Annotated in this window: 46 protein-coding genes, 2 pseudogenes and 1 riboswitch (1 of these 49 running past the window's edge); of the genes and pseudogenes, 14 read left to right on the forward strand and 34 right to left on the reverse strand. The window is 68.1% G+C overall.

All coding sequences use genetic code 11. The features are described 5' to 3' along the window. Positions 1 to 65: 65 nt before the first annotated feature. The 6 genes from ACFC96_RS38475 to ACFC96_RS38500 form a co-directional block, all read right to left on the reverse strand. Positions 66 to 470: an amidohydrolase family protein gene (locus ACFC96_RS38475; protein WP_376616892.1), complete on the reverse strand. Its 405-nt coding sequence runs from the start codon at positions 468 to 470 to the stop codon at positions 66 to 68. Continuing rightward, entirely contained in the window at positions 401 to 1,378 is a 978-nt protein-coding gene (locus tag ACFC96_RS38480; RefSeq protein ID WP_376616894.1) for an aldo/keto reductase, read from the reverse strand. Before ACFC96_RS38480 ends, ACFC96_RS38475 begins: the two co-directional genes overlap by 70 nt. Before the next feature lie 107 nt (positions 1,379 to 1,485). Continuing rightward, positions 1,486 to 2,319, reverse strand: a complete 834-nt coding sequence (locus ACFC96_RS38485; RefSeq protein WP_376617063.1) for a carbohydrate ABC transporter permease — start codon at positions 2,317 to 2,319, stop codon at positions 1,486 to 1,488. Between the two features lie 59 nt (positions 2,320 to 2,378). Next, positions 2,379 to 3,377: a carbohydrate ABC transporter permease gene (locus ACFC96_RS38490; RefSeq protein ID WP_376617065.1), complete on the reverse strand. Its 999-nt coding sequence runs from the start codon at positions 3,375 to 3,377 to the stop codon at positions 2,379 to 2,381. Then, the gene (locus ACFC96_RS38495; protein ID WP_376616895.1) at positions 3,377 to 4,675 is read right to left on the reverse strand and encodes an ABC transporter substrate-binding protein; all 1,299 of its coding nucleotides are present in this window, start codon (positions 4,673 to 4,675) and stop codon (positions 3,377 to 3,379) included. Before ACFC96_RS38495 ends, ACFC96_RS38490 begins: the two co-directional genes overlap by 1 nt. Positions 4,676 to 5,120: 445 nt before the next feature. After that, positions 5,121 to 5,912 carry a FadR/GntR family transcriptional regulator gene (locus ACFC96_RS38500; protein WP_376259742.1) on the reverse strand — a complete coding sequence of 264 codons (792 nt, stop codon included), beginning with the start codon at positions 5,910 to 5,912 and terminating at the stop codon, positions 5,121 to 5,123. A gap of 484 nt (positions 5,913 to 6,396) precedes the next feature. On the opposite strand from ACFC96_RS38500, the gene ACFC96_RS38505 reads away from it, so the two are divergent. From ACFC96_RS38505 to ACFC96_RS38515, 3 genes are all read left to right on the forward strand, one after another. Next, the gene (locus tag ACFC96_RS38505) at positions 6,397 to 8,727 is read left to right on the forward strand and encodes an Ig domain-containing protein (protein WP_376616897.1); all 2,331 of its coding nucleotides are present in this window, start codon (positions 6,397 to 6,399) and stop codon (positions 8,725 to 8,727) included. 119 nt (positions 8,728 to 8,846) lie between these two features. Next, positions 8,847 to 11,219: a discoidin domain-containing protein gene (locus ACFC96_RS38510; protein WP_376616899.1), complete on the forward strand. Its 2,373-nt coding sequence runs from the start codon at positions 8,847 to 8,849 to the stop codon at positions 11,217 to 11,219. Between the two features lie 322 nt (positions 11,220 to 11,541). Next, on the forward strand, positions 11,542 to 11,670 hold the full coding sequence (locus ACFC96_RS38515) for a hypothetical protein (RefSeq protein WP_376616900.1): 129 nt from the start codon (positions 11,542 to 11,544) through the stop codon (positions 11,668 to 11,670). A gap of 77 nt (positions 11,671 to 11,747) precedes the next feature. Here the strand turns inward: ACFC96_RS38515 and ACFC96_RS38520 are convergent, their stop codons facing one another. The 3 genes from ACFC96_RS38520 to ACFC96_RS38530 form a co-directional block, all read right to left on the reverse strand. Further along, positions 11,748 to 12,083 (reverse strand): DUF6300 family protein, encoded by a 336-nt coding sequence (locus tag ACFC96_RS38520; RefSeq protein ID WP_340458195.1) that lies wholly within the window; start codon positions 12,081 to 12,083, stop codon positions 11,748 to 11,750. After that, positions 12,080 to 15,685: a DNA polymerase III subunit alpha gene (dnaE, locus tag ACFC96_RS38525; protein WP_376616902.1), complete on the reverse strand. Its 3,606-nt coding sequence runs from the start codon at positions 15,683 to 15,685 to the stop codon at positions 12,080 to 12,082. Before dnaE ends, ACFC96_RS38520 begins: the two co-directional genes overlap by 4 nt. A 222-nt stretch (positions 15,686 to 15,907) precedes the next feature. Next, complete coding sequence (locus ACFC96_RS38530; protein ID WP_376616904.1) at positions 15,908 to 16,066, reverse strand: hypothetical protein; 159 nt, start codon at positions 16,064 to 16,066, stop codon at positions 15,908 to 15,910. 412 nt (positions 16,067 to 16,478) lie between these two features. On the opposite strand from ACFC96_RS38530, the gene ACFC96_RS38535 reads away from it, so the two are divergent. Continuing rightward, a complete protein-coding gene (locus ACFC96_RS38535; RefSeq protein WP_376616906.1) occupies positions 16,479 to 17,216 on the forward strand; it encodes a dienelactone hydrolase family protein in 738 nt (245 codons plus the stop codon). A gap of 185 nt (positions 17,217 to 17,401) precedes the next feature. Here ACFC96_RS38535 and ACFC96_RS38540 read toward each other — a convergent pair whose 3' ends face one another. Further along, the gene (locus ACFC96_RS38540; RefSeq protein ID WP_376616908.1) at positions 17,402 to 17,824 is read right to left on the reverse strand and encodes a hypothetical protein; all 423 of its coding nucleotides are present in this window, start codon (positions 17,822 to 17,824) and stop codon (positions 17,402 to 17,404) included. Positions 17,825 to 18,201: 377 nt separating this feature from the next. Here ACFC96_RS38540 and ACFC96_RS38545 point away from each other — a divergent pair, with 377 nt between their 5' ends. Then, positions 18,202 to 19,143, forward strand: a complete 942-nt coding sequence (locus tag ACFC96_RS38545; protein WP_340458199.1) for a hypothetical protein — start codon at positions 18,202 to 18,204, stop codon at positions 19,141 to 19,143. 473 nt (positions 19,144 to 19,616) lie between these two features. Here ACFC96_RS38545 and ACFC96_RS38550 read toward each other — a convergent pair whose 3' ends face one another. The 4 genes from ACFC96_RS38550 to ACFC96_RS38565 all read right to left on the reverse strand — a co-directional run bounded on the left by ACFC96_RS38550 (position 19,617) and on the right by ACFC96_RS38565 (position 23,690). Then, positions 19,617 to 20,705: an alpha/beta fold hydrolase gene (locus tag ACFC96_RS38550; RefSeq protein WP_376616910.1), complete on the reverse strand. Its 1,089-nt coding sequence runs from the start codon at positions 20,703 to 20,705 to the stop codon at positions 19,617 to 19,619. A gap of 1,069 nt (positions 20,706 to 21,774) precedes the next feature. After that, complete coding sequence (locus ACFC96_RS38555) at positions 21,775 to 22,521, reverse strand: hypothetical protein (protein WP_376616912.1); 747 nt, start codon at positions 22,519 to 22,521, stop codon at positions 21,775 to 21,777. After that, positions 22,514 to 23,104: a sigma-70 family RNA polymerase sigma factor gene (locus ACFC96_RS38560; protein ID WP_340458203.1), complete on the reverse strand. Its 591-nt coding sequence runs from the start codon at positions 23,102 to 23,104 to the stop codon at positions 22,514 to 22,516. The genes ACFC96_RS38555 and ACFC96_RS38560 overlap by 8 nt, the downstream gene beginning before the upstream one ends. A 166-nt stretch (positions 23,105 to 23,270) precedes the next feature. Beyond that, entirely contained in the window at positions 23,271 to 23,690 is a 420-nt protein-coding gene (locus ACFC96_RS38565; protein WP_376616914.1) for a hypothetical protein, read from the reverse strand. A 477-nt stretch (positions 23,691 to 24,167) separates the two neighbouring features. Between ACFC96_RS38565 and ACFC96_RS38570 the strand changes: the two genes are divergently transcribed. The 4 genes and pseudogenes from ACFC96_RS38570 (at position 24,168) to ACFC96_RS38585 (ending at position 26,890) form a co-directional block, all read left to right on the forward strand. After that, positions 24,168 to 24,800 carry a hypothetical protein gene (locus tag ACFC96_RS38570; RefSeq protein ID WP_376616916.1) on the forward strand — a complete coding sequence of 211 codons (633 nt, stop codon included), beginning with the start codon at positions 24,168 to 24,170 and terminating at the stop codon, positions 24,798 to 24,800. 587 nt (positions 24,801 to 25,387) lie between these two features. Further along, positions 25,388 to 25,792 (forward strand): pyridoxamine 5'-phosphate oxidase family protein, encoded by a 405-nt coding sequence (locus ACFC96_RS38575; protein WP_376616918.1) that lies wholly within the window; start codon positions 25,388 to 25,390, stop codon positions 25,790 to 25,792. A gap of 14 nt (positions 25,793 to 25,806) precedes the next feature. Beyond that, positions 25,807 to 26,067, forward strand: a complete 261-nt coding sequence (locus ACFC96_RS38580; protein WP_376616920.1) for a hypothetical protein — start codon at positions 25,807 to 25,809, stop codon at positions 26,065 to 26,067. A 339-nt stretch (positions 26,068 to 26,406) separates the two neighbouring features. Then, positions 26,407 to 26,890 (forward strand): annotated as a pseudogene (locus ACFC96_RS38585) (GNAT family N-acetyltransferase). Positions 26,891 to 26,997: 107 nt separating this feature from the next. On the opposite strand, the gene ACFC96_RS38590 reads toward ACFC96_RS38585, so the two are convergent. Continuing rightward, the gene (locus ACFC96_RS38590; protein WP_376616922.1) at positions 26,998 to 27,363 is read right to left on the reverse strand and encodes a peptidoglycan-binding protein; all 366 of its coding nucleotides are present in this window, start codon (positions 27,361 to 27,363) and stop codon (positions 26,998 to 27,000) included. A gap of 745 nt (positions 27,364 to 28,108) precedes the next feature. On the opposite strand from ACFC96_RS38590, the gene ACFC96_RS38595 reads away from it, so the two are divergent. Continuing rightward, positions 28,109 to 28,582 carry a GNAT family N-acetyltransferase gene (locus tag ACFC96_RS38595; protein ID WP_376259768.1) on the forward strand — a complete coding sequence of 158 codons (474 nt, stop codon included), beginning with the start codon at positions 28,109 to 28,111 and terminating at the stop codon, positions 28,580 to 28,582. A 203-nt stretch (positions 28,583 to 28,785) separates the two neighbouring features. Here ACFC96_RS38595 and ACFC96_RS38600 read toward each other — a convergent pair whose 3' ends face one another. Beyond that, positions 28,786 to 29,766 carry a threonine/serine dehydratase gene (locus ACFC96_RS38600; RefSeq protein WP_376617067.1) on the reverse strand — a complete coding sequence of 327 codons (981 nt, stop codon included), beginning with the start codon at positions 29,764 to 29,766 and terminating at the stop codon, positions 28,786 to 28,788. Between the two features lie 458 nt (positions 29,767 to 30,224). On the opposite strand from ACFC96_RS38600, the gene ACFC96_RS38605 reads away from it, so the two are divergent. Next, entirely contained in the window at positions 30,225 to 30,422 is a 198-nt protein-coding gene (locus ACFC96_RS38605) for a DUF6381 family protein (RefSeq protein WP_340459317.1), read from the forward strand. Between the two features lie 465 nt (positions 30,423 to 30,887). Here ACFC96_RS38605 and ACFC96_RS38610 read toward each other — a convergent pair whose 3' ends face one another. From ACFC96_RS38610 to ACFC96_RS38625, 4 genes are all read right to left on the reverse strand, one after another. Continuing rightward, positions 30,888 to 31,283: a PPOX class F420-dependent oxidoreductase gene (locus ACFC96_RS38610; protein WP_376227455.1), complete on the reverse strand. Its 396-nt coding sequence runs from the start codon at positions 31,281 to 31,283 to the stop codon at positions 30,888 to 30,890. Between the two features lie 418 nt (positions 31,284 to 31,701). Continuing rightward, the gene (grpE, locus tag ACFC96_RS38615) at positions 31,702 to 32,196 is read right to left on the reverse strand and encodes a nucleotide exchange factor GrpE (RefSeq protein WP_376227456.1); all 495 of its coding nucleotides are present in this window, start codon (positions 32,194 to 32,196) and stop codon (positions 31,702 to 31,704) included. 2 nt (positions 32,197 to 32,198) lie between these two features. Continuing rightward, positions 32,199 to 34,079 (reverse strand): molecular chaperone DnaK, encoded by a 1,881-nt coding sequence (gene dnaK / locus ACFC96_RS38620; protein WP_376616924.1) that lies wholly within the window; start codon positions 34,077 to 34,079, stop codon positions 32,199 to 32,201. 140 nt (positions 34,080 to 34,219) lie between these two features. Beyond that, the gene (locus tag ACFC96_RS38625; RefSeq protein WP_376616926.1) at positions 34,220 to 34,387 is read right to left on the reverse strand and encodes a hypothetical protein; all 168 of its coding nucleotides are present in this window, start codon (positions 34,385 to 34,387) and stop codon (positions 34,220 to 34,222) included. A gap of 375 nt (positions 34,388 to 34,762) precedes the next feature. On the opposite strand from ACFC96_RS38625, the gene ACFC96_RS38630 reads away from it, so the two are divergent. After that, a complete protein-coding gene (locus tag ACFC96_RS38630; RefSeq protein ID WP_376616928.1) occupies positions 34,763 to 35,779 on the forward strand; it encodes a LacI family DNA-binding transcriptional regulator in 1,017 nt (338 codons plus the stop codon). A 25-nt stretch (positions 35,780 to 35,804) separates the two neighbouring features. Here ACFC96_RS38630 and ACFC96_RS38635 read toward each other — a convergent pair whose 3' ends face one another. Genes ACFC96_RS38635 through ACFC96_RS38660 form a run of 6 tightly spaced genes read right to left on the reverse strand, consistent with a single transcriptional unit; the run spans position 35,805 to position 44,413 of the window. Continuing rightward, positions 35,805 to 36,524 carry a hypothetical protein gene (locus ACFC96_RS38635; protein ID WP_376616930.1) on the reverse strand — a complete coding sequence of 240 codons (720 nt, stop codon included), beginning with the start codon at positions 36,522 to 36,524 and terminating at the stop codon, positions 35,805 to 35,807. Between the two features lie 49 nt (positions 36,525 to 36,573). Then, the gene (locus tag ACFC96_RS38640; RefSeq protein ID WP_376616932.1) at positions 36,574 to 38,793 is read right to left on the reverse strand and encodes a glycoside hydrolase N-terminal domain-containing protein; all 2,220 of its coding nucleotides are present in this window, start codon (positions 38,791 to 38,793) and stop codon (positions 36,574 to 36,576) included. Further along, a complete protein-coding gene (locus ACFC96_RS38645; RefSeq protein WP_376616933.1) occupies positions 38,783 to 40,780 on the reverse strand; it encodes a beta-galactosidase in 1,998 nt (665 codons plus the stop codon). The genes ACFC96_RS38640 and ACFC96_RS38645 overlap by 11 nt, the downstream gene beginning before the upstream one ends. Beyond that, a complete protein-coding gene (locus ACFC96_RS38650; RefSeq protein ID WP_376616935.1) occupies positions 40,777 to 41,703 on the reverse strand; it encodes a carbohydrate ABC transporter permease in 927 nt (308 codons plus the stop codon). The genes ACFC96_RS38645 and ACFC96_RS38650 overlap by 4 nt, the downstream gene beginning before the upstream one ends. Then, the gene (locus ACFC96_RS38655) at positions 41,700 to 42,737 is read right to left on the reverse strand and encodes an ABC transporter permease (protein ID WP_376259785.1); all 1,038 of its coding nucleotides are present in this window, start codon (positions 42,735 to 42,737) and stop codon (positions 41,700 to 41,702) included. Before ACFC96_RS38655 ends, ACFC96_RS38650 begins: the two co-directional genes overlap by 4 nt. Then, positions 42,737 to 44,413, reverse strand: coding sequence for an extracellular solute-binding protein (locus tag ACFC96_RS38660; protein WP_376259787.1), 1,677 nt, complete (start codon positions 44,411 to 44,413; stop codon positions 42,737 to 42,739). The genes ACFC96_RS38655 and ACFC96_RS38660 overlap by 1 nt, the downstream gene beginning before the upstream one ends. Before the next feature lie 210 nt (positions 44,414 to 44,623). Here ACFC96_RS38660 and ACFC96_RS38665 point away from each other — a divergent pair, with 210 nt between their 5' ends. Beyond that, a complete protein-coding gene (locus tag ACFC96_RS38665; protein ID WP_376616937.1) occupies positions 44,624 to 47,446 on the forward strand; it encodes a glycoside hydrolase family 3 C-terminal domain-containing protein in 2,823 nt (940 codons plus the stop codon). Further along, positions 47,443 to 49,668 (forward strand): alpha-xylosidase, encoded by a 2,226-nt coding sequence (gene yicI / locus ACFC96_RS38670; protein WP_376616939.1) that lies wholly within the window; start codon positions 47,443 to 47,445, stop codon positions 49,666 to 49,668. Before ACFC96_RS38665 ends, yicI begins: the two co-directional genes overlap by 4 nt. An 18-nt stretch (positions 49,669 to 49,686) precedes the next feature. On the opposite strand, the gene ACFC96_RS38675 is transcribed toward yicI, so the two are convergent. From ACFC96_RS38675 to ACFC96_RS38710, 8 genes and pseudogenes are all read right to left on the reverse strand, one after another. Next, positions 49,687 to 50,079, reverse strand: a complete 393-nt coding sequence (locus tag ACFC96_RS38675; protein ID WP_376616941.1) for a hypothetical protein — start codon at positions 50,077 to 50,079, stop codon at positions 49,687 to 49,689. A gap of 85 nt (positions 50,080 to 50,164) precedes the next feature. Then, positions 50,165 to 50,803, reverse strand: a pseudogene (locus ACFC96_RS38680) (glycoside hydrolase family 5 protein); the annotation flags it as partial. Between the two features lie 50 nt (positions 50,804 to 50,853). Then, positions 50,854 to 52,332, reverse strand: a complete 1,479-nt coding sequence (locus tag ACFC96_RS38685) for a glycoside hydrolase family 43 protein (RefSeq protein WP_376616943.1) — start codon at positions 52,330 to 52,332, stop codon at positions 50,854 to 50,856. A 274-nt stretch (positions 52,333 to 52,606) separates the two neighbouring features. Continuing rightward, complete coding sequence (locus ACFC96_RS38690) at positions 52,607 to 53,347, reverse strand: transglycosylase SLT domain-containing protein (RefSeq protein WP_376616945.1); 741 nt, start codon at positions 53,345 to 53,347, stop codon at positions 52,607 to 52,609. A 2-nt stretch (positions 53,348 to 53,349) separates the two neighbouring features. Continuing rightward, a riboswitch (cyclic di-AMP (ydaO/yuaA leader) is annotated at positions 53,350 to 53,546 on the reverse strand. A gap of 1,119 nt (positions 53,547 to 54,665) precedes the next feature. Next, positions 54,666 to 55,403 carry a flavodoxin family protein gene (locus tag ACFC96_RS38695; protein ID WP_340459409.1) on the reverse strand — a complete coding sequence of 246 codons (738 nt, stop codon included), beginning with the start codon at positions 55,401 to 55,403 and terminating at the stop codon, positions 54,666 to 54,668. A 341-nt stretch (positions 55,404 to 55,744) separates the two neighbouring features. Then, positions 55,745 to 56,758: an NAD(P)/FAD-dependent oxidoreductase gene (locus tag ACFC96_RS38700; protein WP_376616946.1), complete on the reverse strand. Its 1,014-nt coding sequence runs from the start codon at positions 56,756 to 56,758 to the stop codon at positions 55,745 to 55,747. Then, positions 56,755 to 57,279 (reverse strand): isoprenylcysteine carboxylmethyltransferase family protein, encoded by a 525-nt coding sequence (locus ACFC96_RS38705; protein WP_340459412.1) that lies wholly within the window; start codon positions 57,277 to 57,279, stop codon positions 56,755 to 56,757. Before ACFC96_RS38705 ends, ACFC96_RS38700 begins: the two co-directional genes overlap by 4 nt. Positions 57,280 to 57,305: 26 nt before the next feature. Beyond that, a protein-coding gene (locus ACFC96_RS38710; protein WP_376616948.1) for a type III polyketide synthase crosses the window boundary here: on the reverse strand, positions 57,306 to 57,671 show its 3' end. It continues 693 nt past the right edge of the window; 366 of the gene's 1,059 nt are visible here — the last part of the coding sequence; the start codon falls outside the window, past its right edge; it ends in the stop codon at positions 57,306 to 57,308.

The raw sequence follows: 57,671 nt of genomic DNA on the forward strand, positions 1-57,671 counted from the left end.
GGGCGGCGGCCACCACTGAGTCCGCCGCCCCCTGCCGCTCACCCCTGCCACTCACTTGCTGTGGGTCACAGTCCGTAGACCCGCGCGGCCGTGCCCGCGAACACCGCCGCCCGCCCATGCTCGGACAGGTCCGCCATCAGCTCGCGGCCGATGGCGACCACCTGTTCGTACTCGGCCGCCAGGGCGCCCACCGGCCAGTCCGAGCCGAACATGAGCCGCTTCGGACCGAAGGCCTCCAGCGCGACCGACACGAACGGCCACAGGTCGGCGGCGCTCCAGGTGTGCCGGTCGGCCGAGGTGACGAGCCCGGAGAGTTTGGCCACGGTGTCGGGGAGGCAGGCCAGAGCGGCCAGGTCCGCGGCCCAGGGGTCCGGCCGGCGAGGGCGCAGTGAGTGGAGCTCTATTTCGATGTCGGTACGGGCATCGGCGCCCCTGGCGGCAGCAGACCCTGGGCGCGCAGGGTGAGCCACATCTCCTCGGGGACGGGGTGGTTGATCATTGCGGTGGCGTCCGTCACCTCGGCGGCGTTGCGTGCCCCGAGCAGTACACCGGTGACCGCCGGGTGCCCCAGCGGGAACTGCAGGGCGGCTGCCCGCAGCGGGACCCCGAAGGTCTCGCAGAGCGTGCGCAGGGCCAGCGCCCGGTCCAGCAGGTGTGCCGAGGCAGGCGCGTAGTCGAAGGTCGCGCCCGGCTGGGGATCTGCGAGGAGGCCCGAGTTGAACACCCCGCCGACCAGCACGGTCACTCCGCGTCGCGCCGCCAGCGGCAGCAGTGCTGCCAGAGCGCTCTGGTCGAGGAGGGAGTAGCGGCCGGCCAGCAGGACCACGTCGATGTCGGATTCGCGGACGAAGCGTGTCGGCATCGCGGTCTGGTTCATGCCGACGCCGATCGTGCCGACCATGCCCTCGGCCCGCATCCGCTCCAACTCGGGGTAGGCGCAGTCGAAGGCCTCACGCTCGTGGCCGTCCGGGTCGTGCAGATAGACGGTGTCCACTCGGTCGAGACCGAGCCGGATGAGGCTCTCCTCGACGCTGAGGCGTACACCGCGGGCGCTGAAGTCCCACACTCGTTCGTGGGTGGCCGGGACGGCGAAGCCGTTCGCCAGGTCGTCGCCGGGCAGTCCGGCGCGTGCGCGCAGCAGGCGGCCGACCTTGGTGGAGAGCGTGAACTGCGTACGTGGCCGGGTGCGCAGGGCGTCTCCAAGACGGCGCTCGGACAGGCCGAGTCCGTAGTGCGGAGCGGTGTCGAACGCGCGGATTCCGCAGGCCCAGGCGGCCTCGACGGTGGTGGCCGCCTCCTCGTCGCTGACCGGGTGGAACAGATTGCCCAGCGCGGCGGCGCCCAGGGCGAGTTGATCGAGCCGTGTGGTGGTGCGCATGAGTTCAGGTGTGCCTCTCGTTCGAGACCCGGTCGCACGGCATGGGACAAGCGGTGGGGGACGACCGGGGTGGGGGATCGCGCACACCCCGCCCCGGTGCCGGCCGGTCACCCCTTCGTCGCTCCACCCGTGAGGCCCTTGACGAACTGCTTCTGGAAGGCCAGGTAGAAGGCGAGGATGGGCAGTGTCGCCAGGAACATGAAGGCGAAGACCGAGCCGTAGTCCGCCTGGTGTTCGCCGATGGCCCGGTAGATGCCGACGGTCACCGTGGTGCCCGCCGCCGGGCCCAGGACGATCAGCGGGTTGAGAAAGTCGTTCCAGATCCAGACGCCGAGGAAGATCACCACGCTGGCCGACGCCGGCCGCATCAGCGGGAAGACCACTTGCCAGAAGGCGCGGAACGCTCCGGCGCCGTCGATCGCCGCTGCCTCTTCGAGCTCCCGGGGGATCGTCTTGGCGAAGCCCGCGAAGACGAACACTCCGAACGGCATGTAATAGCCGACGTACGCCAGGACCAGTCCGGGCACGCTGCTCATCAGCCCCAGCGTGCGCAGGACTTCGGTGATCGGGGTGAGGATCACGGCGGGCGGCACCATGAGGCCGCAGAGCAGGACGACCATGATGACCTTAGGCAGGATGCCGGTCGACCGGGCCAGGTAGTGGCCGAGCATGGCAGAGATCGCGGTGATGACGAGGATGGAGATCACGGTGACCTCCGTGCTGTTGACAAGCCCGTACCAGAAGAGGTGGTCCGGGCGCGACAGCACGGTCTGGATGTTCCCGAGGGTGGGCGGGCTCGGCAGGCCGAGCGGGTTCGACACGATCGCCGAACCGTCCTTGAACACGTTGACCAGCACGAGGTAGATGGGCAGGAAGAACAGCAGGCCGGCGAGGATCGCGACGACCGGACGTACCCACGCCTTTGTTCCGTCCCTGTTCATGCTCGCGCTCAGGTCGGGATCCGCCTCCATCTTCATGTCCGTGATCTTCATGTTCGTACTCATGAGGACACCTCGCGTTTCTGCAGCCATCCGAGCGCGATCACGGAGACGGTCGCGACCAGGATCAGCATCGCCACGGCCATCGCGGAGGCGTAGCCGACGTGGTTGCCGTTGAACGCGGTCTGGACCACCTGGAAGGCGAGGGTGGAGGTGGTGTTGGGGCCGGGGCCGCCGTTGGTGAGCACCTGGATCTGGTCGTAGGCCTTGAATCCGCCGATCAGTGACATGACCGTGTTGATGGTGACGGCGGGGGCCAGCATCGGCCAGGTGACATGACGGAACCGCATCATCGGCCCGCAGCCGTCGATGGCCGCCGCCTCGTACAAGTCCTGAGGAATTCCCTGCAGTCCGGCCAGGTAGATCACCACGCAGAAGCCGAGCCCCTGCCAGGCGATGACCCACGAGACCGTGTAGAGGGCGAGGCTCGGGTCGGAGAGCCAGCCCGGCGGATGGCCCACGCCCAGTTGTCGCAGCACGGTGTTGAGCAGGCCGTCGTCGACGAGAATCGACTGCCATATGACGCTGACCACCACGGCGCTCAGCACGACCGGAACGAAGAACACGCTGCGCAGCGCGTTGTACAGCCAGCCGCGCCGGTCGAGCAGCAGGGCGATCGCGAGCCCGCCCGCGTTGGTCACCAGCGTCACGATCACGGTGATGACGACGGTGTTCTGCAGTGCTTTGAGGAAGTCGTCGTCGGAGAACAGGCTCGTGAGGTTGGACAGGCCCACCCACTGGGTCGGTGGGTTGAAGGGGTTCTTGTTGGTGAGGCTGTAGCCGGTCGTCATGCCGATCGGCACCAGGACGAGGGCCAGGTAGGCAAGGAGTCCGGGCGCCGCAAAGACGGCGAATCGGCCCGGTCCGCCGTTCGGGCGGAAGCGCCGGGACGGCCGCGACGACCGCCGCTCGGGGGAGTCCTGTGGCCGGGCTGCTGCCGGGTCCTTCGCCGCGGGCGCGGCAGCGGAACCCTCCGGTCGGGTCTCGGTACGTGTGCGCATCATCGGGTGGCCTTGTCCCACTGCTCGTCCATGTAGGCACCGAACTCTTTGGCCGTCATGCGTCCGCCGATGAGCTTCTGGACGCCGATGGCGGCCTTGTCGGCCAGGCCGGGCGGCAGGGAACCGTCACCGGTCTCCTGGGAGAACGAGTTGACGATCCCGTCGTCCTTCTGGGCCTGCTGGTACGCCGCCAGGGTCTCCTTGTAGACGGGGCCCATGGTGCCGGGCGGGCTGTATCCCTTGATGTCGATGATGAGACCGTCGGCCTTGACGGCGGCGTCCAGGTTCTTGTGGTCCTCCATGAAGGCCTTGGCCCACTTCTTGGCCAGGGGCACATCGGACGACTTGGAGCTGACCGTCATCCCGCCGCCGAGGACACCTGGGAGGGCCGGGGCCCTCTGGTCCGTGGGCCACGCGAAGACGCCCGTGTCGAAGTCCGGCTTCTTCGTGTCGGCCGAGGCGGAGAACCAGCTGCCCATCGGATACATCGCGCCCTTGCCGTCACGGAAGGCCTGTTCGGTGTCCGCGTAGGAGCGGGAAAGGCCGGCGCGGTCGATGTATCCCTTGTCCGCGAGGCCGGCGACCTTCTGGGCGGCGGTGACGAACGCCGGATCGGTGAACTTGACCTTGCCCTTGGCGCGTTGGGACAGCCAGTCCGGCGTCTTCTTGTAGACATCGGTCGCCACCGTGCAGATCAGCGGGAACATGTCGGCCCAGGAATCCTTGCCGCCACCGCCGACCACGAAGGGGTTGATGCCCTTCTTCTTCAACTTCGCGCTGTCATCGAGGAGTTCGGCGTACGTGCGCGGGGGCGTGTCGATCCCGGCTGCCGCGAAGTCCTTCTTGTTGTAGTAGACCAGCGTCGTCTGGGCGGCGTAGGGCAGCTGGTAGACCTTGCCACCGTAGGTGTTGGCACGGGGATTCTCGTACGTCGCGAGTTCCTTGTCCGTCCACGGCGCCAGCTTGCCGGCCTCGGCGAATCCGCCGGGGTTCAGGCCGATCATGACGTCCGGGAACTGGCCCGTGCTGTCGAGCTGCTTCGCGTACCCGGTGCGGTCGGCGCTGGGCGACACGAGCTTCTTGATCGTCACCCCGGGCACCTTCGCTGAGGCGCGGGCGATCGCGGCGTCCCAGTACTTCGCGTCCAAGTTGGGCGTTTCGAAGGTGAGGAAGGTCAAGGTGACCTTGTCGCCGTTGCCCTTGGATGCACTCGTACCGGAATTGCCGGCCGTGCACCCGGCCAGGAGGAGAGCACCTGCGAGGGCGACGGTTCTCGTGAGTATCGGATTGCGCGTCATGTTCAACTTCCCCTACCCGTCGTTGTCCGGGGGCGGTACCGCGTCGCTGTCTTGCTCGTACCGAGACGAGAGAGGGAATCTCGCTGCCGACCGTCCACCGAATCCGTCACATGGTTCAGACTCTTCCCAGAGTCCTGCTGCTCTCGGGGCGACCGCTTCCCCTCAGCGTTCGCCCTCAGGGCACCTTGGAGGTATGGAAGTCTGCACGCGACGGCATGTCAAGAGATGAGACGGAGTTATTGTCTCCAGTGAGGCGCTAATAAATCCGATACATGTCGGTAGGGTTTTGCCGGACCTCTACGGATTCGCTTCGCGAGAACGAGGCACATCGGTGGCGCGGTTCACGACCGCGGGACGCTACGAAACCCCGTCGCCCGGCCGTTTCCGGCGTGGGCGGCGGGGCGAGGGTCGGCGGGGCACTACTGATCGAGGCTGTCGCCCACGGTCACGCCCGGTCCGGGCCGGCGGGAGAGGCGAAGATGCGGTTACGGATCTCTCGTTGGACCTGGAGTTCCGTCGTGTCTATGTGGCGGGCCATGAGGGCGGCGGCCTGCTCCCGCTCGCCGGCCCCGATCGCTTCCAGGATCGCCAGGTGCTGCTCGGCGGCCCCGGCCAGCGATCCCGGTGCGGAGTCGGCCAAGGCCACGATGGTGACCTGGCGCTGCAGCCGCTGGATCGCGTCGACCAGGCTGGAGAGGAACGCGTTCCCCGCCGCCGCACCGATCGCCTGATGGAACTCCGCATCGGCCCGGCCGAACGACTCGTGGTCGTCGCGTTCGGCGGCCTCCGCCGAACGCTGCGCCGCCTCGCGGATCGCCCTGAGCTGAACCGGTGTGGCCCGCGTGGCCGCGAGCCCGCTGGTCTCGGTCTCGGTGAAGCGCCGGAACTCGAACAGTTCACCGACGCGGCTGGGGTCGGTCGGCAGGAACCGTGAGAACGTGTCGGACCACAGGTCGTTCTTGGGATGCGCCACGAAGATGCCGCGTCCCTTCTCCACGGAGAGCCTCCCGAGGGCCGAGAGGATTTTGACGCCCTCCCGCACCACCGTCCTGGTCATGTCCACTTCGGCCGCCAGATCCTTCTCCGTCGGCAGCCGGTCACCCGGCCCCATCCCCTGCCGGGCGACGTACTCCAGGATGCGCTCTGCCGCGACCTCGTAGCCGGGGCGGTAGGGAGCCGCCTCCGTCTCCGAATCCGATGCTGGGGACGCGGGCGCGGGCCGGGAAGATCCAGTCATGTTGCTCCATGTATCCGATGCATGCAGGTCACGAAATACCAAGTGCTGGGCCCAAGATACCTCCCTGGCCCTCCGTTCAGGGGTGCTCCTGCCGCACCACGGAGCGCCCGCACCATCTGAAATAGATCCGAACTAAGCCTTGACGCTCTCTTCCGTGCCATGCACGCTAGATCGCACTTGTGCTGCGGTAGTGACACAGGAGAAGCAAGCGCACTTCCTTGCACGGGCAGACCCATGGGCTTACAGCTCACGGCTGCCCACCGATCTCGCGCCCCGGGAACCGCGCGAACCATCTCCGCTGAAGAATACGAACTATCCAGATGGCCTCGTTCGTCGCTCGACGTTTGCCGGCCCTGCGCCCCTCTGTGCTGTTCACGGGCGGTTGATCAGCGATCCCGCGTCTCATCGAGAGTCACTTCACCTAGGAGGAAATGTGGACAGACGTCGTTTTCTGGTTGCCGGCGGCCTGAGTTCGGCTACGGCCGTGGCCTTGGCCGCCGGCCCCGCGCAGGCCGCGCGAACGGCCAGGACCAAGACGTCCCCCTCGCTGCGGATCGGAGCGGGCTTCCTGTCGGTGGGCATCAGCAGCTCGGGGTACGTGGACAGCCTGGTGGACCTGCGCAACGGCACCGACCACCTGGCGAAGGACACCCCCGTGCCGCTGGTCAGCGTGGTGGCCGACGGCAAGCACGTGGTTCCCGCGAAGGTGCGGGTCGTGACGCGCGACAGGTCCCACCACCGGCAGGTCCTGGAGTTCGGCGGCGACAGTGTGACGATCCAGGTGGAGGCCGTCGGGTTCCCCACGCATTCCACCCTTGAAGTCATCGGGCTGACGGCCGCCTCAGGTGTGGATGTGCAGACGCTGCTGTGGGGTCCGCTGCCGACGACGCTCGACGCGACCATTGGCGAGACGGCCGGTGTGGTCGCCGACTCCGAGTTCGTCATGGGCGTCCGGCCGCTGAACGACAAGACGGTGGGCGGGTGGCCGAACGAACACCTGGCGTACGGGTTCGGCCCCGATCTCGTCTGGAATCCGTACGGGCTGCAGACCGGCGAGAAGGACGAGTGGCTGGCGAGCAACGTCGCCGCGAAGACCACGTGGGGCAGCGTCCTGCGTGCCACCACTTACGACTACAGCAAGGTGCGGGTCCGGCAGCGCACGAACGGATACAAGATCCCGCTCGGCCCGCTGCCCACGCCGGAGGGCCGGATCGTCGGGTCGAAGATCGCCCTGTTCGGCAGTGCGCCGGATCTGGCCCTGACGGTGCTCAGCCAGATCGCCAAGGAGCACGACCAGGCGTACCCCACCCTGGACGGCCAGTGGCAGAAGGTGGCCCAGCGCACCTCGCAGACTCACTTCTGGGTCCACGACCTCAACACCAGCACCGTCACTGCGGCCGCCAAGCTCGCCGCGCAGGCCGGGGTGCGGAACATCTACGCGATCAGCGGCAACGGGCCGTGGGCGTCGCACGGGCACTACCAGTTCAACGGCAACTTCGGCGGATCGGACGCGGCGGCCGCCCAGTTGGTGGCCGCGGCGGCGAAGGAGGGCGTCGAGGTCGGGGTGCACACCCTGTCCACCTTCATCGACGCCAACGACCCGTACGTGAAGGCGCCGGCCGATCCACGGCTCGCGGTGGGCGGCTCCGCCCGGCTGTCCCGCCCGCTGGCCGGCTCGGACACCACGCTGTACGTGGATGCCGACGGCCTGCTGGCCTCCGGCGTCGACGGTCAACGGCTGCGGATCGGCGACGAGTTCATCACGTACGGCTCCGTCACCAAGGTCAGCAACACCGAGTGGCAGGTCGGTGGCCTGGGCCGGGCACAGTGGTCGTCGGCCGCCAAGGATTACCCGGCCGGCACCACCGTCGCCCGGCTGATCCAGAACGGCTACGGCGGAGCGCTGGCCAGCCTGCCCATCACCGACGAGATCGCGACCCGCCTGGCCACCGCCTACAACACCAGCGGCGTCCACGCCACGTCCTACGACGGCCTTGAAGGCACCGGCTACAACGGCTGGGGCGGCTACGGCTTCGCGCGCCTCGTCAACGGCGTCCACCGGCAGGTCACCACCAAGAACTTCATCACCGAGTGCAGCAACCTCGCGTCGAACACCTGGGACGCCCAGTCCAGGGCGAGCTGGGGTGAGATCGGCCCCACGAGCTACGCCCAGATCATCCGCAGCAACACCTTCTACCGGGCGAACTACCTGCCCGGGATGATGGGTCAGCAGGGACTCTCGGGCGGCGACAGCCTGCAGAAGATCGAGGACACCCTGGCGCACGCGGCCTCCCTCGACGCCGGCATCAACTTCGAGACCAGCGTGAGCAGCCTCCAGTCCGGAAAGAACTCCACCGCGCTGCTCGCCGCCGTCCGGATGTGGGAGTCCGCGCGTGCGGCCGGTGCGTTCACTGCCGAGCAGAAGAAGCAGCTGGGCGTGGCGAGCAGGCACTGGCACCTGACCGAGGTCACGCCGGACGCCGAGTGGACACTGCAGGAGATGGACACGTCCGGTCAGCCGATCGGCGACCCGCAGCCGATCAAGGCCCCGACGCCGGGCTTCGCCACGGCTGAACCGACGGATGCCCGGATCGGAAAGCTGTACGGCTTCAAGGTGACCTCGACGACGCCACGGACCGTCCGCTACGAGGTGACCGACGGCTGCCTCCCGCGCGGCCTGACCCTCAACCAGGACACCGGCGGTATCACCGGAATCCCTACCCACCCCGGCAGCAGCAGGTTCACCATCACCGCCAGGAACGGCGGGACCGTCGCCGACGCGAAGACCGCCTACAAGGTGACAACCAGGCCGTGAAGGCAGCTGTGCCGCGCCCCGGCCGAGGCCGGGGCGCGGCACAGCCGGCACCCGCTCCCCTCCGCGTCACCCGCAGCAACCTCCCGGAACGAATCCATCGAGAACGCTTGGGGTTTCACATGAGAGTGCGTCCCAGACAGCTGCTGTGCCTTCTCGCGTTAACGGTCTCCCTGCTCGCCCTCGCACCCGCCGCTCCCGCCACGCCGGCGAGCGCCGCTCCCGACCCGGTCAACGCAAAACCCGCAGTGGTACCAGCCCTCCAGAAGTGGCAGGGCAGCACCGGATTCTTCGAGCTGAGCCGACACAGCCGCATCGTGTTCGCCGGCGCACAGCGCGACACCCTCCGCGAACAACTCGCCACGCTCCCGGACGAGATCGAGCAGGTCACGGGGCGCAAGCCGGCCATCTCGCCGCGCCACCCGCACAGCGGCGACATCGTGCTGTCGATCGATCCCACCGTGCCCCAAGGGGTGGACACCGCCCGGTACAAGGAAGAGGGCAACACCTTCACGGTCACCGGCGCCACCGTACGGATCACCGCACCGACCGCGAAGGGCGTCTACTACGGCACCCGTACGCTCCTGCAGATCCTGCTGCTCGACGACGGCCGTGACTCGGTCCCCGCGGGCACCGCCGTGGACTGGCCGAACTACAAGGTGCGCGGATTCACCCTCGACGTGGGGCGGCGCTTCTTCACCGCGGACTTCATCCGCGACTACATCCGTCTCATGGGCTGGTTCAAACTCAACGAGTTCCAGATCCACCTCAACGACAACGGGTTCAAGGGCGACCGTCCCTGGAGCGAGGCTCAGGCCGGCTTCCGCCTCAAGACCGACAACCCCGCGCTGTCCGGCCTGGCCTCGAAGGACGGAGCGTACGACCGGCGCGACTGGGACTCCTTCGAGGACACCGCCGCCGCCAACGGCGTCACCCTCGTCCCCGAGTTCGACGCCCCCGCCCACTCCCTCGCGTTCATCCGCTTCAAGCCGTCCATCGGCCTCGACAACGGCGACTCCGACCACCTGGACCTGTCCAAGCCGGAGACCACCGCGTTCATGAAGTCGGTGTTCGACGAGTTCACGCCGTGGTTCCGCGGTCCGGACGTGCACTTCGGCGCCGACGAGTACCGGTCGGACAAGCCCCGCTACAAGACCTACTTCAACGACATCGCCGCCCACATCCGCGCGCTGGGCAAGCACCCGCGCGCCTGGGGCAGCCTGTCCCTGATGACGTCCGACACCACGGGCTTCGACCATGACGTCACCCTCAATAGCTGGAACAACTCGTGGTACGGCCCGCAGGCCCTCAAGAAGGACGGCTACTCGTTCATCAACACCAACGACGCCCTGCTCTACATCGTCCCGTTCGCGAGCTACTACCACGGCCACGGCCTGGACGGTAAGTACCTCTACGACAACTGGGAACCCAACGTCTTCCCCGACGGCCAGAGCGTCGCACCGAAGGACCCCCAGCTCCTCGGCGCGATGTCCTCGGTGTGGAACGACCTCACCAAGTCCAGCTACACCGAACTCGACGTCCACAAGCTGGTCGAGCCGACCTTCGGAGTCCTGGCGCAGAAGATGTGGAGCGGAGCCAACTCGGGTGTCCCGTACAGCGATTTCATGTCGACCGTGCGCAAGCTCGGCGTGGGTACGGGCCTGACCGAGGTCGCCACGACGCTGGCCACCCCGGCCAACAGCGAGCTGAGCGCGGACAAGCCGGCGACCGCGTCCACGGGCACGGCCGACGCGGCGTTCGACGGGGTGAGCACCACCAAGTGGCAGAGCGACCCGGGAGATCACGCCTGGCTCCGCGTGGACCTCGGCCGCCGTCAGATCGTCACCAAGGCCGACCTGGACTGGGCGCCCGCACACGGCCGCGACTACGAGATCCAGGTGTCCGGCGACGGCACGACCTGGACCACCGTCGCCCGCCGCACGGAGCGCACGTCCGCGGGATCCGACACGCTCACCTTCGTACCGGTCACCGCCCGGTACGTACGCCTCGTCGGCACCGAAGCGGCCCGCAAACAGGACGGCTACGCGCTGTGGAGCATGCGGGTCTTCGACGCACCGGATCTGGCGCTGAACCGGCCGACCACCGCGTCGTCGTCCGAAGTGGCCAGCCTGGGACCGGAGAACGCCACCGACGGCGACCCGGCGAGCCGCTGGGCCAGTGCCTACCGCGACGGCGAATGGATCCAGGTCGACCTGGGCCGGGCACAGACGGTCCGCCGCGTCCTGCTCGACTGGGAGACCGCTTCCGGACAGGACTACGACATCCAGGTCTCCGACGACGGGACGAACTGGAAGACGGCCACGGCCGTCCGGGACAAGCCCGCGGGCGCCCGTGTGGACGACCTCACCTTCGCGCCCGCCTCGGGCCGGTACGTGCGGATGCAAGGCATCAAGCGCGCGTCGTCCTTCGGCTATTCACTCCGGCGCTTCGAGGTCCGGGCCGCGAGCCCGGAGCCGAACCCGCTGCGCGGCTGAGACGTGGTGCCGACTGGTGACGACGCCGGTCGGCACCACCGCAGAACCGATTGCGCCCTCCACATAAAAGATGAAGAGATCGCCTGCTGCGGCATGCGGCATGCGGCATGCGGCATGCGGCCTGCGGGCCGTGGTCATGGCGAGCGTGCGCCGCATCACCACTGCGCGCCTGCCGCCGGTGACACGCGTCGTTCTGCACCGTCGCCATCGAGGTCCCCCCTCATCCTTACCGCCTCACCCGGGACACTGGTGCGGGTGACACTGCGCCCGCTGCCGGTCTTCGCCCAGCCCACCAGCCCAGGTCAATTCCGGTGTCAGTGCGGTGTCGTACGCGGCATGCGGCCACGGCGACGGCAGCGTGCTGCCGTATGTGGCAGGGGGTGAACTGCGGGTGTTCGGTGAACTGGACGATCAGGCACGCCGGGCGGGTGGCGTGCAGACCGCCATCTGAGGGTGGGGCTCGTGCACACTGAGGTGGGTGGGTTCCATGTATGTGTGTGGGTGAGTGGCTTACCACTCACCGCTCCACTAATCGTGTTCCTCGGCCAGTGGCGTCTCGTCGGCCTTCTGGTGTCGTACGGACTCGACCCAGGCCGCGACGAGTGCGCCGAACGTCTCGATGTTGTTGATGCCGAGCGTCTCGTCGACGGCGAACAGCGCGAGCAGTTCGTCCGCGGCCGGATCTCCCCGGTCACACTCCGGGCACAGCACCGCCTCGCGTGGCCCGGACACGACCTCGCCGTGCATGTTCGTCCATGTGTGGACGAAGCTGACTTTGAGCGTGCTCTGTTCACCGCAGGCCGGGCATGCTTCCACACCTTCGAGTTGGACGATGACGTCGTGTTCGTCGGCTGGTTCGGTCATGCGATGCCCTGCCAGATGTCCAGGCCGAAGCTGCCCTTGATGTCGGACGCGATCGTGCCGGCGTTCACTGTGTCCTGCAGGACATACACGGTGGTCTTGCGGGGTCCTTGAACGGCCAGGCGGACCGGGTTGGGGCCGGGATGGGCGAGGAGGATGCGCTTGAGCTCGCGTACGGAGGGGTCGTTGACCCGGTGGTAGGGCAGGTGGAGTTGGACGGGCGCGGCGCCGCTGCGTTCTGCGGAGGTCACATCGAGGACCTGGAGCTCCTGCCCGGCCAGGTTGATGGTGCCGTCACGGTCGTTGAGGCGGCCCAGGACGGAGACCACACTGTCCGGGACGAGCGCACCCATGACGAGCTGGTAGGTGGCGGGGAAGAACAGTACTTCCAGCTGGCCGTCCCGGTCTGCGAGGTTGACGATGGCCCATGAGTTGCCCTGTTTGGTCATCTTCGGCTGCACGCTGGTGATGAGTCCGGCCAGCCGCACGACGCCTTCGGTACGGCCGGAGGCGATCAAGTCGGGGATCGTGGTGTCGCGATGGGCCGCCAGGATGCTCTCAGTGCCGTCCAGCGGGTGCGCGGAGACGTACATGCCGAGCATCTCCCGCTCGGTCGACAGGAGCTGCTTGCGTGGCCATTCGCTTTCGTCGATCTCGATGTCGACACCGAACGCCTCAGTGCCGTCGGCGCCTCCGTCTGCGCCCAGGCCGGCGAACAAGTCGTCCTGCCCGTACGCGGCGGCCTTCTTCACGGGTACGACCGCGTCGATGGCGTATTCGTGGGCCGCGGTGAGGCCCTTGCGGGTATGGCCGAGCGAGTCGAAGGCGCCCGCCTTGATGAGCGATTCGATGGCGCGTTTGTTGAGGGCCGGCAGGTCGACCTTGTCGAGGAAGTCGGCGAAGTTGCCGAACTTTCCGCCCGCCTTGCGGCCTGCGACGATCGACTCGATGACGTTGTCGCCGACGTTGCGCACGGAGCGCAGGCCGAAGCGGACGTCGTCGCCGATGGCCGCGAACTCGGCCACCGATTCGTTGACATCCGGCTGCAGGACCGTCACGCCCATCTTGCGGGCGTCGGCCAGGTAGATGCCGGCCTTGTCCTTGTCGTCACCGACGGAGGTGAGCAGGGCGGCCATGTACTCGGCCGGATAGTTCGCCTTGAGGTAGGCGGTCCAGTACGAGACGAGCCCGTATCCGGCGGTGTGGGACTTGTTGAACGCGTACCCGGAGAACGGAAGCATGACGTCCCACAGAGCCTTGATGGACTCCTCCGAGTAGCTGTTGCCCCGCATGCCGCCGTGGAACTTCTCCCACTCCGCGGCCAGGACCTCGGGCTTCTTCTTGCCCATGGCGCGACGCAGCAGGTCGGCGCCGCCGAGGGTGTAGCCGGCGAGCTGACGGGCGATCGCCATGATCTGCTCTTGGTAGATGAGCAGATGGAAGGTGTTCCCGAGGATCGGCTCCAGGGCCTTCTCCAGCTCGGGATGGATCGGCTGGATCTCCTGGCGCCCGGTCTTGCGGTGCGCGTAGTTCATGTGCGCGTTCGCGGCCATCGGGCCGGGCCGGTACAGCGCGAGGGCGGCCGCGATGTCTTCGAACCGGGTCGGCTCCATGGCCTTGAGGAGGGTGCGCATGCCGCCGCCGTCGAGCTGGAAGACGCCGAAGGTGTCGCCCGAGGCGAGCAGTTCGTACGTGTTCTTGTCGTCGAGGGGGATGACGATCTGGTCCGTGACGTCGCCGTTGCCCGGGTCGACCGTGGCCAGATGGACGCCCCGGTTCTCGCGGATGTTCTGGATGGCGTGGTCGATGACGCCCAGGTTCCGCAGGCCCAGGAAGTCCATCTTGACGAGCCCCATGTTTTCGCAGCTGGGGTAGTCGAAGCCGGTGATCTTGACGCCGTCCTTGGCCCGCATGTGCAGCGGGATCCGGTCGGTCAGCTTGGTCTTGGACAGGATGACGGCGGCCGCGTGCACGCCCGTGCCGCGGGTCAGGCCCTCGACGCCCTTGGCTGTGTCGATGACCTTCTTGACGTCCGGCTCGTTCTCGTACATCGCCCGGATCTCGCCGCACTCGCCGTGGCGGGGGTGCGTGGAGTCGAAGATGCCGTCGAGGGGGATGGACTTGCCCATGATGTCGTCGGGCAGGGCCTTGGTGATGCGCTCACCGTGCTGGAACGGATAGCCGAGGATGCGTGAGCTGTCCTTGATCGCGTTCTTGGCCTTGATCTTGCCGAACGTGTTGACCATGGCGGTGTACTCGTCGCCGTACTTGTCGACGACGTAGCGGACCATGAAGTCGCGCTGGCGGTCGTCGAAGTCGAGGTCGACGTCCGGAGGGTTGATGCGCTCCGGATTCAGGAACCGCTCGAACAGCAGGCCGTGCTCCAGCGGGCACAGCTCGGTGATGCGGGTCGCGTACGCCACGATCGAACCGGTGGCCGATCCACGGCCCGGACCGACCGGCACGCTGTTGTCGCGCGCGTACTTGCAGATGTCGGCGACCACGAGGAAGTAGGAGGAGAAGCCCATCGGGCCGATGACCGTCATCTCGGTCTCGAACCGCTCCAGGACCTCCGCCGGGACGGGGTCCCCGTAGCGCATGACGAGGCCCTTCATGACCTCCTTGCGCAGCCACGACTCCTGCGTCTCCCCGTCGGGAACATCAGGGAACTGCGGCATCTCGTCGATGTTGTCGAAGACCTCGTCGTACGACTCGACGCGCTCCGCGATCAGCAGGGTGTTGCCGCATGCCTCGGGCATCTCGGCGAACAGAGCGCGCATCTCGTCCGCGGTCTTGAGGTAGTAGTCGTTCCCCGAGAACCGGAACCGCTTCTCGTCGGCCTTGTTCTTGCCGACGCCGATGCATAGCAGGTTGTCGTGCGCATCCGCCTGGTCCGCGTGGACGTAGTGCGCATCGTTGGTGGCCAGGAGCGGAATGTTCAGATCTTTCGCCAGGCGCAGCAGCCCGTCCCGGACGTCCCGCTCGATGGACAGCCCGTGATCCATCAGCTCGAGGAAGTAGTTCTCACGGCCGAAGATGTCCTGGTACGAGGCCGCGACCTGCCGGGCCTCGTCGTACTGCTTCAGCCGCAGGCGGGTCTGGACCGCACCGGAGGGGCAGCCGGTCGTCGCGATGATCCCGTCGGCGTGCTCGCTGATCAGCTCCATGTCCATGCGGGGCTTGCCGGCCGGGAACTGCCCCGTGTAGCTGGCCTCCGTCGACAGGTGGAAGAGGTTGCGCAGGCCCCTCACGTTCTGCGCCCACATGGTCATGTGCGTGAAGCGGCCGCCGCCCGAGACGTCCTTGGACCCTTCACCGTCATCCGACATGGCCCTCTGCCCACCCGGCCCCCAGAACTCCTGCTTCCGGTTGCGACGGGAGGACGGGGCGACGTACGCCTCGATCCCGATGATCGGCTTGACGCCGTCAAAGCCCCTGGACACCTGATGGAACTCGTACGCACCGAACATGTTGCCGTGGTCGCTCATCGCGACCGCGGGCATGCCCTGCCGCTCGACTTCGGCGAACATCGGCTTGAGCTTCTGAGCCCCGTCAAGCATCGAGTATTCGGTGTGATTGTGCAGGTGAACAAAGCTGTCAGCCACCGGGCAGGCACCTCCGAAGGGGTCGCGAGAAGCACTCACCCTAGCCTTGACATCAAGATCAAATTCGGCTTCGCCGCCTCGTCCGGAGCCTCATCGAATGACGCGGCCGCGATGGCCTCGCGGTATGACCGAGAGAGAGATTTACTCTCGGGCGTGGCGCCGAACTGGACGAACTTGCATCCGGCCGACTCGCGCCGCCACGGGGCGAGAGCCGCTTTGAATTCACGGACGTAGGCCTCGGCTCGGCTGGGCGCGGGCGAGGATGTCCACGCTGCGGTTGCCGAGTTCGAGGCCGAGCTCGAGGCCGAGCTCGAGGTCGCAGGCCTGGAAACGGGCGGTCCCGACGATGACGAGACCCATGCCGACAGAGCGGGTGAACACTCCGGTCGGCACCGCCGTGGCCTGCCTGTTCCAGCTGAGGGTGGCCTTTGGTCGCTTCAGGTCACGGAAGACCTCGGTGGCCTGCGCAGAGAGACGGGCATGGGCTCGGGAGATCGCGTGGACGACGGTCTGTGGAGGGAGAGACGCCGGGCTCCTGGCCGAGTCCAGGGATGTCGCGCCGCACTGTGGACTGCGGTGCTGGCGTTGCTCGTTGCCCGGTGGGCTAGGCTGTGCGGCCATGAATACCGGGACGGCATCGCGCCACACACGGATTGGTGACCCGGTGCTGTTCTGAGCGCCGTACGGGCCGGTGCGGGCCCGCTGTCTGACCGAGGATCTTGCGCTGCTGGGCGGGATCCGCCTCCGTCGTGTTGATCACAGGCTCGATACATCGACCACGACAGGAGAATTCATGCCCACCATGACGTTGCAGATTCCCACCGCGGACGGCCGGGCCGACGCTTTCGCCGCCTTCCCCGACGGTGATGAGCGGCACCCAGGGGTGCTGATGTACGCGGACGGTTTCGGCATCCGGCCCGTGCTGCGGGAGATGGCCCGCGAACTGGCTGAGCACGGGTACTACGTGCTCGTCCCCAACCTCTTCCATCGGCACGGCCCGGCACCGGTGATCGAACTTCCCGAGCACATCGGAGAAGAGGCCCGGCCCGCGCTCATGGCCCAGTTGATGCCCTTGATCGAGGCGCACACCGCCGAACGCGTCCTGAGCGACGCCGACGCCTACCTGAGGTTCCTCACTGCCCAGCCCGAGGTCGGCGCCGGACCGGTCGCGGTGACCGGTTACTGCATAGGCGGCCTCCTGGCGATGCGCACCGCCGCGGCCCACCCCGGCCAAGTGGCCGCCCTCGCCGCATTCCACGGCCCCGTGGGCGCGGACGGGCTCGACGTCCTCGCCGAGATCACCGCCGAGGTCCACTTCGGCCACGCCGAAAGCGACCTGACGCCCGAGGCCCTCGGCGAGCTCAACCGGGCCCTGGAGGCCGCGAAGGTCGCCCACACCTCCGAGATCTACCCCGGCACCGTCCACGGGTTCACCATGTCCGACACCGACGCCTTCGACCCCGCAGGACTACAGCGCCACTGGGACCGCCTGCTACCCCTCCTCGACCGCACACTGGTCAGCAGCTACTGACCGAGTGGAGGCCTGACCAGGGTGGAAGGCTGCTCGTCAGGCCGCCGTCGCAGAGACGGACAGGTGGGGCAGTCCTTCCCCGCACGGATCGTCTTGCACCGACTGCTGCGGGCAGCTGCCAGGTCCTTCTCCGACTGGTCGATACGCTCCTCCAACGGCTGACGCTGGGCGATCTCCTGTTCAAGTCACCTGTCCGCATTGGTGAGTTCGGAGATGCGCGCGGTCAGCTGCTGGTTGGCGACGCGGTCGAGCTGCCGACCGAGTTGCTGACGGACGGCTTCACGAAGGCGGCCACGGTCCTGGCGGAGGGTGGTGGTCTCGTCGCGAGCCATGAGCAGGTCGGACTTCAGGCTTGCTGGGTCGGCCTGGCGACGGTCTGATCGCGCGACGACCGGTTCGTGTTGCTGCTGGACGGCGGCCGCTTCAACGTGCTCGCGTTCGCCTAAGCGTGGACGAGCCAGGTTGAGGCCTTCGCGGTGCGGGCGATGCTGGTGAAGGTGACGGGCTCGCCGTCGGCCGGCATTCTCCGGCGCCGTGCTGCGGCAGTACTGGGGCAGTGCTTCGACAAGGTCATCGAAGCGCGGACACCTACCCCTTGTGCGTTCCACGTGTGACGGCCCCGACGATCAGGCTGCACCAACAGTGAATAGGGGGCAACGTCAGCCACGGACTCAAGGTTCAGGGCCGCGTGGCGCGGGGGCTGGGGGACCCCATCCTTCCGGCTGTCTTTCGACCGCTGGGGCCACTCTCGTCCGGTTCTTCGCCGCTGTTGGTGTCAGTTGCTGGTGTCAGGCCACGACGGACTTGATCCAGGTCAGGCCTTGTCCACAACCCTTTCAGCTGACATCAACCGTGGTGCGGCGAACTGCCTGATGCTGTGCGGCATCCGGTACTCGTGCCGTCGGTTTGCCGCTTGTCGTGTCGCCCCGCATCGGTCCAGCGGCCGTCCGTTAGGCTCGAGTCGCCCACAAACGTCCCGATCTTCATGGAAGGCAGGACGACGGAGATCAACCGAGAGAGCCTCGTCAGAAAGCTGACGTTTTGGCTGCGGCCTGCGTTCGCGTTGAGGGTGATCAACAGGTTTCAAAAAATCTCGGGCTTCGACCGCTCGATGGCCCTGGCGTCCAGCGCCTTGACGGCATTGGTTCCACTGTCCATCCTCCTCGGCACCGTCTTCGTGCACTACGACGCCGCAGAGCGGATCATCAAACGCTACGACCTCACCGGAGCAGGCGCCACAGCAGTCAGCTCGCTGTTCTCCACTACCGAAGAGCTCAGCGCGAGCTTCGGCGTTTTCGGCGTCGTGTTTCTGATGATCTCGGTGCTGAGTTTCACGCGCGCCGCGCAGCGGGTCTTCGAACAGGCATGGGAGCTCAAACCTCTCAGCGTGCGCAACACGCGCAACGGCTCATGGTGGATCCTCACACTCGGTGGCTACACCGTGGTCATTACGTTGCTCTCTGCGTTCCTGGGCGGGTACGCGCTGGGTCTGGTCGCCTTGGTGTGTGAAGTGCCGGTGACTGCAGCGTTCCTCGTATGGAGCGGCTGGATCCTGTCGGCGAAGCGGATCAGATGGCCGGACCTGCTTCCCTTCGGCGTCACCGGAGCCGTTCTGATGGCGGCCTACGCAGTGGGCGCAACAATCTACATGCCGCGTCTGTTCAACTCCTCCGCGACGCATTACGGGGTCGTCGGCGCAGTCTTCGCAATGATTTCCGCCCTCTTCGGAGTCATGCTCGTCCTGGTCGCATCGGCGGCACTGGGGCGAGAGGTGCGAGACGAACTCAGCCGGATCCGTCAAGGCCGCCGCCCTTCCGACCGTGAGGTCCGCCGGCAGTGGGACAACGTGGTCGAGCAGGCTCGGTCACGGTGGCGCACTGCACGGGGAGAGATTTCCCATCATCAGATCAAGGGGTCGAACCACTGATGGGCATGACCGCTGCCCGACCGACCCCGAACTCGGTTCTGTGATCCGTAGGCGCGTGCACCACCATCACGGACCGCTGACCTACTGGGTTTTGGTTGGCTTGTCCATCGATGGTGAGTGTGCCGCCGTACGCGGCCCTGGGCCTGCGTTGATGGCAGCTGCAGATGTCGGGCACCTCCGAAGCTGCGGCTTGCTCCGTGAAGCCGTGGACAACCGGACAGCTTTACGCTTCCCCTGGAAGACATCCTGGTTGGTGCTGTCACCTCGAGATCGGTATCGCACGTACCGTCCGCCATGCGGTGGACCTGGGCTACGCCCGGTCGTCCTCACCAATGCCTGGGTAAGAGCAACGGGGATGCCGCCGAGCGATCAGAGACCGAGCTTCGCTTCGCGGGAGATGCCCTGCTGACTACTGCGAAGGTTTCCGCCTCCGTCATCGCCCCTGGCCAAGAGGTGGGCCTGCGATCACGCCGTCATTTACGCGCTACCCCGCCGTCAGATGACGTCCGCCCGGCTGCGGGAAAATGGTCGACGTCCACGACGGCCTGCGCGAAGTCGCGGGGCGCTTCCTGAGGCAGATTGTGACCGATGCCCTTCAGGGTTCGGTGCGCGTAATGACCGGTGAATCGATCGCGATAGGAAGAGCCGCTGCCCGCGGGCGTGAAGGGATCGACCTCGCCGTCGAGAGTGATCGTGGGCACGGTGATGACGGGGCTTGCGGCAAGCTGCTTTTCGAGGTCGTCGTAACGGGGATCGCCCTTGGCCAGGCTCAGCCGCCAGCGATAATTGTGGATCACGATGCTGACGTAATCCGGATTGCGGAACGCTGCCGCGGTGCGATCGAATGTGGCGTCGTCAAAATCCCATGTCGGGGAGTTGAACTTCCAGATCTGTTTCGCGAGGTCATGCCGGTTCTGTTCGAGGCCGAGCCGTCCTCTGTCCGTGGCGAAGTAGAACTGATACCACCACGCCCACTCGAGCTTCGGCGGCAACGGCTTCTTGTTGGCTTCCAGGTTCGTGATCAGATAGCCGCTCACGGAGACCAAGCCCTTGACCCGCTGCGGCCAGAGCGCCGCAATGATGTCCGCCGTCCGCGATCCCCAGTCGTAGCCCGCGAGGATGGCCTTGTCGATCCGCAGCGCATCCATCAAGGCGATGATGTCGAGAGCAAATACCGACTGCTGTGCGTTCCGGAACGTCCCGATCGAAAGGAAGCGCGTCGTGCCATGGCCCCGCAGATACGGAACGATGACCCGGTACCCCCTTTCCGCCAGCAACGGCGCGACAGCGACGTAACTGTGAATGTCGTAAGGCCAGCCATGCAAGAGGACGACGGCCGGGGCACGAGCTGGTCCCAATTCGGCGTACCCTACCTTCAGGACGCCGGCCTTGATCTGCTTCAATGAGCCGAAACCCGAGCTTCCCTTTACCTGCTCGTCCGTCTGCGGAAAATAATCGATTTCTCCGGACACGGCAGGCGAGCATGCCACGGAAAGGCAGGCCGTCGAGGCCGCAACCGCTCCCGTACCGACGACCTTTCCGAAGGTTCTTCTGCTGATCATGTTCGTACTTCCCGTGAAACCGCGGCCGCCCGGTAGTCGGGATGCATCGACAGTAAACGCACGAATTCCCCTACCCGGTCCGGCAGTCCTCACCTCGCCGGTCACGGGAACGTCAGGCCATCGGCCGAGGGCAGCGCGACTGTGCGAGGGGGCGGCGGCGGTGGACCCGGGTGCCGCGCCCTGATCGGGCGGCTGCTTGCTCGGAGCGTGGCACGGACCGTGGCCGGGCTGGAACGGGGTGGGGGAGCCTGAACGGTGGTCCGGCGTAATGGCTGACCTCGATGCGTGAGGATCCGTCAGTTCGCCGACAGCCCTTTTTGTTCGGCCGAAACAGTGAGCTCTTTCCAACCGGACTGCGCTGGCCGCGTGTTGGGCGGATCTGCGGGACGACGACACTCCTGGTAGACGGGTTCGCGACCGAGGCCGCCCGCAGTGGGCGGGGCGCTCAGCCTGCGATGGTCGGACGTCCCGCTGGACCGGGGCGAGATCTTGGTCGCCGCCGCCGCCCGGGATCTGCCGAGCCTCGCTACCGCTGCGTCAGAAGAGGCGCGAGGCCGTCGGTGAACTGTGGAACCGACTCGAACCTCGAGACCATCACCTGGTGCGGGACACCGGTCGAGCCGCGCAACCTCAACCGCCGCTCGGAGTTCCGTTGCAAGGGAGTGGGCGTGCGGCAGATCCGTCGTCATTGATGAGGGGGGCCAAACGCATCCGCGTCCCGCCCACCGGACTGGTCGACCCCGTTGCAGACCCGACCAGACCATCGCCGACGAGGCCTCCAGCTCCCCCGGGTTTCGCCCGCTACCTGCGTGAACGAGGAATTGCCTGCACCGTCCCGGAAAAGAACGATCAGAAGCGTCACCGTCATTTCCGAGGCCGTCGAGGAGGCCAGCCACCCGCATTCCACCGCAGATCTACCGTCGGCGCGCAACGTCGTTGAGCGCGCAGGACACGGTCTGACGCGACCGACTTCCGCATTGATCATCTTCCAAGAGGGTGGTGCTGCTTCGGGTCGCGGACCTCTGTGGTGGAGCCGGCGGCGTGTCGAGCAGGGCTCCGGCAGCCGGGGCTACCCTGCCCCGAAGTGTGCGGTGGCGAGCACCGTGCCGTCGGCGGAGGTCAGGCGGGCGCCGGAGAGCGTGGACGGGTTCACGGAGGCCGGGGCTCCCCAGTAGCCATAGCCGTGGCGCAGGGTGAAGGTACCGACGCGTACGGTGCTGCCGTCCTTGTGCACCAGCACGCAGGAGATCTTCCCGTTGTACATGTTGCCGGCGTCCGCGAGGTCAACGGACATGTAGACCCAGGTCGGCGGCCCGCGATGGAGGTAGATCTCGCCGACAGGCCCCTGGTCGTGCCCTACCGCGGTCAGCTGCGCATGCTGCATTCCGGCGCCGACCTCGGCGGGACGGGAAGGAGCGGCCGCCTCGTTCGAAAGGACCGTGCCGACGGCCCAGCCACCGAACCCGAAGGCCAGCGCGAGCGCGGTCGCGGCGGCCGCGAGCCGTATCCGGGCACGGCTGCGGAACCCCTTGCGGGGGAGGAGCCCCCGGCCGTGCGGGCGGCTGCGGTCGTCGTGTGCCGCCGCCTGGTGCAGCCGCCGCGCGACCCGGGTTTCGAACCCGGCCGGCGGCTCGCTGCCCGGCAACAGTCCCAGCAGACCGTCGCCGACGAGGGTCAGCTGCTCGACGTACTCCCGGCAGTCCGCGCAGCGGTCCAGGTGCTCCACTGCCCCGGCCCGCCGACGGCCAGGGAGGACGCCCAGAGCGAGCTCGGCGCCGATCTCCCGCAGCTGTTCGCAGGTCACGTCATTACCCATGGTCGCCTCGCTTCGGAGACACGAGCGTGGACCGCAGCTTTCCCATGGCGGCCCTGATCCGTGTCTTGGCCGTGCCCAGCGGGATCTGTTCCGCATCGGCGATCTGCTGGGCCGTCATCCCGTAGATGCCCGCCATCACCAGAGCCCGGCCCTGCTCGCGCGGCAGCCGTGCCACGGCGGAACGCAGAGCCGCCGATGCCTCGCCGGCCAGGGCCAGCCGCTCGGGCGTAGCGGCGTCGGTCACGACGTCGAGGAGCGTATCGAGGTCTTGGGGTGCCACAGGTACCGGTCGCCGCGCTCGGGCGACGTCGATGGCGAGGTTGTGTGCGATGGCCGTCAGCCATGTCGTCACCGATCCGCGGCGGGAGTCGTAGATCTGTGCGTGCCGCCACGCCCGCTCGAACGTCTGCTGGGAGACGTCCTCGGCGAGCTGTGGATCGCCCAGGACTGCGATGGCGACGCCGAAGACGGTGTGCTGGAAGCGCCGCACGAAGGTGGCGGCGAGCTCGGGGTCGCCCGTTGCCAGCCCGGACAGCAGCGCCTCGTCCGGGAGGCGCCCGACCGGGAGCCGGAAACTCTGCATACCTAGATATACGGTCCGCCCCGGCCGGCGGATTGCCAGGCGGTCACGGAAGATCACCCTCACATTCTCTCCCGATCCCGCCTTCCGCATCCATGGGCCGAGGCGGTGTCCCTGACGGCGCCGGCGGACGTCACCTTCGGTTCCTGCGGCGAGGACATCCATCCGGTCATCTGCCCGCAGGCACCTTGCTGCGGAACGCGGCGGAGGGGGCGTGCGCCGGCCGAGTGCCGTACCAGACGCAGAAGGCGACCAAGTACATGCCTTGAGCGATGATCGACAAAACTCCGTACGGAGGGTCCCAGCCCTGTTCGTGGTAACCGGGCAGCCCGATGGTGCGCGAGAGGGCGAAGCCGAGAATCATGCCGCCGCTGAGCAGGGCGCCGGCCCACCATGCCGTTACGGAGTTCCATAGCGCCAGGGCGCCGGCAGTGACGAGCAGTGCCACGCCGCCGACGATGAACAAGATTCCTATGTACAGCGTCTCCGCAAGGTGCTCGGGGGCGATGACGAGGTGGACCACGGCGCTGAGCAGCGCGCAGCAGACGGCAACCCCTGCCGACGCCGTGGCGGCGGAACGGGAAGACATCACAGACCTCCTGGCAAGGAACCGCCGACGGCAGGCCGAACGCCACGCAGGCACCTGCGGGTGGGCTCCCGACGGGGACGTGGACGCCGACGGGGACTGTTGGGCTGGAGCCGCTGGGCGTCCGCCCGAGCCGACGAGTCGGATTCATGTGAGGTATACGGGACAGGCCGGCAAACGGTTCATGATCGGCCACGAAGCCGGGCCGACTTCATTTTTTTGGTGCGGATGAATCATGAACTTATTTCGTGGCAGCGGCGTATATCCATAGACACACCCAATACGGGCCACGGCCCAAGTCCCCTGCGCGGTGGGATGAGTGGCCGGAAGGTCCGAACCAAGCCCCCCGCGGTGGGACGAAATTCCCCTCGGTGACGAGACGGCTGAGGCGCGCCCGGCTATTACGTCTCATAATCCTCTACAGCTATTCCTCTACAGCGATTCCTCTACCCGTATGTTCAACTAAGGAGGGCCGCAATCATGAGCGCCCCCATCCTTCGTCGCGGTGCCGCCGTCGTGGTGGCGAGCGCCATCGCGGGTACCGCCGGTGTCGCCCTGGCCGGTCCGGCCGCCGCCACCCCGGCCCCCTATGGGCACCGGGTGATCGTGGTCGTCGAGCGAGGACACGAATTCTGCCGCTTCGGCCACCGGACGGTCGTCATCATCGTGAAGAAGGACCACGGTCGAGTCATCGTCGTCCGCAAGATCGTGCGGTGTGACGTCCGCCGGCACGACGACTTCTCCTTCCGGCACCACTTCGTCAAGCACGTCGAATTCCGCCGAGCCCACCGATTCAACGTCGACCACAACCGTATCCACGGCATCCTGCCGAAGACACCGCCGCGCGTCACCATCACGGCGCCACGCACCACACCGACCACGCCGCGGCAGATGTCGGCACGGACCGGGCCACCACAGGTCTCCGTGCACACGGTCCCCGCACGCATCTCCGTACAGCCCAACCCGGTCGGTCCCAGTCGTGTGAGCATGTCCGGCGGCTTCGCCGGCGTCGGGGCAGACAGAACCATGGGTGTCGGCACCGGTGGTATCAACGTCGGATCCGGGGCGAGCGATCTCAGCTTCGGTTCCGGTGGCATCACCGCCCGCGGATAGCCGGGGATGGTGGCCTTCTGAGGGCATTGCTGGAAGAACCCGACAGCACGCAGCCGCTCGGGTGCTGTGAGCGACTCCGGCTCCTGCGCGGGCTTGACCCCGAAGGCGCAACACATTGCGGGGCGCTGGTCGTTGCTGGACAGCGCCCCGAATCCGGCCTCGCGCAGCGCGTAGCGACCATGTCCACCATGTCCCCCTTCAGTTGCGCCACCAGTCACAGACCGATGGCCGGCGTGTCATGTGGAGCCCTCGTCGTCGGTGTCCCGGAGGCGGGCCCCTGGGCGACACTGAATTGTCCCGCTGGCCTCGGTACGCATGCCTTGATCCCGCCCGCTCGGCTGATGCTGGACTATCCGCCTTTCCGGCAGGGCGGAGCATGCGACCGTGCGCAGGCCGTGTGGAGCGCCCGGTCAGGCCGGGTGGCAGGCGCCGGCGCGGTGGGCGATTGCTCGCTGGTAGCGGGTCAGTGTCCGGTCCGTGATCGCGGCACTGTTTGCGCCGTCCGGTACGCCGATGTGTGGTCTTGCTCGATGTGAGGTCTTCCTCAAGGACCAGCACCTCGCCCACTGCTCGACGAGACCCTCTCCGTGCTGCTCGGCAAGCGGGGGTTCGGCGTGCTTCTCACCGTCAGACGCAGTTGCTGCCACCCCCACCTGGCGACCGTGCTCTACAGGTGGGACTCCGGGGGCCGCATGGTGTGGTTCTCGGCGGCGGCCGATCGCATCAAGGTGGGGCACCTGTGCCGCGGCCCGCGAGTGATGGTGCATGTGTGTGTGGGGGGGGGCGACGGCGTGCGAGGGGCTACATCGACGACTACATCTTTGACGTGTAGATATGACTATTTAAGCCAAATGAGAAATAGATCTGCATTTCCTGAGAGGCAGTGTTCTGCGGCGATTTGGCCGGGTCGGAGGGTGAGTATCAGTGCGTGCCCGGCCGAACGGTCCGGGCGGTGCCGGGGCGTCAGCCCCGGTTCGTACGGAAAGGTCTGAACATGATCATCGGGATGAAGAGGGCCGCGGCCCTGGGGGCGGCGACGGTGGCGCTGGCCGCGGGCGCGGTCGTCGGCACGGTCGGCACCGCGTCGGCCGCTCCGCAGGACCACCGCCCGCCGGCGGCGTCGCACCACTGCGTGAAGGTGGCCGGCCACTGGGCACGGCAGTGGCAGCCGGCGTTCCGGGACCGGCACCACCGCTGGCACCCCGGCCAGTGGACCCGCGTCTGGCGCCCCGCCCACCTGGAGTGCCACCGCGGACACCGTGGCTGACGCCGGCACCCGCCCATAGGGGGGCGATCCGAACCGGAGCCGGCCCCGACGCGTCCCTTCGAGGGCGCGTCGGGGCCGGTGTTTCGTCGTGCCGCACCCACTCTCCAGGCTGCGCGTGCCGGAAGCCGCACCTGGCTTGCGATGCGGCGTGTCGGTCCTGAGGCACATGTTCGTGCCCCCGGTGAGGGTTGCCTTGACTCTTCTGCTTCATTCAGCCTGCTTGGGGCTGTCTGCTGCCAGAGGAAGCAAGATGGCCTCGGCGCACCATCTGAGATTCGGGCAAGGTTCGAGTTGCGGCGGCTGCATGCCGCGCCTGCCCCGGCGGTCCTGGCCTTCTAGCTGGCGAACCGCGCCTACTTCGCTGCCTCGGTCCCCGACCGAGGCGACGACTTCTTCGACCAGTTCACCGACCGGTACAACGCTTTGCGGCTGAACAGGCGGCTGGCGTCTGCGCCTTCCATGTGCTCGTCGTCGAGGACGGCCCGCGTACTCGGCAGATTCCATCCGGTTGACAATGAAGACCACACCGCGGAACCCGACTACCGGGTCGCGCAGCACGTCGCCGGCCGAGGCGTGGCGACCACACAACCGTCCGGGAGCTGTGCCAACTGGCGGCGGCCCAGTACCGGTTGCGCACACTGCGAGCTGCCACCGTACGCCGGAACGCCGCGTCCCAAAGGTCACGACCAAAGCCGGGTTCGTAGCCGCCGGCCCCGCCGACCCGGCCCACCTCGGCGGTGAGCCAGGCACCTGGTATCAGCGCGACCTGGTGCACGCGATCTTGCCGGGTGACCGTCTGTGGGAAGGCCGCGACCGCCGCTGATCCTCGGTGTGTGAAGACTGACGGCCATGCGGTGGCGGCTGGGCACAGCACGGACCCTGCACGCTTCGCGATGTCTTCGCTCGTTCGGGGCGGGGGTGATCGGTCGCTCAGGCTGGATAGGGGTTGTAGCAGTCCAAGGCCGGGTGGTAGAGCACTTGCCAGGTTCGGCCCTCGATGATGCCGCTCGCCCGGAGACCGTGGCAGCCCTGGATCCACTTGATCTTCTTCAGCATGACCGAGTCATAGACCCCGTTTGCGGTGAGCTTGGGCGGCTCGCCTCCCCACGCGTTGCTCAAGCACTGCGCCTGTTTTACCCCCACACCGCTGTCCCCGTACATCACCGTGGGCCGAGACGCCGAGGGGAGGTAGGAACACTGATGCGGGTCGGCTGCGGCGACAGGTGGCATCGCCATGCCCACTGCTGCGGCCGTACACAGTGCCGCGCCCAGAGTGGCCAGTCTGTGCTGTCTCATGCCGCTCCTTCCGGTCCGGCCGCTCGCTGGAGCGGCTCGGCGTCTGGGGCGATGGATGGTCATCATTATCCCCACAGTCAACGACGCCTGCGAGTTGCGACCGTTCCGGCCGTGGCAACGACGTCATGGGGCGCCACGACTGTCCGCTGTCTCGCGTGCGTGGTGCGGCAGTGTGTTTGACGAGCGTGGCGTCAGGGGTGCATATCAGGAAGGCGCCAAGGCGAGCCGACCGAGCAGCCGCCAGCCACCGCTGGTGCCCCGGGGAGCCTGCCGCAGCGGCAGCTCGGTCCTACAGGAAGGGTTCGGATCAGCTCGGCTTCACCCCCGACACGCTGGACCGTTTGCGCCTGAGTCCGGGACCCGGCGATCTGATCCGTCGGTACGCGGCCCGGCGCCCTGTCACGAGCAGCCCATTGGGCAGCTGGAAGGCGCACCGCGCAGGTCCGGGAAGTCGACGCGTGCGTCGCCTGGGCATGGTGGCCCCCTCGGAACCTCCCGAATCCGATCGTCCGCTACACCTGCGCGGCCATCGAGGAAAGCCAAGCCGGCCAGCTCTACACCGACATGGGATGGTGAGCGAGGTGACCAAGATCCTCTTGCCGGTCCACCCGACCACGCCCTGCTCGGTTGTGAGCCTGGAGCGAACGGAAGCGTCCAGAGGAGTGAGAAGTCTTCACAACTCGCCCAATCCGTGCGGGCCTTCCCCTGTTGAGGACCTTCGCCCGAAACGGCTGAGAAGCCTGCCATGATCGCCATCATGGACATTCACATCGCACCAGCCGGGATGGCAGACTTCCACCAGGTCCTGACCGATCACCCCCGCTACTGGGGCGAACGCGATCTTCGGTCGCTGCACCTCGCAGCACTGGTGCAGGAGTTCGGTTCCACCTCTTTGATGGCCCGTGCCGAGGACGGAATCCGTGGGTACATCTTCGGGTTCGTCACCCCGGACGGCACCGGGTACGTGCATCTGATCGCCACACGGGACGACGCCCGTGGCACCGGTCTGGGGCGTCGTCTGTACACGGCGTTCGCTGAAGCAGCAGAACGTCTCGGTGCCCAGCGGTTGAAGGCGATCACATCGACCGAGAACACGGGCTCGATCGCCTTCCACCGCAGTCTCGGCTTCGATGCGAAGATCGTCGACGACTACAACGGCCCAGGTCAGGCCATGGTCGTCTTCCACCGAGATCTGCCGCTCAACGTCTCGTGGCCCTGACCGACCTGGCGTCACTGTCCATCGCTCCGTAGGCCGTCAGGGCTCGCAGAAGAACAACACGCCAACGGACAACGCCTTGAACGTAGTTCACTTCCTGCAAGCCGCACGCTATTGATCTGCACGCCCCGAGCCCCTCGATGTCACTCGCTGTGTTTCGGAATTCGGAATTCAGAACCCGAAATCCGGAGAGGAGTGATCAGCGGTCAAGACCTGCGGACGGGAGCGGCGCCAACCCAGCGTTGATAGGCGTCTACGTCGACGTTGCTGCCGCACACGATGGTGACTACGTGTCGGCCGGCGAAGCGGTCGGGGTCTTCGAGGATCGCTGCGATACCGAGTGCGGCCGACGGTTCGACGATGAGGCCGGCGTGCGTGAGGAGCATCCGCATACCGGCGATGATGGATGCCTCCTGGACCAGGACGGCGTCGTCAGCGACCAGGAGAAGGTCGTTCAGGACGGCCGGGATGGGGTACCGGCCGGCGACGCCGTCGGCGATGGTGTTGGTCGAGTCGGTGGTGACGACGCGGCGTTGGCGCCAGGAGTATGTCATCGCCGGTGCGCCGAGGGGCTGGACGCAGATCACCTCGACTCCGGGTGCCAAGGCCTTCACCACATGCCCCACACCGGTAGCCAGCGCCCCGCCGCCGAGAGCGATCAGAACGGTGTCGAACGCCGGGGCGGTGTCCATGAGTTCCAGGCCGATGGTCGCCGCGCCCTCGCAGGTCTCGATGTCCAGGCTGTCTTCGACCAGCCGGATGCCGTCGTACTGTGCGATGGCCGCCGCCCGCTCGCGAGCCGTCTCATGGTCGCCGTCCACCAATTCCAGCCGTGCGCCCAGCGCGCGGATGCGATCGAGCTTGGCCACGGTCGCGAAGCGGGACGCCACGACCGTGACGTCGATCCCGCGGCTGCGACTGGACCAGGCGAGGGCTTGGCCAAGGTTGCCCGCGCTGGCACACACGGCGGCTCGCGAGCCACTGTCGGCGAGCAGGTTCGCGACCACTTCGGTGCCGCGGGCCTTGAAGCTGCGGATCGGGTTCGCCGTCTCGAGTTTGATGCTCACTGTGCACCCGAGGCCGGTCTCCAGCGCTTCGCAGCGGTACAGCGGGGTGTCGAGAAAGATCGGGTCGAATACCCGGCGAGCCGCCCGGATCCGAGCAGTGTCGAGGCGTGTCTCCTGCACGACATAGCAGGTTAGCGCCGCAGGCCGGCCCTTCACGAGTCATTGCCAATTTATGGGATCAGCTGAGGCGGCTCACCCGGCACTGGGCTCAGGGCGTTCGACAGCTCCGCCTCTGCTGGGGGGTCGGTCGGATGGTGACTCCCGCAATGCCGCCATGTCGAGCTCGTCCATAGGTGCAACGGGAGCAGTCTTGTCATGGAGACGTCGGACGCTGCATGTCGTCGAGGGCGCGGCTCATCGGTGCACTCCACCGACAATCTCTGGATGCGGGGATGGCCCGTTACGGCCGCGTCAGCCCCTCATCAAGTAGCTGGTCACCACTCCCCGGGCTGTGCCGTCGTTCCGCGAGAGCGTTCCCAACTGCGCAGATAGCGGTGGGTGACCGTTGGAGATGCAGGGGGTGACGAGCCCTGTTTTTCTGATGGGGCCCGCTCTTCCCCATCACCCAAGGAGTGATCATGAGCGTTGCAGGCGAGTCCGGTCGTACCCAGCAGATGCGTGCTCAGGCCCGGGACCTCGAACAGGCCGCGGAACGCGCCACTGACCCGCAGGAGCGTCAGCGTCTGAAGGACAAGGCCCGTCAGCTCAAGGAGCAGAGCGAGCACGCAGGCGGTACGGGCAAGCAGGGCATCGACCCGACGGTATCGTCCCGGTAGTTCCTAGCGCAGACACCGGCCGGTGGCCGCCCTCCGTGGCTTTCTGTCACGCGAGAGGCCCCCGGCCGGTCACTGCTGTCTGCGCTCAGTCACCCGCGGCCCGGCACGTCGGCTCGGTGCCCGTACTGCCGTCGGCTGAAGGTGCCCCGCTGCAAGTACGCCCATTGGCGCGTGGACAGGTGCCCGGCGCACCGAACGGGGCGTTCACTGGCTTCGGAGGGGCTGGAACGACGGCCTGAACGCGATCTGGGATGGCCAACGTCCCGCCGGCTCCTTCGGACCGTCACAAGGACAGGACAGGACAGCCGCCTCCGTCTGAGGCCACTCGATCCGGGGGGACCAATGACTCGGGCGGGATGCAGAGGGATGCAGGCATGGGTCAGTTCGATCAGGCAGTGGTGAACGCCGTGTCATTGCGACGAGGAGGACGGACGAGGTCCGTCAGCCGCTCAGCCGCTCAGCCGCTCAGCCGTGAGGCGAGTGAACCTTGTCGGCGCTGATGGTCAGCATGACGCGCTGCTGGTCGCGCCCGCCGAACCAGGGATAGGGCCCGCCGAGGTACTTGTGCGCCACCTTGTCGATGTGCGACTCGGCGCCCTCGGTCGTGGACGAAAGGACACGGCCGCGGATCGCCCAGTAGCGGGAGGGCTCCGCCGGATCTGCGACGGCAACGGCGACGCGCGGATCACGGTTGATGTTCTTCATCTTCTGATGAGTGGTCACCGTATTGATGACCACATGGTCGCCATCGGTGTCGACCCAGGTCTGGGTGATCTGCGGCGAACCGTCCGGCATGAGCGTCGTCAGGAAACAGATGGCCGGGCCGCCCAGAACCTCGGTCAGCTCACTAGGCAATGTCATGTCGGACAACTTTCTCGTGTGGCGCCGGAGCATCTACCCAATCAGAACCTCCCGCTCCTCTGCCACCACGGCCCTCATGTCCCCCGGCCCCGAACGTGCCCCACCCTTGTGCGAGAGCGAGAGCAACAGCGACAGCGGCCTGGCCTCGGCGAGCCCTCCGACCGCCTCCATCTCCCAGGCGGGCCACCAATCTGGGTCTCAACAGGCAGTCGAATGGTCAAGGTCTCCTCGTTGTACGCGAGTTACCACCGGGAGTCTGTGGAACAGCTTGGGGGATGTGCATCAGGAAGCCGCGACTGGGTCGCCCAGAGCGACGGCACCGGGGTGATCGATGTGGACGAGCAGAATGGGAACCGTGAGCCGTGCGCAGTGAGACCGGCAGCATGACGTGCTGTCGCCCCATCCGATCCGAATCGGCTCAGATCTCTGTGTCGTACCCGAGGTGAGGATTCCCTTCGGGGCGAGGCGGTCCGACGACCTCCACGTGGGCCGGGCGCAGCAGGTGCTCACCGACTCGGTACCCGAGGCAGAGTATCTGGGAACAGACCAACTGCTCAGCGTCCGAGGAGACATGATGGGCCACGGCGTCGTGGAAGGCGGGGTCGAACGTGTCGCCCTTCTCGCCGAAGGACTGAAGGCCCAGCGAGCCGAGCTGGGTTCGCAGCGTGTCGGCGATGTCGTTGAGACCTGGCGTGATCGGCTCGTGCCGGCACGTGCGGTCCACGGCATCCAGTACGGGAAGCAACGCGCGAAGAACGTTGGCGACGGCGATCTCCCGCACGGCCATGCGATCCCGCCGTACCTGCTTGCGGTAGTTGTCGTACTCAGCCTTCACTCGCTGCAGGTCGGCCGTGCGTTCCTCGAGCAGGCGCCGCAGTGAGAGGTCTGTGACCGGCAGTCGTTCCTTCTCCATGGTCAGCCCGCCTCGGGCTTGTCGTCGTCGACGATCTCGGCGTCGACGACGTCGTCGTCAGCGGTCTTCTGTCCGTCGCCCGGGGCTCCGGCCTCGGGACCGCCCGTGGCCTGCGCGCCCTGCGCCTGGGCATAGATGGCCTGGCCCAGCTTCTGCGAGACGGCGGCGACCTTCTCGGTGGCGGTGCGGATCTCGGCCGTGTTGTCGCCCTCGGCGGACTCGCTCTTGAGCTTCTCCTTCAGTTCGGCGAGCGACTCCTCGACCTCGGTCTTGATCTCGCCGGGGACCTTGTCCGCGTTGTCCTTGAGGAACCTCTCCGTCTGGTAGACGAGCTGCTCGCCCTGGTTACGGGTCTCAGCGGCCTCGCGGCGGCGGTGGTCCTCCTCGGCGTGCTTCTCAGCTTCGTGGACCATACGGTTGATGTCGTCCTTCGGCAGGGCGGATCCGCCGGTGACGGTCATCTTCTGTTCCTTGCCCGTGCCCAGGTCCTTCGCGGTCACGTGCATGATGCCGTTGGCGTCGATGTCGAAGGCGACCTCGATCTGCGGGACACCGCGCGGGGCCGGCGGCAGACCGGTGAGCTCGAACATTCCGAGCTTCTTGTTGTACGCCGCGATCTCGCGCTCGCCCTGGAAGACCTGGATCTGCACGGACGGCTGGTTGTCGTCGGCCGTCGTGAAGATCTCGGAACGCTTGGTCGGGATCGTGGTATTGCGCTCGATGAGCTTCGTCATGATCCCTCCCTTGGTCTCGATGCCGAGGGACAGCGGGGTCACGTCGAGGAGCAGAATGTCCTTGACCTCGCCCTTGAGGACACCGGCCTGCAGGGCGGCGCCGATGGCGACGACCTCGTCCGGGTTCACGCCCTTGTTCGGGTCTTTGCCCGTGAGCTCGCGGACCAGCTCGGTCACGGCCGGCATACGCGTGGAGCCGCCCACGAGGATCACGTGGTTGATGTCCGACAGCTTGACGCCGGCATCCTTGATCGCGTTGTGGAACGGCGTCTTGCAGCGCTCCAGGAGGTCGGACGTGAGCTGCTGGAACTGGGCGCGCGTGAGCTTCTCGTCCAGGTGCAGCGGGCCCTCGGCGGACGCCGTGATGTAGGGCAGGTTGATCGTGGTCTCGGTCGAGGACGAGAGCTCGATCTTCGCCTTCTCGGCGGTCTCCCGCAGGCGCTGCACCGCCATCTTGTCCTTGGACAGGTCCACGCCGTGGCCGTTCTTGAACTGCTTGACCAGGTAGTCGACGACGCGCTGGTCCCAGTCGTCACCACCGAGGTTGGTGTCGCCGTTGGTGGCCTTCACCTCGATGACGCCCTCGCCCATCTCCAGCAGCGACACGTCGAAGGTGCCGCCACCCAGGTCGAAGACCAGTACGGTCTGGTCGTTCTCCTTGTCCAACCCGTAGGCCAATGCCGCGGCCGTCGGCTCGTTGACGATGCGCAGGACGTTCAGACCGGCGATCTCGCCGGCCTCCTTCGTCGCCTGCCTCTGGGTGTCGTCGAAGTACGCCGGAACGGTGACCACCGCATCGGTGACATCCTCACCGAGGTAGGCCTCCGCGTCCCGCTTCAGCTTCTGCAGCACACGCGCGGAGATCTCCTGGGAGCTGTACCGCTTTCCGTCGATGTCCGCGTTCTCCGGAAACCGCCAGCTGTGGTCTCCCATGTGTCGTTTCACGGAGCGCGCGGTGCGCTCCACGTTCGTCACGGCCTGTCGTTTGGCCACTTCTCCGACGAGTACTTCGCCGCTCTTGGCGAAGGCCACGACCGAGGGGGTCGTCCTGGCCCCTTCCGTATTGGTGATGACGGTGGGCTCACCGCCCTCGAGGACCGAGACCACCGAGTTCGTCGTGCCGAGATCGATGCCGACCGAGCGCGTCATCTGTCTCACTCTCCTCTGTCATGTTTGACGGCGTCCCGTCACTTCACCCTCCGTTCTCACGAGGCCGACCTGTTTGCGGCAGGAACTCGGACGCGCGCATACCGCCTGTTTTGTCTGTTTAGTACCCATGCCTCGGAGGGTCACACGGTCGGGCGGGGTGTGAGGGCCGCAGCCGCGGCGCTCGCCCGGCGAACGCGCGGGCCACCGCAGGCCGGCAGCATGGCGACGGCCTTGCTGATGGTGGTTGTGGTGGAACTGTCGACGTAGTGCTGCGCAAGTAGCGAGTCCGCCGCGAGTCCATGTGTCATGACCTTGGCCGTGCTGAAGAGTGGCGGTCCTTCCCTGTAGGTGACGGGGTGGGTATGCCTCCGTGTGCCCGCGAACGGGCTCGGCATTCGGCCGGCCGCGGCGGGCGGCCGTGAACTCGACGACGGCGACGCCCCGTTGTGCGCGTGGGGGGTGTTCGGTGACCTGGCCTGAGCCGCGCCTGCGCGGCCATGGCGCCTGTCACTATCCTGTGTGGAGGTCATGCGGCAGCCCCACTCTGTCGAAGCGCTTCGACGGACTTATGGACAGGTGGCTGTTGATCCCCATAGGGTCGACAGGTCGAACGGTCACGGGCAACCAGCGCCCGTCGAAGCGCTTCGCTTCGGCGTCCCCTCGTCACGGCTCAGGAGAACGACATGGTCACGCTCGCAGAGGTCGCCCGGCACGCCGGAGTCTCCGCCAGTACCGTGAGCTACGTTCTCAGCGGCAAGCGGTCCATCTCCGCGGCCACCCGCGAGCGCGTCGAGAGCAGCGTGCGCACGCTGGGATACCACCCGAACGCGGGCGCGCGGGCACTGGCCAGCAGCAGGTCGAACATCATCGCCCTGATGGTGCCGCTGCGCACCGACATGTACGTGCCGGTGATGATGGAGATCGCGATGGCCGTCGCCACCGCCGCCCGTACCCATGGCTACGACATCCTGTTGCTCACCGGCGAGGAGGGTGCCGAGGCGGTGCGCCGGATAGAAGGCAGCGCGCTCGCCGACGCCATGATCGTGATGGACGTCGAGCTGGACGACGAGCGGCTGCCGCTGCTGCGGGCCGCGAACCGGCCCGCCGTCCTCATCGGCCTGCCCTCCGACACCGCCGGACTGAATTGTGTGGACCTCGACTTCGCCGCCGCCGGGGCGGTGTGCGCCGAGCACCTGGCAGACCTCGGGCACCGTGAGATCGCCGTCATCGGCGAGGCCGCCGCCGTGTACGAGCGGCACACCGGATTCGCCGAGCGGACTCTGACGGGTCTGCGGGAGCGGAGCGCCGAGCTGGGCCTGCGGCTGCTCCACCGGCCCTGCGAAGGCAGCTACGCCTCGGTCTCGGCGACGTTGTCGCGGGTTTTCGACGAGCGCCCCGGCACGACCGCGTTCGTCGTGCAGAACGAGGCCGCCACCGACCCGCTGCTCGCCCTGCTGCGCCAGTCGGGCCGCGCCGTCCCCGAGGACGTCTCCGTCGTCGCGGTCTGCCCCGAGCAGGTCGCCGCGCATGCGTCGGTGCCCCTCACCTCGGTCGCGGTGCCCGCGCAGGAGATGGGGCGGCGTGCCGTCGAGCAGGTCATCGCGCAGATCGAGGGGCGCGGTTCGGGTGAGGAAGTCGCCCTGATCGCACCGGAGTTGACGGTGCGCGAGAGCGCGGCCCAGGCGCCCGCCGGAGCCTGAGCCGCGCGTCCTTCGGCGTGCGGGATCAGCCGCTGGAGACGTTGAAGCTGTTGGTGGTGAAGTCCAGACCGCCGGCCGACGACGTAATCTCGTAGCCGAACTGCACGTCACCGATGGTCTCGTCGCCCCACCAGCCCTTGGTGTCCTTGATCCACTTGAGGATCGGCAGGATGTTCACGGTGCCGGACGTCGAGTCCGAGGTGCGCAGGAACGAGTAGACCTCGTTGGCCCCGTTGTTGCCCTTGTAGACGGTCCAGGTGTGTCCGCCCAGGGTGACGTCGCCCTGCGAGGTGCCGAGCGGTCCGACGGCACCGTTGTAGTTGACCCAGAGCATGACCTCGTAGTCGTAGTCGCTGTCCCAGATGTCGTACGAGGTGTTGTAGGCGCCCGACGACGGCACCGTCACGTTGTAGCTGCTGGTGAGGGAGGACAGTGAACTGATCGACTTGTTCACGACCTTCTTCGCGTTCGGGTAGGACTTGATGCCGCCCGTGTTCGGGTGGTCGGCCCAGACGCCCCAGTTCGACGAGGAGTTGGCCCAGATCGTCTGTGCGCCCGCGCCCGAGCCCCAGATGTTGTTGTAGAGGGTGTAGCCGTCGGAGGTGGTGTAGTTGCCCCACTGGTCGGAGGAGGACCAGATGGCCGCCTGTGCGGGGGAGGAGGCGAGGGCGAGCAGTGCGCCGCCGGCGAGGGCGGAGCCGAGGAGTGTGCGGCGGCGCGGGGAACGACGTGCGGTGGGTGCCATGGTGTCCCTTCCATGGTCGAAGGAGCCCGGTGGGCCCCGGTGGGGGGAACTACCGCGGACTCAAGGTGAGTTCGCGGTCCTCGCCCGCGGTCAGACGGAGGGGCCCGTCGCTGCCGGCGGGGGTCTGGAGATCGATGTATGCGTCACGCTCCGGGTGGACGACGGCCGTGCAGCCGTCGCCCGCCCACGTCAGGTCGACGCGGGCGCCGAACCGGGTGCGCAGGCCGCGCACCGCGCCGCGCCGCCAGGCCGGGGGCAGCGCGGGCAGCAGCACGAGCCGGTCCGGTGTGGACTGCACGAGCGCCTCGGCGAGCAGCGCGGGCAGGGCGTGTGCGGCGTCCGCGTTGTAGACGTCGCGGTCCGGGTAGTGCGCGCTCATCAGGGAGTGGTGAAAGTAGTCGCCGGTCAGCACCTGGTGCAGGGCCGCGGCCACCCGGTGCGGGTCCCGCAGTCGGGCCGCGATCAGGGCGTGGTGCAGATGGCCGTGCGCCGAGTGGTTCTCGGCGCCGCGCAGTTCGAGCGCGCGGTGCGCCGCCTTCGCCAGTGCCGGGGTGTCGTAGGGGGTGATGTCGTGGTGCGGCCACACCGGGTAGAGGTGGCTGAGGTGCCGGTGGTCGTAGGTGTCTTCCAGGCCGGGCCAGGCCCATTCGGCAAGCGCGCCGTCGGAGGTGACACGGTAGTCGGGCAGCCGGTCCGCGAGCGCGTTCCAGCGGTCGCCGTCCGGCCCGGGGTGCCAGGCGGCGGCGGTACGCAGGGCGTGCCGGGCGGCGGCGATGTCCATCGTGGCGTTGAGCGTGCCCCAGCTCGCGTTCGCGGGCCGGTTCTCCGGTGAGTAGGACGGTACGACGACCAGGCGCCCGTCGGGACCTGTCCTGGTGAGGAAGTCCTCGTAGAACAGGGCGACGTCGCAGAGCGCTTCGGCCAGCCATGCGGCCCGCTCGCCGGTCGTCTCGGCGTGCTCGACGAGCGGGGTGAGCAGCCAGTCGGCGCCTGCCGTCCACAGGTGCATCGGCCACTCCCGCTGGAAGTGGTACGTGTGTCCCGACTCGCCGTCGGTGTGTGCGGGCGCGACGATGCCCCGTGCCCCGAAGATCTCCCGCGCGTTGTCCCGCCAGTCGGCCAACTGCCTCTGGATCAGGGCACCTTGCGCCTGTGTCACCTCGGTCAGGTCGCAGGCCGTCGCGGACGCCGTCTGGAGATTGAGGTTGGCGTCCGTGGTGAACGCCCCCGACCAGGCCGTGTCCCATTCGCCGGTCCACAGCCCGGTGAGCCGCGGCGGCAGCGCGCCGGACGCGCTCAGCAGGTGGTAGCGCCCCGCCGCGAACAGCCGCTCCAGGAGAGCCGGGCTCTCCGGGCGTGCGACCAGCTCCGAGCCGGGCAGGCCGCGTTCGGAGCGCGGCGCGGCGAGTTCGAAGGTGACCCGCTCGTACGCGGCGCGGTGTCGCTCCTCGTGCCGGGCGAGGAGCCTCTCGTACGTTTTCCCCAGGTCCGTGGCGGCAGCCGGGGCGGCCAGTGACACAAGGGCCGCCGCCTCCGCCGCCGCGTCCAGTTCCCCCGGATGGCGCCGCACCCGTGTGAGCAGCAACAGCCCGTCCGCGCCGTCGACCCTGAGGCCCGCGGCGCCCACCGAGCTCCGGCCGCCGTGCATCAGCGCGACCGTCACCCCGGTGTACGCCAGGTCGCTGTCCGGGTAGCGGCAGCGCAGTGCCAGCTGGGCGCCTTGGGGCGTCAGGACGACGCTGCGGCCGACCCCGAGCCCGCTCGGGACACCGGCGAGGCCGTGGTCCAGGGACACCTCTCCGGCGAGCCCGGGACCGGTGACGTACTGCACGACGACGTCGTCGGCCCGTGACACGAACACCCGCCCGCGCCAGCCGCTGCACTGTGCCTCGGCCACCCCCGTCGCGAAGTCGACCGTGCGCCGGTAGCCGCGCCACACCACGCTGTCCCGCACGAACCGCACCTGGAAGGCCGGATGGAACGCCTGCACCCAGCGCAGCGTCCGACCGTCCGTGAACTGCTCGGCCGCTGTGACGTCACCGGCCAGCAGCCGGTCCTGGAGGTGGGGGAGGTGGGCGGCGAGCGCGGGCGGCCGTGGGCGCGGGTCGCCGTCCGGGCGGACCAGCGCGTGATGGGTGACGATCACCCGATCGTCGTGCGGGTCACCGAACACAAGAGCGCCGTGGCTGCCGTTCCCGCTGAGAAAGGCGTCCTCCCAGCGCGTGGCCGGCGCCGCTTCCCAGGTTCCGTGCGGATGGTCAGGCAGCACTGCGCCCCCGAGTCCCCGTCCCTGGAGCGAGTACTGCGACCCCGAACCGCCCGAGCGTCACCGAGCCGGAGTGACCGGCCCCCGTCAGAAGGTCCTGGTATGTCGTGTCGTGCGGCAGCGCGACGGTCACCTCGTCCCGTCCGTGATGCAGCAGGAACAGCAACTCGCCGCGGCGTACGGCCTCCACAGCGGCGGGGAGGCCGGGCAGCGGAGGCCGCACGCCGGCCTCGGCCGCCACGTCCTCGAGCAGTGAGCGCAGCGCCGGGGGTTCGGGAAGCGTCGAAAGGTACCGGGCCCGGTCGCGCCGCAGCACGGCCGGCAGTCCGTCGAGGTCACCACCGCGGTACACGGCGGTGACCTCGGTGCCGGGTTCGGCCGTCAGCTCCTCCGACCACAGGGTGCCGGTGAACTCCCCGCAGTCCACGGTCTCGTCGGGGTCCAGCGGCCACCACTCGTGCACCGTACGGATCCCGAACAGTGCGCGCAGCCGCGCGTCCATGCCGCCGGGCCGCACCCGGTCGTCCCCGTCGGCGACACCGGTGAAGAACCCGGACACGAGCGTTCCACCGTCGCGCTCGTACGCCAGGAGATTCTCGATCGCCGCGTCCGTGAGCAGGTACAGGTGTGGCACCACCACCAACTTGTATGCGGGCAGGTCGTGTTCGGGGTGCGCGAAGTCAGTGGTGAGGTGCGCCTCCCACAGAGCCCGGTGCCAGGCGCGTACCACGTCCTCGTACGCGACGTGTGACGACGGCCTGCCGTCCTGGGAACCGGCCCACCAGGAGTGCCAGTCGTGCAGCACGGCGACATCGGCGGCGATATGAGTACCCGCGACCTGCGACCCGAGCTCCGCAAGTTCCGCACCGATCTGTTTCACCTCGGCGAACGCACGGCCCTCCTCGCCCGCGTGGCCGACCATCCCCGAGTGGAACTTCTCGGCGCCCTGCCGGGACTGCCGCCACTGGAAGTAGCAGACGGCGTCGGCGCCGCGTGCCACCGTCTGCAGCGACCAGAGCCGGTTCAGGCCGCGCGGCTTGGGGTGGTTCACGCCGCGCCAGTTGACGGGGCCCGCCGCCTGCTCCATCACCATCCAGGGGCCGCGTGCCTGGCTGCGCGTCATGTCGGCGATCATCGCGTTGTACTGACCGCCCAGCGGGTCCCGCGGATCGGGGTACACGTCGACCGACACCACGTCCTCCCGCTCCGCCCACACCCATGCGTCCTGTCCGGTCCAGAACGGCATGAAGTTGGTGGTGACCGGGACGTCGGCCGGGGAGTGCCGTCGGACGATGTCTCGCTCGGCCGTGTAGCACTCCAGCAGCGCGTCCGAGGTGAAGCGGCGGAAGTCGAGGACCTGCGCCGGATTGTGCAGGTACTGGGCGCGGCGCGGTGGGATCACATCGGCCCACGTCTCCACGTGCTGGCTCCAGAAAGCCGTGCCCCAGGCGTCGTTGAGGGCGTCGAGAGTGCCGTACCTCGTGCGCAGCCAGTCGCGGAAGGCGCGGGCCGCCTCGTCGCCGTGGTCGAACGTGCAGTACTCGTTGTTGATGTGCCACATCCGCAGAGCGGGATGGTGGCCGTAGCGGACGGCGAGGTCCTCGGTGATCGCGGCGGCGTAGCGGCGGTACGCGTCGGAGGAGTGCGCGAACTGCTGGCGTGAGCCCCACCAGACGGTCTGCCCGTTCTCGTCGCGCGGCAGTGTCTCCGGGTGCAGGCGGCCCAGCCACGGTGGCGGTGACGCGGTCGGCGTCGCCAGGACGACCCCGATGCCGTGCGCGTGCATCAGGTCCATCAGCCGGTCCAGCCAGCCGAACTCCCGGGCACCCGGACTCGGTTCCAGCTTCGCCCAGGAGAAGACGCCGAGTGTCACCGAGGTGACGCCGGCCTCCTTCATCAACCGGACGTCGTCGGCCCACACCTCCTCGGGCCACTGCTCCGGGTTGTAGTCGCCGCCGAACAGCAGGCGGCCGCCGCGCGCGATCGTCACCCCTTCACCGCCCCCGTGAGCATGCCCTTCTTGAAGTGGCGCTGGACGAACGGAGAGGCAATGGCGACCGGGACCAGGGCGAGCACCATGACGGCCATCTCCAGCCCGAGCGTCGAGAGCTCACCCGTGCGGACCGCCTGCTGCAGCCCGGTCGGCGCCTCGGTGTGTCTCTGCACCAGCTGGATGAGGACGTTCTGCAGCGGCATCATCTGCTGGTCGGTGAGGTAGATGGAGGCGTTGAACCAGGCGCTCCAGTACCCCACCGCGTAGAACAGGGAGATCACGGCGAGCACGGCCCGCGACAGCGGCATGATGATGGTGAGCAGGATGCGCAGGTCGCTCGCTCCGTCGATGCGGGCGGACTCGGAGAGTTCGGGGGAGATCCCCATGAAGAACCCGCGCAGCACCAGAATGTTGAAGACGCTGACGGCACTCGGCAGGATCAGCGACAGATAGGTGTCCGTCAGGCCGAGCGACTGCACCAGCAGATACGTCGGGATGAGTCCCGCCCCGAAGAACATGGTCGCCATCAGGATCATCAGGATGACGCGGTGCCCGAGACTTCCCGGCCGCGACAGACCGTAGGCCGCGAGGACCGAGACCGTCATCGAGAACAGGGTGCCGACAAGGGTGACGCCGAACGACACCATGAGGGCCCGGCTCACCTGCCCGCCGCCGAGCAGCTCCGTGTAGTTGACGAAGGTGATGCCCTGGGGGACGACGACGAGACCGCCGGCGCGGTCGATCACGGGCTTCGGGGAGAGACTGGTGACGATCACGATCCACAGAGGGGCGAGCACCCCGAGGCAGCACAGGGCGAGGAAGCCGCCCTTCATCGTGAGTCCGGTCCGGCTCGGGGCCTCTTCCCACGCGGGGCGAGGCGGCGCCTGCAAACTGCGGATCAGCTGCGTGTTGAGGCTCATTTCCGGTACACCCCCTGCTCACCGAGCAGATGAGCGAACTTGTTCGCACCGAGCACCAGACAGATGCCGATGACACCCTTGATCAGCCCGACCGCGGCCGCGTAACTGAAGTCGCCGAACTGGATGCCGACGTTCCACACATAGGTGTCGAGGACCTCGCTCGCCCCGCGGCCGACGGCGTCGCGCTGGAGCAGGAACTGCTCGAAGCCGACGGAGAGCGCGTCGCCCACCCGCAGGACCAGGAGAAGGGCGATCACCGGCCGCAGCGCGGGCAGCGTCACGTGCCACATGCGGCGCCAGCGCCCCGCGCCGTCCATGGCGGCGGCCTCGTACAGGTCCGTGGAGACGGCGGCGAGCGCGGCGAGGAACACGATGATCCCCCAGCCCGCGTCCTTCCACACGGACTGCGCGGTCACCAGGAACTTGAACAGGGACGCGTTCGTCATCAGGTCGAAGCCGCCCCAGCCGTGCCGCTCCATGGTCTGCGCGATGATGCCCGCGCCGCCGAAGATCTGCTGGAAGACGGTGACGACGAGGACCCACGAGAAGAAGTGCGGAAGGTACATGATCGCTTGCGCCACTGCCCGCACCCGGGGCCGGATCACGCTGTTGATGAGCAGCGCGAGGGCGATGGGGATCGGGAAGAACAGCACCAGTTGGAGCAGGAACAGCACGATGGTGTTCTTCACCGCGGTCCAGAACTGCGGGTCGTCGAGCATGCGCGAAAACTGCTCGATGCCGACCCAGGGACTGTGGAAGATCGCGGTGATGCCGTTGCCGGAGGCGTAGGGGTCGTAGTCCTGGAAGGCGACCACGTTGCCGAGCAGCGGTACGTAGTTGAAGAGCAGGAGCAGTCCGATGGCAGGCAGCGTCATCAGGATGAGCGCGCGGTCGCGGCGCAGCCGGACCCGCCAGTGGACCTTGCCGGCCGCGCGCTTCTTGGGAACCGCCTTCGGGGCGAGAGCGGCCGCCGGTTCCTCGACGGCCGTCGCGGGACGTGTCCCGTCGGGCCTGCTCCCGGCCGTGAGAGACATCAGTTGCCGCTGCCGTTCTTTTCGATGAGCTTCTTGTACCAGTCACGCAGCTTCTCGCCGCCGCCGGACTTCCAGGTGGAGATGGCCTGCTGCAGGTCGGACAGCTTCTTGTTGCCGCGTACGTAGTCGATCTCCAGCTGCTCGAACGGCGAGGCCAGGTTCGCGTAGCGGGACGGTTCGACGATGTTCATGCCGTATGTGGAGGTCTTCTTCGTGAACGCGCCCATCCGCTGCTCCCACTCGACCTGCTTGCGGGTGACGTCGGGGAGGTCGGGGTGGGCCAGGTAGGGGGCGGGGGCGGCGAGCATCACCCAGGCGTTGATGACCTCCTGGTTGCCCTGGTCGGTCTTGACCGGCAGGCCGTCCTTGACCGTGTAGTGGGTGCCCTCGACGCCGTAGTCGACGAGCATCCGCTCCTTCGTGCCGTAGGAGGCGGCGGCGAAGTTGGCCGCGGCCAGCGCGTTCTCGACCGTGGTCTTCGAGGCGCCCTTGCGGATGAACGACCAGATCGTGGCGGGCTGGCTCGCGTACAGTGTCGGGTCGCCGCCGTCGGGGCCGAAGATGTCGATGGCCTCGCAGACGAAGTCCGGGTTGGACTTGGCCTGTTCGGCACTCTTCACGTACCAGTTGGAGATGTCGTTGTTGTAGACGAGGATCTGGCCCGCGGTGAAGCGCTGGCCGGCGTCGCCCGTGCGGGACTTGTCATCGGGGTGCACGACCCCGGCGTCGAACAGCTTGCGGGTCCACTCCAGCGCTTCCAGGTATTCGGGCTGCTCGATGCGGTACGTCAGCTTGCCGTCGTCCCCGATGTGCCAGCCGAGCGAACCCGAGGCGCGGACACCGAAGATGTTGAAGGCGGTCCAGGACATGTCGCCGCAGGCGTACACCTTGGCCTTGGCGCTCGTGGCGTCCTTGGCCCAACTGAGGAACTCGTCGGGCGACTTGGGGACGTCGTAGCCCTTCTTGTCGAAGAGGTCCTTGCGGTAGTAGGGCACGATGAAGGTGGCCCTGGCGGACGGCATCGGGATGCCGCGCAGGTCGCCGCCGAAGATGCTCATCCGCCAGGAGTCCGAGGGGATCGCGGCGAGGTTCGGGTACTTCTTGACCTTGTCGCCCGCCAAGTAGGGGCCGAGGTCCATGAACTTCGCCGCGACCGCGTTCGGGATCTTGCCGGTCAGCTCCCAGCTCGGCACCACCACCATGTCGGGTATCTCGCTGCTCGCCAGGACCGCGCCGAGCTTCTCGCCGTAGGTGTTGCCGTCCTGGTTCTGCCAGGTGACCTTGGTGCCCGCCGCCTTGTCGACCGCCTTGTAGTAGGCGCAGTCGCCCTTGGGAGACGTGCCCCAGAGCGGGGACATGATCTTGATGGGCGCGCCGGTGCCGAGCTTGTGCGGCGCCGACGCGGCGAGTGCCGACAGGGACACCTTCCCGGTGTAGCCGGATGCCGAGCCGTTCTTCGACGGCACGTCGGGGTTGGCGAACTTGCTGGCGACGAAGGTCGGCAGCAACTTGTCGGCGGCCTTCCCGGAGGTCGTGCCTTCCCGGTCCTTGTTCTCCGACCCGCCGCACGCGGCGAGCAGCGGCATCCCACCGGCCACCGCTGCGGCGGCCACGGCGGTGGAGGCGAGGAAACTTCTCCGGCTGGGAGCGGAGGCGGAGGGCGAGTTCGGCGTCATTGCGGTAACCCTTCGGGGAACGCGTCGCGCATTTGTCGAAGCGCTTCGATGTTGCAGCGAGGTTAAGGGAGCGCTTCCCCGGTCACAAGAGCGGTGCACAGAATTCCTGAACGTCCATTCCCTTTCAGGCACTTGACACATGACAACCTGACTGCGGAGCATCGAAGCGCTTCGAAGATTCGCTGACCACCTTCGCCAAGGGACCCGCACGTGACCGAGAGACTCCCGCTCCACCCGGACGCGGCACCGCCCGCGGACAAGCGCGTCGACGACCTGCTGTCCCGGCTCACGCTCGACGAACGCATCGCGCTGCTGCACCAGTTCACTCCGGGGGCGGAGCGAGTCGGCCTCGCCGCGTTCCGCACCGGACAGGAGGCACTGCACGGCGTCGCGTGGATGGGCCCGGCCACCGTGTTCCCGCAGTCCGTCGGGCTCGGCGCGACGTGGAACGAGGACCTGGTGCGGCGGATCGGCGACGCCGTCTCCGCCGAAGCGCGCGCGATGCGCGAGTGCGACGACCGGATCGGCCTCAACGTCTGGGCGCCCACGGTCAATCTGCTCCGCCACCCGCTGTGGGGCCGCAACGAGGAGGGCTACTCCGAGGACCCGCACCTCACTGCCGCCATCGCCACCGCCTACACACGCGGCCTGCGCGGCACCCACCCCACGTTCTGGCGCACCGCCCCCGTCCTCAAGCACTGGCTCGCCCACAACAACGAGACGCGCAGGGACACGTCGAACTCCTCCGTGCGCCCCCGCGTCCTGCACGAATACGACCTCAAGGCATTCCGCGGCCCCGTCGAGGCCGGCGCCGTCGCCGGCGTCATGCCCGCCTACAACCTGGTCAACGGCCGGCCCAACCATGTATCGCCCTATCTGCGCGAGCAGCTGCGGACCTGGACCGGACAGGAACTCATCGTGTGCTCGGACGCGGGCGCGCCCAGCAACCTCGTCGACTCCGAGCACTACTTCGACACCCACGAGGAGGCCACCGCCGCCGCCCTCGTCGCGGGCGTCGACAGCTTCACCGACCACGGCACCGACTCCTCGACGATCACCGGGCGGATCCGCCGCGCCCTCGGCCAGGGGCTGATCTCCGAGTCGGACATCGACACCGCCGCGCGCCGGCAGCTCGATGTGCGGCTGCGCCTCGGCGAGTTCGAGGACGGCGACCCCTTCGAAGGCGCCGGGGCCTTCGACACCGAGGAACACCGCGCCCTCGCGCAAGAGGCCGCCGAGCAGGCGGTCGTGCTGCTCAAGAACGACGACCTGCTGCCGATTCCCGACACCGCCCACATCGCCTTGGTCGGCCTGCTCGCCGACGAGTGCAAGACGGACTGGTACAGCGGCACCCTCATCCACCGCTCCACCCCGCTCGACGGCCTCCGCGAGCGGTTCGGCACCGAGCACGTCACCTTCGCGGAGGGCGTGGACCGGGTGCGGCTGCGGTGCGACGCCGGATGGCTGCACGTGCCCGAGAGCGACGCCGACGACCATGTGCGCGGCGCCGAGGGCGCCCTTGACCCCGCCCTCCTCGCCGCCCGCACCGACCTCCCGCCGCTCACCACCGCCGCCGAGTCGGGCACCGAACTCGCCCTCGTCGACTGGGGGAACGACGTCCTCACCCTGCGCGCACCCGACGGCCGCTACCTGTCCGTCGCCGAGGACGGCTTCGTGCGGGCGTCCGCCGAGCAGCCCGGCGGCTGGGTCGTCCAGGAGACGTACACCCTGGAACGGCACGGAAACGCTCACCTCCTGAGACACACGGGCACGGGCCGGTACGTCGCCGTCGCCGCCGACGGCGTGAAGGTTGCCGAGCAGGGCACGGCTTTCGAGGTGGAGTACGTGGAGCGCGGCGCGGACGCCGTGGCGCGGGCAGCCGCCGACGCCGACGTGGTGATCGTCGTCGCGGGCAACGACCCGCACATCAACGGCCGCGAGACCGAGGACCGCACGACGCTCGCCCTCCCCGACCACCAGGACCGGCTGTGGCGAGCGGCCCGCGCCGTCAACCCGAACACCGCCCTGGCCTTGATCGGCTCGTACCCCTACGCCGTGCCCGACGCGGACACCGAGCTCCCCGCCCTGCTGTGGACCGCCCACGGAGGTCAAGCCGCGGGTCGTGCCCTCGCCCGGGTCCTCGCGGGCGACGTCAGCCCCGCCGGACGCCTTCCGCAGACCTGGTACGCCGCCGACGGCGACCTGCCGGACCTGCTCGACTACGACGTCATCGGCTCCCGCCAGACCTACCTCTACTTCGAGGGCACACCGCTGTACCCCTTCGGACACGGCCTGTCCTACGCCTCGTTCGACTACGACGGACTCGTCGCGCACCGCGACGCGGACACACTTGAGTGCGCCTTCACCGTCACCAACACCGGCGCCACGCCGGCCGACGAGGTCCCGCAGCTGTACGTCCGACCGCTCGGCATGCCCGTCCCGCGCCCGCGCCGCCAGCTCCTCGCGCACCACCGCATCGCCCTCGCGCCCGGGGCGTCGGAGCGCGTCACGTTCACCGTGTCCGTCGCCGACCTCGGCCATTGGGACGTTGCCCAAGGCCGCTGGAGCGTCACCTCGGGCACGTACGAACTCCTCGTCGGTGCCTCCAGCGAGGACATCCGCCTCACCACGCGCCTGCTGCTCGACGGTGACGAGCCCGCGCCCCGGCCCGTCCTCGTCGAGGGCCTGGACGCGGCGGCGTACGACGAACAGAGCGGCACGGCGATCGTCGACCGCACGAAGACGTCCGGCGACGCCGTCACCGTCACCGGGCCCCACGCCGAGCTTCTCTACCGCAACTGCGACCTGGGCACCGACGGAGTCAGCGCCGTGCGCTTGACCGTCGCGGGCGCGGGCACCGTCGCGATCGGGGACGGCGGCACGGTCACCGTCCCGCCGACCGGCAGCCCGTACCACTACGTCACCCTGGACGCCGACCTCACCGCCCGCGGAGTACATGACCTGCGCGTGCGGCTCGGCGGCGAGGTCCGTCTGGCCCGGCTCACCTTCATCCCACGGGGGACCACCGCATGAAGTTCACCGACGGTTTCTGGCTGATGCGCGACGGCGTCCACGCCGCGTACGCCACCGAGGTCCGCCAGATCCTTGCGGCCGACGACCGGTTCACCGCGTACGCCGCCGTCCGGCAGGTCCGCGACCGCGGCGACACCCTCAACCAGCCTCTGATCACCATCGACTGCTTCACCCCCGCCGAGGGCGTCATCGGCGTCCGCTTCACCCACCACGCGGGCAAGCGGCACCGAGGACCCGACTTCGAGCTGCTGCGTGAGGAAGGCGCCGGTGGCGCACAGGTGACCCGCGAGGGCACGGTCACCGAGCTGACGACGGGCCCGCTCACCGTCCGCCTGGACACGGCAGGGGAGTGGGGCCTGGAATTCCTCGACTCCTCGACCGGACGCCGACTGACGGCCGTCGAACGCAAGGGCACCGCCTTCGCCACCACCCCCGACGGCGCCCACCACATGGTCGCCCAGCTCGCGCTCGGCGTCGGCGAGCACATCTACGGCCTCGGTGAACGCTTCACCCCGTTCGTCAAGAACGGCCAGACGGTGGACATCTGGCAGGCCGACGGCGGTACCAGCAGCGAACAGGCCTACAAGAACGTCCCCTTCCACCTCTCCTCCCGCGGCTACGGCGTCCTCGTCAACCACCCCGGGAAGGTCGGCTACGAGATCGGCACGGAGTCCGTCGGCCAGCTCCAGTTCAGCGTCGAGGACCAGTCGGTCGAGTTCTACGTCGTCGCGGGCCCGACCCCGAAAGACGTGCTGCGCCGCTACACCGCGCTCACCGGACGCCCCGCTCTCCCGCCGGCCTGGTCGTTCGGCCTGTGGCTCACCACCTCCTTCTGCACCGAGTACGACGAGGGGACGGTCACGTCGTTCGTCGACGGCATGGCCGAGCGCGACATCCCGCTCACCGTCTTCCACTTCGACTGCTTCTGGATGCGCGAGTACCAGTGGTCCGACTTCACCTGGGACCCGGACGTCTTCCCCGACCCGGTCGGCATGCTGCGCCGCCTCAAGGCGCGCGGCCTGCGCATCAGCATGTGGATCAACCCGTACATCGCCCAGAAGTCCCCCCTCTTCGACGAGGCCCGTGAGTTGGGCCATCTGGTCCGCAAGCCGAACGGCGACGTCTGGCAGTGGGACCTGTGGCAGCCCGGCATGGCGCTCGTCGACTTCACCGACCCGGGCGCGCGCGACTGGTACGCGGGCAAGCTGCGCGGCCTGCTTGACATGGGCGTCGACAGCTTCAAGACGGACTTCGGCGAGCGCGTCCCGACCGACGTCGTCTGGCACGACGGCTCCGACCCCGAGCGCATGCACAACTACTACGCACACCTCTACAACCGCACCGTCTTCGAGCTGCTGGAGAAGGAGCGCGGCAGTGGACAGGCGGTGGTCTTCGCCCGCTCGGCGACGGCCGGCGGCCAGCAGTTCCCGGTGCACTGGGGCGGCGACTGCTTCGCGTCGTTCACGGCGATGGCGGAATCCCTGCGCGGCGGCCTCTCCCTGTCCCTGTCGGGCTTCGGGTTCTGGTCGCACGACATCGGCGGCTTCGAGGGCACCCCCGACCCGGCCGTCTTCAAGCGCTGGCTCGCCTTCGGCCTGCTCTCCTCGCACAGCCGCCTGCACGGCAATGTCTCGTACCGCGTGCCGTGGGCATTCGGCGAGGAAGCGGTGGACGTGGCACGGAAGTTCACACTCCTCAAGCACCGTCTCATGCCGTATCTGTACGGCGCGGCGGTCGAGGCACACCTCACCGGCGTCCCCGTGATGCGCCCGATGCTCCTCGACTTCCCGGAGGACCCGACGTGCCGGGTCCTGGACCGCCAGTACATGCTCGGTCCCGACCTGCTCGTGGCGCCGGTCTTCTCGGGGGACGGCGACGTCGAGTTCTATCTGCCCGCGGGCACGTGGACGCGGCTGCTGACGGGGGAGCGGGTCGAGGGCGGGCGCTGGCTGCGCGAGACCCACGGCTTCGACAGCCTGCCGCTGTTCGTCCGCCCCGGCGCGGTCGTCCCGCTCGGCGCGGACGACCGGCGCCCCGACGGCGACTGGACCGACGGTGTCACCCTGCTCGTGGCGCCGGGCGCGCAGGACGTGACCGTGACGGTGCCGCAGCACGACGGGAGCCCCGCCGCCACATACCGGGTGCGCCGGGACGCGGACAGCGGGTCGGTCACGGTGGAGGTGGAGGGAACGGAACTCCCGTACGGGGTACGGGAGTTGTGACCCGTTCGGTGCCCTTGGTCAGGAGACGGCGGTTCCCTTCACCTCGTCTCCCGACCGCGTCACCTCGTACGTGACGATGGTGCCGCTCCAGAAGTGGAAGGTGAGCGTCACCGGCACCCCGTCCTTGAGGGAGTGCAGGAAGTCGGCGGTGAGGTCGAGCGTGCCGCCGTCGTAATCCGGGGCGAACGAGGTGCCGAACTGCTGGTACGAAGTCCAGCCGGCCGGTCCCGCGCCGGTGCCGTCGGCGTACTTCGCCTCCATGGTCGCCAGGGAGTCGCCCCGGAACTGCACAGGGGCCGCGAAAGCGCCGGTCGTGCCCGTGGCGTCCGCGAGGACCGGTGGCTCGTACGTCGTCACATCGATCCGCCACGGCACTCCGGACGAGAACCGGGCCTGCAGCGTCGCGTTCACGCCGTACGCGCGGCCCCGCGACAGCCGCGTCAGAGCGGCCGCCGACAGTGGGCAGCACGAGGAGGCGCTGCGCGTTCGCGCCGCCCGACGCGCGCACGATGCTGAGGAACGAGGTGTTGAGCTCGTCGACCAACTCCGCTTTCCGTGCGTCGTCGGCGTTGTCGAAGGCCGGTTCGTTGATGCTCTCGAAGAGCAGCGTGCGGGGTTCGTCCTTGAACGCGGTGGCGATCTGCTGCCAGGTCGCGTTGTAGCGGGCGAGCACCTGGTCGTGGTCGGTGGCCATCTTGTTGATCCACTGCCAGGAGTCGTGGTGCACGTTCAGCACGACGCGCAGACCGTCCGCCTGCGCCCAGTCGGCCACCTGCCGAACCCGGCTAAGGAACGTGGCGTCGATCGTGTAAGGCGCCTGTGACGCCTGGTGGTTCCCCCAGGTGACGGGGATGCGGACGCTGCGGAAGCCCTGGCTCTTGACCGTGTCGAAGAGCGCCTTGGTGACCGGCGGGTTGCCCCAGGACGTCTCATCGGGGATGGCGTCGAGGGTGTTGCCCAGGTTCCAGCCGGGCTGCATGGCGGCGACGGTGTCCATGGCGGAGGCGGTCGCGGCAGGAGCGGGGCGGGCTGCCGCCACAGCGCCGGTCTGCGCGGTGCCGGCGGTGGCGAGCAAGGCCAGGAAGAGGCCCGCCACCCATCCGGCGCGGCGTCTGCGGCTCCGTGCTTGTCTCATACGGGGTCCCTCTCAGTGGCTGAGTTCAGTGGTCCCGGACAGCGGTCGGGTCAGATGGCGAGCGGCTCGTAGCGAAACCAGTCGAAGTGGGCGGTGCCGGTCGCGGCGTACAGGCCGATGACACGGCCGGTGAACCCGCCGGCCACCTCGGTCGACAGGTAGCGGCCGTCGAGAGTCGCCAGTGCGGTGAACGTTCCCTGCGCATCCTCGACTCCGAACGCGAGCGTGTCGGGGCCGGTCCGCGGGTCGCGCGGGGTGTCCGTGTGGCTCACGTCGACACCGAGCACCAGCGGTCCGTCGGCCGTCACCCTGGGCGTCGAACCCACCACGGTGCGTAGCGGCCCGACGCGGGCGATCACCCGTACCTCGGCGGCGTCGGCCTCGATCTCGTAGTGGTGCAGCTCGTCGAGCCGGACCGCGAGGCCGCCGGTGCCGTCCGCCGGGTCGAGGTGGGCGCGGACGCGGCAGGAGAGGTGCTGCTGCCGATGGCCTACGAAGGTGACATCGGCGGCGTCGAGCCCGTTCCCGACGGCGTGAAGGGTCAGCCGGCCCGGGCGTTCCTTCGTGGTGCAGTGCCGCGGGGAGCGGTGCCGGAGTGAGATCCAGGAGGGCTGCAGATCGGGGTCGTCGAAGTCGTCGGTGAAGGGTTCGGCGGAGACGGACACGGGCCCAGTCGTCGCCGGCGGGCCGACGACCGGCCAGCCGTTCTCCCAGGTGACCGGCGCGAGGAAGGTCTCACGGCCGAGCACGTGCCAGCCGGGGGTGCCGCCACGCGGCCGTACCCCGAGGAAGACCATCCACCACGTGCCGTCGGGCGCTTGCACCAGATCGGCGTGGCCGGTGTTCTGGACGGGTTCGTCGGTGCTGCGGTGGGTCAGGACCGGATTGGCCGGGCACGGTTCGAAGGGGCCGGTGGGCGCGGGGCCGCGGGCCACGGAGACGGCATGCCCGCGCTCGGTGCCACCCTCGGCGATCAGCAGGTACCAGTGGTCGCCCACGTGATACAGGTGCGGCGCCTCAGGGGCCTTGGCGCCCGGCGTACCGGACCACAGCGAGCGCGGCTCGCCGAAGGTCTCGCCGGTGTGAGGGTCGATGCGGACCTGGGAGATCCCGGCCACCGTGACCCAGCACGCGCCGTCCTCGTCCCAGGCGAGATCAGGGTCGATGCCGGGGACGCCGGGCAGGGGGACCGGGTCCGACCAGGGGCCCGCCGGGTCGGTCGCGGAGACGAGCAGATTGCCGCCTCCCTTGCTCACATTGGTGACGATCAGCCAGAAGCGGCCGTCGTGGTGGCGCAGCGTCGGCGCGTAGATCCCGGCGGAGGAAGGTGTGTCCAGGGGCAGCCGCAACTGGCCGGGCCGGTCGAGGACGTTGCCGATCAGCCGCCAGTGCACCAGGTCGCGACTGTGGAAGAGCGGCACTCCGGGGACGTACTCGAAGCTCGAGCACGCGAGGTAGTAGTCGTCGCCGACGCGGCAGACGCTGGGATCCGGGTGGAACCCGGGGATGACTGGCTGCAGGTCTGCCATGCTGTCTCTCTCCGTGGTGTCGAAGCGCTTCGATCCGCGGGGAGGATATGCACGGGGGTGATGGCGCGCAAGAGGGAGGACAGGACGAAAAAGGCCCTGAAGTCCCTTCCTATTGAGGGGACTTCAGGGCCATGGCGACATCGATGCGCTTCAACAGGCAGTCGCTGGGCTTCCGTTGAGGGGAGCGGACCGCGGCGTCCACTGCGCCGAGCCGGGGCGGAGCCCTAGGAGCGCAGCTGAGCAGCCGCCGGATCCCTCATGGTGAGACCTGCTGTCAGTACGCGCCGTTCACGTTGTCGATCGAGCCGTACTTGTCGGCCGCGTAGTTGCAGGCGGCGGTGATGTTGGCGACCGGGTCGTAGCTGTTCATCGACGTGCCGGGCACGTGGTACGCCTTGAACGTGGGGTCGATGACCTGCAGGAGCCCCTTGGACGGGGTTCCTGCGACAGCGTTGGAGTCCCAGTTGTTGATGGCCAGCGGGTTGCCGGAGGACTCGCGCATGATGTTGCGGTGGATGCCCTCGTAGGAGCCGGGAATGTTGTGCTGGGCCATGATGTCCAGCGACTCCTTGATCCAGCCGTCGAGGTCGTTGGTGTAGGACTTCTTCGCCGGGGCAGCGGCGAGCGGGGTCCGGACCTCGGAGCGGTCGGCCCGCGCGGCGTACTCTTCGGTGGCCACGGGCGTCGCGGAGCTCTTCTTGCCGAGCGTGAGCTTGAGGCCGGGGTGGATCAGCCCCGGGTTACCGCCAACGGCGGCTCGGTTGTCCTGGTACAGCTTCTGCCAGCCGCCGCTCAGAGAGTGCTCTCGCGCGATCTTGCTGAGGGTGTCGCCCGCGGCGACGACGTACGTCGCGGGGGCCGCGGCGCTCTTCGCTGCCGGGGCGGCCTGCGCCGCGCTGGCGCTGGTCGCGCCGAGCACCGGGAGAGCGAGCACGGCCGCGCCCGTGCCTGCGGCGGCGAGTCCCCGGGTGAGCGAGATGGACTTGGTGCGGCGGTGCATTCCCTTTGCGGGCATGAAAAATTCCTCTCCGTCGCCTGCGAGGTGAGCTGTCGGGTTCGGACGGGAGATGTCCGGTCGCACTATGTGTGCGACTGCACCCCGAGCCGTTCCGGAAACCGGATCGGCGGCTTACCTGGGTCCCCCGCTCCTGCCGTGCGTGACCGAGTGAGTGGGAGGGATTCCGGACAGCGGCAGGATTCGGCGTTCCATCCGGATTGACGGTGACATTAGGCGAGAGAGCGCGGACGGAACAAGACCAGAATTCCGGGAGCGAAATTCGAGAGCCCTGTTTCCGGCGACCTGAACCCGCCGCTCCCTTTGATCGAAAAGCCCAACCTTCTTTGCGCAGAAGGGGAGTAGGCGCAGCGGAGCCCGGGGCCCGCGCGTCCGACCGTGTGACGCGACTCACTGAATGGGGCGCGGACTGGTATCCCGCTTGATTACACAGCAGAGCGCCATATTTCGCGTAAATGCCTCACGAGATAGTCGCAGTCTCGCTTAAGTCATGAATAACCCTAAAAGCTAGCATTTAGTTCAAAGGCGGACATAGCAGCATGTCGCTTTTGGTACGTTTTGGGGCGCATTGCCATCAATGGTGGCCGGGTCGTGCGCTCGAAGGACGTCCCCGCTGCGCGGTTCCTGGCGGGTATCGATCCGGATGGTTCCTGAACGTGGCCCTGTGCGGTGAGGCCGAGGGGTCGATGGAACTGAGGGGATCGACTGAGGTGACGCCTGGGGGCTCCAGCTTGGGGGTACTCCTCGCCGACCTGATGGGCTCGCGGGAGATCCAGATTCGGGGTGGGCGAGGGCTTCGACCTTGGACCCGCAGAAAAGAGCCGGCTCAGGATCTGCGTGAGTTCAGAAAATGGCCCGCAAGTGATGGCAAGTCAGTTGTCGATCGTCACCGGTGTCGGTGAAGGTCTCGACTTGGACCGACGGGATTCTGGTGAAATCCCCTGCCGACCAAGGCCTTCCGGGCAGGTGTCTCACCGTGTGTGAGAACTGGTAAATCCCGGCCCACAGTGTCGACTCGGCAAGGAACGCGGACTTGCCTTTGATTCGCCGCTCACGCGGGGTATTTCAGCCCTTCATCCGGGCGAAGGCGTGCTGCGCGCGAGCGTGAACGCGCTTATGGGGGCGGCGCGTTCCTCTTTCCGGGCATGAAGCGCCGGGTGGTGACGAGCCGTGAAGCGGGCCGCCGCTTCCTCGGGGCCGGTTGCGCGGTGGGCTGACGGGACGAGGGTGGCTGGTGGTCGTGAGTGCGGACGTGCGCGGCATGCACGGCGTTCGACCGGCGCCGGGGGCGAGACGTCCCGTTGCCCTACGGGTGCCGCTAGCGGTGTTCCGGGTTTTCGTAGTCGTGGCGGCAGCCGGCGTCCCAGGCGGCGCGCTGGTTGCCGTAGGCGGGGATGCCACCCAGGTCCTTCAACGCCCGGGCCAGGTGCAGCAGGTTCCAGGTCATGAACGTGGTGTTGCGGTTGGTGAAGTCGTTCTCGGGTCCGCCGGAGCCCGGGTCCAGGTAGGAGGGGCCGGGGCCGGCCTCACCGATCCATCCGGCGTCGGCCTGGGGCGGGATGGTGTAGCCCAGGTGTTGGAGGCTGTAGAGGACATTCATCGCGCAGTGTTTGACGCCGTCCTCATTGCCGGTGATCAGGCAGCCGCCGACGCGGCCGTAGTAGGCGTACTGGCCGGCGTCGTTGAGGAGACTGGAGCAGGCGTAGAGGCGTTCGATCACCTGCTTCATCACGGAACTGTTGTCGCCCAGCCAGATCGGTCCGGCCAGCACGAGGATGTCGGCGGCCATGACCTGACGGTAGAGGTCCGGCCAGGCGTCCGTCTCCCAGCCGTGCTCCGTCATGTCGGGCCACACGCCCGTGGCGATGTCGTGGTCGACGGCCCGGACGATGTCGACGTGGACACCTTGGCCTTCCATGATTGCGGTGCTGCGGCCGATCAGGCCCTGAGTGTTGCTCGTTTCCGGTGAGCGTTTCAGGGTGCAGTTGATCACCAGCGCCCGCAGGTCGTCGTACCGGGCCGGAGGCGCGTCGGTGGCGGGTGACGAAGCGGTCATACGGTCCTCCCAGAGCCCTGTCGCCACCTGGTGCGCGGCGACGTGTCCACTGTGCCCAACATGGGGCCTGGCCGACGGCAGCCGCCACAGCAGAGCCTCCGAATGGCCCTCATGGTGTGCGCATGCGGTCGGCTGATCCCGAGCAGGAGTTGTGGGGCGGGCCCGGCCGGTACAGATCCCGGACGACCCATGAATTCCCCGCGTCCCGGTCAGGTGTCGAGGGAGGCGGCGGTGCGAACTGGCCGGAGTACCCGGAGTACCCACATGGACCTGGCGAATCGAAGCGCATGGAGAAGCGCATGTAACGGGCAGCGTGGCCTGAACATCGATCAGACGCTTCCCTACTCCAACGCGTGAACCGCCGCGGAGAACACCGGCGGCATCCGGGACGCAGCCGGGACGATGAGGCGGGCGGTGCCAGGACGGCGGCCCGCGGCCAGGAGGGCGCCGGTCAGCAGCCGGTGGCGACGGGTCAGCCGTGTCCAGGAGCGCTCGTACTCCTGCGGTCGTCCGGCGGCCAGGCAGCGGACGGCTGCCCGCGCCGTCGTAAGCCCGAGGGCGATGCCCTCGCCGGTGAGGGCGTCCAGGTAGCCCGCGGCGTCGCCGACGAGCAGGACACGGCCGGCGACTCTGCGTCGTGCGCGCTGCCGCAGGGGTCCCGCGCCACGCACGTCCGTCGCGGCCGCACCACGGAGGAACGCCGTGAGGGCGGGGAAGCCGGCGAGGTGCTGGTCGTAGCTGCGGCGGCAGCGGCTGAGGATCGCGACGCCCACCAGATCCTCGCCCACCGGTGTCACATAGGCCTCGCCCTCACCGGACCAGTGGACCTCCACGAAGTCGGTCCACGGCTCGACGCGGAAGTGCCGGCGAAGTCCGTAGCGGCCGTCTTTGACTCCAGGCATCTCCAGTCCCACCGCCCGCCGCACGGGGGAGTGCAGGCCGTCGGCGGCGATCAGCCAGCGGGCTGTCGTACCCGCCGCGGTGACGGAGTCGGCGCTCTGGCGCACTTCGCCGACCTTGCCCTTCACGATCCGCACGCCGAGATCGAGAACGCGCCGGTGAAGCGCGGCGTGCAGCGTCGTACGGCGGATTCCCAGCCCGCTGCGGTCGCGGAAGCAGGCTTCGGCGCGTGCGGTGCCGTCCACGTAGCGGATGCCGCGCAGCTCGTGGCCGGTGACCTGAATGCCCAGTCCTCGCAGTGCGGCGACACCGCTCGGCATGACGCCCTCTCCGCACGCCTTGTCCACGGGTGACGTGCGGGGTTCGACGACGACTGTCTCCAGGCCGGCGAGCGCGGCGTGGATGGCGGCGGCCAGACCGGCCGGCCCGCCGCCCGCCACCAGTACGTCGATCACGCCGCGGCGGGCGTGGTCGACGCGGCCAGGGCGCGGTTCTCGCAGCGAATGCGGACGGTGAGCAGCGCGGCGTTGAGCAGAGTGAACGAGGTCGCCGTGACCCATGCGGTGTGGATCAGCGGAAGGGCGACGCCCTCGGCGACGACGGCCACATAGTTGGGGTGCCGCAGCCAGCGGTACGGGCCTCCCGTCACCAGAGGCAGTCCGGGTACGACGATCACCCGGGTGTTCCAGCGGGGCCCGAGCGTGCTGACACACCACCACCGCAGGGCCTGGGCGGCCGCGAACAGGGCGAGCATCGGCCACGCCAGTGCGGGCAGGAAAGGACGGTCCACCAGCCCTACTTCGAAGAGGCAGCCACCCAGAAGCCCGGTGTGGAGGGCGACCATCGCCGGGTAGTGACCCTGCCCCGAGACGGTGGCCCCGCGGGCTGCGCTCCACCGTTCGTTGCGACGGGCGACGACGAGCTCGGCGACGCGCTCGCCTGCGACCGCGGCCACCAGCAGTCCGTACCAGATCATGCTTTCCCTGTCCTCCGAGATCCGAACTACCAGCGCAGCAATACGAGTTCGCAAGCGAAGCCGGGCCCCATGGCAAGCAGCACACCCGGCGTGCCCGGCGGCGGCCGGTGGTCGGCCAGGGTGTCGCGCAGCACGTGGAGTACCGACGACGAGGACAGGTTGCCCACCTCGGCCAAGTGACGCCAGGTCACGTCGAGTGCGTCACCGGGCAGGTCGAGGGCCTCGGCAACAGCCTCCAGGACCTTGGGGCCGCCGGGGTGGCACACCCACGCGGTCACGTCCTTCCTCTTCAGCCCGTGGTCTGAGAGAAACCCCTCGACGTCATCGGCGAGATGACGGCGTATGACGTCGGGCACCCGCGGATCGAGGACGACCCGGAAGCCGGAATCCCT

This window comes from Streptomyces sp. NPDC055955, assembly GCF_042270245.1.
GTDB lineage: Bacteria > Actinomycetota > Actinomycetes > Streptomycetales > Streptomycetaceae > Streptomyces.

Excerpts from the sequence above, each read along its gene's own strand:
- ACFC96_RS38480 (WP_376616894.1), bottom strand. The coding sequence starts at position 1,378 with ATGCGCACCACCACACGGCTCGATCAACTCGCCCTGGGCGCCGCCGCG.
- ACFC96_RS38485 (WP_376617063.1), bottom strand. The coding sequence starts at position 2,319 with ATGAACAGGGACGGAACAAAGGCGTGGGTACGTCCGGTCGTCGCGATC.
- ACFC96_RS38490 (WP_376617065.1), bottom strand. The coding sequence starts at position 3,377 with ATGCGCACACGTACCGAGACCCGACCGGAGGGTTCCGCTGCCGCGCCC.
- ACFC96_RS38495 (WP_376616895.1), bottom strand. The coding sequence starts at position 4,675 with ATGACGCGCAATCCGATACTCACGAGAACCGTCGCCCTCGCAGGTGCT.
- ACFC96_RS38500 (WP_376259742.1), bottom strand. The coding sequence starts at position 5,912 with ATGACTGGATCTTCCCGGCCCGCGCCCGCGTCCCCAGCATCGGATTCG.
- ACFC96_RS38510 (WP_376616899.1), top strand. The coding sequence starts at position 8,847 with ATGAGAGTGCGTCCCAGACAGCTGCTGTGCCTTCTCGCGTTAACGGTC.
- ACFC96_RS38520 (WP_340458195.1), bottom strand. The coding sequence starts at position 12,083 with ATGACCGAACCAGCCGACGAACACGACGTCATCGTCCAACTCGAAGGT.
- ACFC96_RS38535 (WP_376616906.1), top strand. The coding sequence starts at position 16,479 with ATGCCCACCATGACGTTGCAGATTCCCACCGCGGACGGCCGGGCCGAC.
- ACFC96_RS38545 (WP_340458199.1), top strand. The coding sequence starts at position 18,202 with ATGGAAGGCAGGACGACGGAGATCAACCGAGAGAGCCTCGTCAGAAAG.
- ACFC96_RS38550 (WP_376616910.1), bottom strand. The coding sequence starts at position 20,705 with ATGATCAGCAGAAGAACCTTCGGAAAGGTCGTCGGTACGGGAGCGGTT.
- ACFC96_RS38555 (WP_376616912.1), bottom strand. The coding sequence starts at position 22,521 with ATGGGTAATGACGTGACCTGCGAACAGCTGCGGGAGATCGGCGCCGAG.
- ACFC96_RS38560 (WP_340458203.1), bottom strand. The coding sequence starts at position 23,104 with ATGCAGAGTTTCCGGCTCCCGGTCGGGCGCCTCCCGGACGAGGCGCTG.
- ACFC96_RS38565 (WP_376616914.1), bottom strand. The coding sequence starts at position 23,690 with ATGTCTTCCCGTTCCGCCGCCACGGCGTCGGCAGGGGTTGCCGTCTGC.
- ACFC96_RS38570 (WP_376616916.1), top strand. The coding sequence starts at position 24,168 with ATGAGCGCCCCCATCCTTCGTCGCGGTGCCGCCGTCGTGGTGGCGAGC.
- ACFC96_RS38580 (WP_376616920.1), top strand. The coding sequence starts at position 25,807 with ATGAAGAGGGCCGCGGCCCTGGGGGCGGCGACGGTGGCGCTGGCCGCG.
- ACFC96_RS38590 (WP_376616922.1), bottom strand. The coding sequence starts at position 27,363 with ATGAGACAGCACAGACTGGCCACTCTGGGCGCGGCACTGTGTACGGCC.
- ACFC96_RS38595 (WP_376259768.1), top strand. The coding sequence starts at position 28,109 with ATGATCGCCATCATGGACATTCACATCGCACCAGCCGGGATGGCAGAC.
- ACFC96_RS38605 (WP_340459317.1), top strand. The coding sequence starts at position 30,225 with ATGAGCGTTGCAGGCGAGTCCGGTCGTACCCAGCAGATGCGTGCTCAG.
- ACFC96_RS38610 (WP_376227455.1), bottom strand. The coding sequence starts at position 31,283 with ATGACATTGCCTAGTGAGCTGACCGAGGTTCTGGGCGGCCCGGCCATC.
- grpE (WP_376227456.1), bottom strand. The coding sequence starts at position 32,196 with ATGGAGAAGGAACGACTGCCGGTCACAGACCTCTCACTGCGGCGCCTG.
- dnaK (WP_376616924.1), bottom strand. The coding sequence starts at position 34,079 with ATGACGCGCTCGGTCGGCATCGATCTCGGCACGACGAACTCGGTGGTC.
- ACFC96_RS38625 (WP_376616926.1), bottom strand. The coding sequence starts at position 34,387 with ATGACACATGGACTCGCGGCGGACTCGCTACTTGCGCAGCACTACGTC.
- ACFC96_RS38630 (WP_376616928.1), top strand. The coding sequence starts at position 34,763 with ATGGTCACGCTCGCAGAGGTCGCCCGGCACGCCGGAGTCTCCGCCAGT.
- ACFC96_RS38635 (WP_376616930.1), bottom strand. The coding sequence starts at position 36,524 with ATGGCACCCACCGCACGTCGTTCCCCGCGCCGCCGCACACTCCTCGGC.
- ACFC96_RS38650 (WP_376616935.1), bottom strand. The coding sequence starts at position 41,703 with ATGAGCCTCAACACGCAGCTGATCCGCAGTTTGCAGGCGCCGCCTCGC.
- ACFC96_RS38655 (WP_376259785.1), bottom strand. The coding sequence starts at position 42,737 with ATGTCTCTCACGGCCGGGAGCAGGCCCGACGGGACACGTCCCGCGACG.
- ACFC96_RS38660 (WP_376259787.1), bottom strand. The coding sequence starts at position 44,413 with ATGACGCCGAACTCGCCCTCCGCCTCCGCTCCCAGCCGGAGAAGTTTC.
- yicI (WP_376616939.1), top strand. The coding sequence starts at position 47,443 with ATGAAGTTCACCGACGGTTTCTGGCTGATGCGCGACGGCGTCCACGCC.
- ACFC96_RS38685 (WP_376616943.1), bottom strand. The coding sequence starts at position 52,332 with ATGGCAGACCTGCAGCCAGTCATCCCCGGGTTCCACCCGGATCCCAGC.
- ACFC96_RS38690 (WP_376616945.1), bottom strand. The coding sequence starts at position 53,347 with ATGCCCGCAAAGGGAATGCACCGCCGCACCAAGTCCATCTCGCTCACC.
- ACFC96_RS38695 (WP_340459409.1), bottom strand. The coding sequence starts at position 55,403 with ATGACCGCTTCGTCACCCGCCACCGACGCGCCTCCGGCCCGGTACGAC.
- ACFC96_RS38705 (WP_340459412.1), bottom strand. The coding sequence starts at position 57,279 with ATGATCTGGTACGGACTGCTGGTGGCCGCGGTCGCAGGCGAGCGCGTC.